Genomic DNA, 57,671 nt, shown 5'->3' on the forward strand with positions numbered 1-57,671 from the left:
TTTAGAATGTCATTTTTATCCTGAGCAAATCCTAAAATTGAGACACAAACGAAAAATACTAAAATCTTGAAATGTTTAATCATGCTAAAAGTCTTTTACAATGAATCTTTTTTCATAAAATTAATAATCTCTGAGATATAACCAAAAGCTACAGCAACAACAGTGTCTGCTGCGCCATAATAAACTGCCACTTTATCGCCATCTGCAATCGCCGCACACGGGAAAACAACATTCGGAACATCGCCCGTTGTCTCATAAAGTTCGGCGGGAGCAAGAAGATACTGTTTTGAACGATATAAGACTTTATCAGGATTTTCTAAATCCAATAAAACCGCACCCATCGAATATCGGAATCCATTGCAAGTATTGATAACTCCGTGATAAAACATCAGCCAACCTTCTTCTGTCTTAATAGGAACAGAACCAGAACCGATTTTGGTACATTGCCATGCGCTATCCATAAAAGGCGCCACTTTCATCACGCAACGATGCTCGCCCCAATACTTCATATCAGGACTATAACTGATAAAAATATCACCAAAAGGTGTATGCCCATTATCACTTGGACGACTTAACATCGCATATTTACCATTGATTTTTTCTGGAAAAAGCACGCCATTTCTGTTAAAAGGTAAGAAGGCATTTTCACACTGATAAAACTCTTTAAAGTCAAAAGTATAAGCAATCCCAATAGTTGGCCCATTGTAACCATTGCACCAACTAATCCAATAACGATCTTCAATAAATGTAACACGAGGATCATATTTGTAGTCAGAAACGATCATTTCTGTATTCCCAGCCTTCATCTCGATTGGATTGTGCTCGATCTCCCAGTTGATGCCATCTTTACTAAAACCCGCAAAGATATTCATCTGTACCGCTTTGTTATCGCAACGAAAAACACCTGCAAAGCCATCCTCAAAAGGGACTACGGCACTATTAAAAATACTATTAGAACTCGGGATATCATAACGTCCGATAATTGGATTTTCGGAAAAACGCCACATGATATCTTTATTGCCTTCCGGGCGCTCTTGCCATGGAAATGTTTTCATTTTTTTATTTTTAAATTTTATTAAATGATTTTCTGTTTTAAAACAATTTTAAAAATGAAAATCATTAAGAATGAGTTTAATACTCATTATTTAGTTGTGAAAAATAATTGAAGTTTTTACAAAATCTAATTTTGACTTTCAAGCTTTTCTTCTTGATGTGGAAATGGTACAAACATGGTCACCAAAAATGCTGGAATAGTTGCTACTAATACCCAAATGAAGAACATTTTGTAACCGATAGCATCGCTTATGTAACCGCTAATCATCCCTGGAAGCATAACACCAAAATTCATAATTCCTGTTGCAAAGGCATAATGTGAAGTTTTATGTTCGCCTGGTGCAATCTGTTGCATGATGTAAAGCATTAAACCAACAAATCCGAAACCATATCCGAAATACTCAAATACGACTGCAGCGCCGATGATATAGAGATTTTCAGGAACATAAAACGCCAAAAGTGCATACACAACAAATGGAATATTAAAAGCGCAACATAACCAAATCAATGATTTTTTGAGACCTCTTGCTGATATAAAATGTCCCGCCAAAACAGAGCCTAAAATAAAAGCAATCGATCCGTAAGTCCCATAAATAATACCAATATCCTCTGTCGACAATCCTAGACCTCCTGCTGTTCTTGGTGCTTTGAAAAAGAGTGGCGCGATTTTAATCGCGAAACCTTCTGCAAAACGATAGAAGATTACAAAACCAATACTCCACAAAATCTGAGGTTTTGTGAAAAAAGTTTTAATAATTTTCAGAAGTTCGTCGAGTACATTTTTAAATGATTTTTGATGTGTACTTGCTTGTGGTTTACTTTCTTTAGGTAAAACGAAATAATGATAAATCGCCAAACTGATAAACACCGCCGAACAAATCCCCATGATCATCATCCAAGCATTGGTAACGCCTTTTGACTTTTCTAAAGTCCCAGCTAGATAGACCAAAGCGCCACTTCCGACGATTTTTGCCATATTGTAAAAAGCGCCTTGCCAACCAATATATTTAGCTTGTTCTTTATTGGTTAGAGCATTAATGTAGATTCCGTCAGCTGCGATGTCGTGCGTTGCGCCACAAAAAGCGACAACTGCTAACAAGCCAATACTGTACTTAAAGAAATCGGACATCGGTAGCGTAAAAACCACCAACGCGAATAAAACGCCAATTGATAATTGTGCGGTTATCGCAAAAAATCTTTTGGTTTTATAAATTTCTAAAAAAGGGCTCCACAAAGGTTTGATCGTCCAAAAAAATAAAATAAGCGCTGTCCAAAAAGCAATTTTAGCATCGGTGATTCCCATGTTTTTGTACATGATACCTGCAACCGAGTTAATACTTACGAATGGCATCCCCATTGCGAAATACAAAGTGGGAATCCAGAACATCGGATTTATTTTAGATTTTGAAACTTGCAGTTTTTCCACAATTTATTTAAGTTTAAAAGATGGGCACAAATTACTGTGCCCTATCCAAAGAGAAAATAATAAATATGAATTATTTTTTATCCCACCAAAGTCTAGTACCACCAGTATCTGGACCGTTAAGCATAGATGCTGCTTGTGGGTAATTTAATGTAGACGTTTTCGTATCGTTGGTAAACGGAATTCTTCTCACCATTGCATTGGTATCGATTGTACCACCGCTATCATTTTGTCTAACTTTGAAAAGAATCGGATAACCTGTTCTTCTCTGCTCTGCCCAAGCTTCTGGACCATTAGGATATAACGACAACCATTTTTGAGTAATGATTCTTTCTAGCTTTCTTTCGTTAGAGTCTGCATTATTCCACTTGATAGTAATTGTACTCAATTGAGAATCTCCCTCCAAGACATTGTTTGCAGGATTTTTTGGATCAATATAAGGTTCTTGCGTTGATACGCTATCATTAAGATAAGCAGCAACACCATCTTTACCCCATTCTCCGAAAGATTGTGCAACACCCGTTTCGTAATTGGTTTTTGCATCGCCAGCACCGCTATAACCTCTAAGTGCCGCTTCAGATTTTAAGAACCATGTTTCGGCAGCAGTAAATAGTTTTAATTTACCATCTGTTCCCGAAAAATAATCGCCTGTCGCAGATTTTGCTATTGGTTGCGAAAACCCTCCATAAGTCGTTTTTCCATTTATTAAATCAATACCTGTTCTGATACCTTTGTATTCACCTTCGATACTTTGATCTGTTGCCGGCTTAACATAAGCAGAAAGACGAGGATCAAAATAACCTTGAAGATATGTTACTAAAGGTGCACCTACTAAACAGTCTCCCCAGCTATAAACGATAAAATTCATTTCGTTTTCGCCGATGCTCATCAAAGCATTATCTGCATTACTGTCAATTAAACCTGCTGATGAAATCAAAGCTTCTTCTGCATATTTTCTAGATTTAGCGGGATCTGCATAGCTCATTCTCATTGCAAATCTCAACTTAAGTGAGTTCGCAAGTTTAGCCCACTTTAGCATATCGCCTTTGTAGACTTTGTCAGAAAGTTTTAGAACCGCTTTATCAGATGCATTAACACTTGGTGCAGAAGTTCCTATTTTTTGTAAATCATTGATAGCCGCCGTAAGATCCGCGATAAAATAGTTGTAAGCATCTTCTTGAGAATCAAAATCTGTAACACCATTAGAATTAGGAGTTTCGAATTTACTATAGGCAACAGGTCCATGACTGTCAGCAACCTTCATAGCGGCCATGACTCTTAATATTTTTTTAACAGCTTTAAAGCCTGTAAAATCAAGATCCGAATAATTCTTTCTTATTGCTGTGTCGATATTGATAGATGTATTAAAAATTTCTACCTGATGTTGTACGATTCTATTATTCCAACCGTCCATCATAAAGTAGGTCATATTATTTTTACCTCCATTAAATTGTGTTGCGGTACTAAACATACCACTGTACATATCAGCACTGAGATTTGGATAAAGTTGTGTGTCAGATTTAAAGGTATTTTGCATCGTCTTCATCAAACTAACAATGATACCGTAATCTGCTAAAGCACTTTCTGGTGTAACTGCATTTTCAGAATTAATTTCATCAAAGTTACTCGTACAACCTGTCATAGAAAACAACATCGCTGCGCCTATCATCCATTTTGTAATATTATGTATTTTCATTTTTTGTAATTTTTAAATTAGAAGTTCGCTTTTAAAGATAATCCTAAAGATCTTGTAATTGGGTTACCGAAAGAGTCTACCCCAACACCACCTGGCGTGTTTCCAGATACTTGTTCTGGATCAAATGGTGCTTTTTTGTACAAGAAAAATAAGTTAGATCCAACAAGACTTACTGTAGCATTCTTCATATATTTTGAATTAACATCAAATGTATATGATACTGAAGCCTGACGAAGACGAATATTTGTAGCTTTATAGATATAAGCTTCATCAATACCAGTATTTGGCAATACACCTCCAACCGCTTGATAATAAGTTTTTGCATCGGTTAAACCAGTATACGCAGAACTAGGGTTAGCTGTACCTGGTGCATAAACTGCGTTAGGAATTCTTACGCCGCCAGCATCTCTCGCATCTGCTGAAGCTTGGCTCACACCATATAGATCATTTGCTCTTTCAGTAAGAGATAACACATGTCCTCCAAATTTACCATCAACAAGGAAAGATATTCCTAATTTACCAATATTAAATTCGTTAGCGAAACCAATCATAAATTTAGGGTTTGGATTTCCCAAATAATGAACATCTTTTGTTCTTGTAGGCTTGCCATTTTCATCAACCAAAATCCGACCTTGATCATCTCTTTGGAATTGTGTACCATATATATCTCCAAAAGAACCTCCCAATACTAACTTTGTATAACTTCCACCACCAGCTAAGGACATTTTCCAATCTGAAGGAACACCTAACTCTGAAGGGAATAATTCAATAATCTTGTTTGTATTTGCCGAAGCATTCAAAGTGGTTGTCCAACCAAATTTTTCAGATTTAAAAACTTTATACGATAATGATGATTCGAAACCAGTATTTCTGATTTTTCCAGCATTAATAGTATAGAATCCAGAGACTATTCCTCCGAAGTTACCTGTAAGCTCAATAGGCAAAAGTTGATTGGTTGTATTTGAATTATAGTATGTAAAGTCAAAGCTTAATCTATTTTTTAACATTCTCAATTCTGTACCAACTTCAAGCGTTTTGTTTAGCTCTGGCTTTGGTGACAATATACCATTCCAAGTTTCCTTAGGTACATTACCAGCTGTCGTTGCAATGATAAATCCATTATCTAGACCATAGTTAAATGGCGAACTCGTCATCGAATAAGTATTATTTGGCTGAAGTCCTAACCCAACTGTTGCATAAGAACCTCTAAGCTTCCAAAAATTAATAGCTTCAGGAAGTTTAAAGACGGATGAAAGAATTGTGTTAACACCAATCGATTCGTAATCGTAAGAATAAGAACCTGTACCAGACAATGTCGAATCCCAATCATTTCTGAAAGTCACATCAACATAAAGTAAATTTTTAAATCCGACCGAAGTACTTGCAAAAAAGGATTGAGTCTGTTGCTTTGTACTCGAATAACTATTATGGTTACCGTCTGCTGGAGGTAGTGGTTTTCCATTATCATCTACAGGCCAAGATAAATTACTTTCGAGGAACAAATTTGGATTTACTAAGTGAGAATTATCTAATCGGGTTTTAGTTTTTCTCAATGTATTAATGCTTCCACCGATTGTAAAATCTAATGAAATATCTTCTGTTATTTTTGGATTACCAATTAACAACACATCACCATAGGTAGATGAATTTTCAAAAGTATCTTTTAATAATCGTCCATTATTAGTCCCAGGCATTACATTACCTTCTGCATCCTTATTGGCAGTTATTAACAATGTTGGATCGGAGTATGCATAAATATTACGTTGGCTCTTAGATGTATTCCAATTATAATTACCTCTTGCTCTTGCACTTAACCAAGGATTAATTTGATAAGATAACGAAACTGAAGTATAAACATTTCGATTGTTAGTTGTTACTTTATTTCTATTTAAAATCCAATATGGATTTTGTGTAGCTGGATTTCCTTTAAACTTACCATCGTCACCAATCTCCCACCAATTTTGTCCCGTTAATAATCTGCTAGCATCTGGATACGTATAATTATTTGGTCCATATTGATCAAAATCAACCCCTCTTGGTAACCAATAAAGACTCACTAAAGGAGAAAAAGATGCCCCTGGCGTCTGTCTGTTAATACTATTTTGAAGTGAGCCTAGAAAACTAGCATCCAATGTTAATTTATCATCTAAAAACTTACTAGAATTTCTGAAAGACACATTGTATTGATCAAAATTAGTTAATGGTACAACACCCTTGTTGGTTGTATTACCAATTGAGAAATAGTTAGAAGATTTTTCATTACCAGACTGAAATGATAGGCTATTAACCCAAGTTGCACCTGTTTGCAAAAAATCTTTCAAGTAATCTTTTGATGTACCTTTTGCACCCCAACTTTCGTGAGATTCTCCTGCAGTAGAGCCTGTAGCTGCAGGATCATAAGACAAGTAGCTATGCTGTAATTTTGGTAAGCTATAAGCTCTATCCATAGTTATACTTGTGTTATAGGTAATTGAGCTTTGTCCAGCACGACCTTTTTTAGTCGTGATTAATACAACACCGTTACCACCTGCAGAACCATAAAGTGCAGATGCAGATGCGCCTTTCAAAAAGTTAATACTTTCGATATCATCTGGGTTGATAGAACTCATCACATCTCCACCATCTGGCATCGTAGAAAACTGACTAATATCTGCTGCACTACCAGTGCCATTAAACATCGGAATCCCATCAATAACATACAATGGTGAAGCATTTGCTGTAGATTTATTACCACGCATAATAACCCTAACCGAGCTACCAACACCATTGGTTTTATTAATCTGTACGTTGGATACTTTACCGTTAATGGCATTTAGTAAGTTGGGCGTTTTAACTGCTGTAAGTTCATCACCACCAATTTGTTGTGCAGAATAAGTTAATGACTTAGCTTGTCTTTTGACACCAAGAGCTGTTACAACAACCGCTTCTATGTCTTTAGTCTTTGTAGTATCCGATACTTTCTCCTGTGCATTTGCAACCAAAGAAAAAACGAATAAAATAGGTACAACTGCTTTTCTCATAAGTTTTGTATTATTTATTTGAGAGAATATGGTTTAACAGCTTATAAATTATTTAAGAGAGATGACTATTCAATCTTAAATATTTAAAATTCTGTTAATATTTAATTCATAAAAACAAAACTAATTTTTGTAGTTAATCAGATGTAATACTATTTTATCATAAAACGATATTATTTTTTATACTACCTAGCCTAGTAGTTGGAAATAGGCTTTAAAACGTTGATTTCAAATAGTTAAAAATGAAATCTCAAATCGTTGAAATATTAGAAAAAAAGAGGCTTTGTCTACAAATTGTAGATGCTGTCTATCAAAAAAACTATTCAATTTTCTTAATTCCGGCAAATTGTTCCTTAAAACTGGAAGGCGTTGTATTCTTAACCGACTTAAAAATCTTATTGAAGTTCGCAATATTATTAAAGCCCGCTTCAAAAGCAATTTCAGAAATTGTCATATTGCGCTCCAACATCCAACGCACCGTATAACTCACCCGAATATCATTAAGATAATTAATAAAAGTCTTTCCTGTCCTTTGTTTTATAAAACGGTTAAAGGTCGGGATACTCATGTTAACCAATGCTGCGATATCGTTTAACATAATTTTGGACTTAAAATTTTGATGCACATAATCATGTACAATTTGCATCGTGTCTTTATATGAAAACTTCTCCTGCTCTATGCTATATGAAGATAAAAGCGTGCGGTCTTTAGAATTAGCAAGTTCGTTGAGAATTTTCATAACCTCAACAAAAGAATCGAAACTGTTCATTTTTGATAAAGTCAAAAGCGAATTCTTTAGCTTTTCGGCGGTTTCTTGGGAAAATAAAATTCCTTTAATCGAATCGCGCATCAAATTATTAATCGGTTTAAAAATATTTTTACCCATTAATGCCTGCGAAAAAAAATCTTGGTTAAACTGGATTGTAATCTCGTGCGATCTCTTACTTTTACAATTATGATTTGCCCAACAATGCGGCAGATTGGGTCCAATCAAAACCAACTCTAGGTCATCGATTTCGTCAGAATGATCTCCCACAACTCTTTTATAACCTTTTCCGTGAACGATAAAATTGAGTTCGACTTCGGGATGATAATGGTACGGAAATTCAAAAGATTTATGAATACGATCAAAAACCAAAAAGCTGTCTTCTGACGACAAAGGCGTTATCTCGCGCAATATATTTTCTAAATGACTCATGATTTCGTTACCACTTCAATTATAATTTCCGTAAATATATACTTAAATTAATAAATTTTTAAATCTGTTTTTTAAATTTTCTCTCGAGTACGAACAAAAAATAACAAATTACTAATAAACAAAAAATATTTGACCATCCGAGTTCCAAAACAAAAGCGCAACCATATTTGGTTGCGCTTTTATTTTATATTGTTGTAAGAGTTACGGATTTGTAGAGAAAATAGAACCATTCGCAATCATTGCTCTGCGGTTCATTTTCAGAATATCTCTAACCCATTCTGCAAAATCTTCTGGTTGAAGAACGGTTTCAGAATTTCCGTCGGTTAATCCACCTTGGATGCTCATATCAGATGCAATGGTACTCGGTGTTAACGTAATCACACGGATGTTATCTTTTCTCCATTCCGCCATCATCGATTGCGAAAGAGAAATCACCGCTGCTTTACTTGCTGCATAAGCTGACATTCCTGCACCACCTTTCAAACCTGCTGTAGAAGCTACATTCACGATATCACCTTGACCTTTTTCTTTTAAAAATGGATAAACCGCTTTCGAAGTATAAAGAACACCAAACAAATTGGTTTTCATCACTTGTTCCCAAACGTCGGTCGACATATCATTGATTTTGCCAAAATCGCCAATTCCAGCATTATTCACCAAAATATCGATGCTTCCTAAATCTGTAACCAAAGTTTTTATTCCGTTATTTACCGCCGCTTCATCATCAATACTAAAAACCGAATAAGTCGCATTAACGCCCAAATTTTTCAGTTCTTCAACTGTATTTTTAAGGTTTTCTTCGTTTCTTCCTGTAATTCCGATATTCACACCTTCATTAGCAAGTGCAATGGCAACAGCTTTTCCTAGTCCTCTTCCACCGCCAGTTACGATTGCATTTTTTCCTTTTAAGCTCGTCATTTTTTTATTTTTTATGATTAAACTTTACATTTTGCAAAGTTACAAAATGAAATTTCGTTTTCTAAAGATTGTATGTGAACTAATTGTTGAGATTATAATATCCTAAATTCACGATTCATTTTAAAGGCAATGCAAAACAAAGAATTTTCTATTTCTTAGATAAACAAAGGCGTTACACTTATCTAAGAAGTATAAATTCGGTTTACTTAAAATAAACGAAGTGGCTTTGTTTATCAAAAGAGATGTAGGCAAGAAACTTTGTTTAGCTTTGCGTTTTACTTTTTTATATTTACAACTAAATTTAATTTCATTCATTTACAAAAACATCAGGCGTATTTGTTGTAATAAAATCAATTCCAGCATCGGAAAGTTTTCTAAAAATTTCAGAATCATTCACTGTCCAAGAATTGGTTTTTAAACCTAAATTTTGAGCTTCGGAAATCCAATTTAGATTTGCTAATAGCAACTCGAAATCATAATCAAAACCATCCAAACCAGCTTCTTTCAATTCTTGTGGATTTAAATCACCATTCAAATAAAACACTATAAAATTAGGTTTCTCTTTTTTAATTGTTTTGCAAATGTTCAAGCTAAAAGAAATAAACTCACGCTGATTTTCTAAATCATATTTTTGAATTAATTCCAAAGCTTTTTTTACCATTAAATATTCTAATTCTTTGGTTTTACAAGGTTTTAATTCTACTATTAACTTACAATTTGATGCTTTTTTTCCTTGAATTAAATAATCTTCCAAAGTCGGAATATTTTCAGCATTTGAAAGTCTTAAATCTTTTAAATCCTCAAAATTAGTTTCGGCAATTTCCAAATCATCAATCCATTCATCATGAAAAACAATAAGTTCTGCATCTTTCGTCATTTGAACATCAAACTCAGAACCGTAAACCTGCAATTCTTGAGCATTTTTTAAAGCTTGAATAGAATTTTCAGAAGTTTCAGGATTGGTTTTCCAAAATCCACGATGCGCAATTATTTGTGTTTTTTTCATGTTTAAAATATAAGAATAAACAAAATTATTTTTTTTACCGCAAAAGAATCAATGAAAACGACAAAAATAATGCTTTTCTTTACCGCAAAAGTTTCAAAAGAAAATCCTAAAAGTTTATGCTAAAATTTAGCAAAAAGCTCTATACAAAGCTTTTTGTACTTTTGAATTGCTTAGAATTTTTGTCTCTTTTGCGGTTAAAAATTTTCTCCACAAAAGCAACAAAAGAAATGAGAAAAGCTAACACCAAAATTTATTGCACAACTTTTTTGCACTTTTGAATTGCTAAAAGCTTTTGTGACTTTTGCGGTTTAATAAAAGCCAAAGCGTCTTTTTGTTTATAAAATCAACAACGAGCTTTTTCGCATTTTCGGGGCAAGTTTTATTATCTTTGTTTTTACAATTTCAAAAAGATGTCCAAGGAGATTCAGCATAAAATAGAGGCTTTGCGCGAAGAGCTTCACCAACACAATTACAATTATTACATTCTTGATGAGCCGAGTATTTCGGATTTCGAATTTGATGTTTTGCTTAAAGAATTGCAAGATTTAGAAGAAAAACATCCCGAATTTACGGATGCCAACTCTCCTACTTTGCGTGTTGGCGGTGGTGTAACGAAGAATTTCCCGACGGTTCAGCATCAATTTAGAATGTATTCTTTGGATAATTCTTACGATTTTGATGATTTAGAAGATTGGGAAAAGCGCATCATCAAAACCATCGAAGAACCTGTGGAATTTGTCGCAGAGCTAAAATACGATGGCGCTTCGATTTCTATTTTGTATGAAAATGGACAACTTTCGCAAGCAGTAACGCGTGGCGATGGATTTCAAGGTGATGAAATCACAAATAATGTACGTACGATTTCGGATATTCCTTTAAAATTAAAAGGTGATTTCCCGAACCGATTTTTTATTCGAGGTGAAATTTATTTAACCCGAAAAAACTTTGATAAACTCAATAAAATTCGTGAAGAAGAAGGTCTCGATCCGTTTATGAATCCACGAAACACAGCAAGTGGAAGTTTGAAAATGCAAGATTCTGCAGAAGTTAGAAAACGTGGACTTTCGGCAGTTTTGTATCAATATATTGCAGAAGAATTTCCTGCGGAAACGCATTGGGACTTGCTTGCAAAAGCTAAAAATTGGGGTTTCAAAGTTTCGGAAGACCAAGCCAAATTGTGTACGACTTTGGATGATGTCAAAAATTTTATCAATTATTGGGATACAGAACGTCACAATTTGCCTTTTGAAATCGATGGAATTGTCATTAAAGTCAATTCTTTAAAACATCAGCGACAATTGGGTTACACGGCAAAATCTCCTCGTTGGGCGATGGCGTATAAATTCAAAGCGGAGAAAGTGGAAACCGAATTGCAGAGCATTTCTTACCAAGTTGGAAGAACGGGAGCTGTAACGCCAGTTGCAAATTTGAAGCCTGTTTTGCTCGCTGGAACCATTGTAAAGCGCGCTTCTTTGCACAATGAAGACATCATAAAAAAACTCGATTTACACGAAAACGATTTTGTTTTTGTAGAAAAAGGAGGCGAAATTATCCCGAAAATTGTTGGCGTTAACACTGAAAAACGTACGATTGAAAGCGAGGAAATAAAATACATCACGAATTGTCCAGAATGTGGATCCGAGTTGGTGAAAATTGAAGACCAAGCGATTCATTTTTGTCCAAATGATTTGCATTGTCCGCCGCAAGTTGTGGGAAGAATGATACATTATGTTTCTCGAAAAGCTTTAAACATCGAGAATCTCGGTAGCGAAACCATTGAGCAATTGTACCGCGAAAAATTAATTGAAAACCCAGCAGATTTTTACACTTTGACCAAAGAACAATTGCTGCCTTTGGAAAGAATGGCAGAAAAATCGGCTCAAAATATCATTGACGGCGTTGAAAAGTCAAAGCAAATTCCATTTGAAAAAGTATTGTACGGAATTGGCATCAAACACGTTGGTGAAACGGTTGCCAAAAAATTGGTGAAGAATTTTGCAACAATTGAGGATTTGAAAAATGCAACTACCGAAGAATTAACTCAGGTTGAAGATATCGGTGGGAAAATCGCAGTGAGCATCGTAGAATTTTTCCAAAATCAAGAAAATCTTTTAATGATTGAACGTTTAAAAAACTATGGCGTTCAACTCGAAAAAGGCGAAAGCACCAATGAAGTTTTGAGTACGGTTTTAGAAAATAAAACCTTTCTTTTCACTGGGAAATTGTCTTTATTTACAAGAGAACAAGCCGAAGAAATGGTAGAAAAACACGGCGGAAAAAATATTTCTGCAGTTTCTAAAAACCTTAATTATTTGGTGGTTGGTGAAAAAGCAGGAAGCAAACTGAAAAAAGCCCAAGACATTGGAACGATTGTCATTTTGGATGAACAACAGTTTTTGGATTTGATTAATTCATAGAATGATTGCATTATTCGGGCTGGATACCAAAAAAAGCATTGAGAAGAAACGCTTAGTTTATGACGAAAATGGTTTCGATATTTTTGATCGTTATTTCATTTTCTTCCTATCTTCAATTATCATCTTTGGTTTTTCAATGATACTTTATCGCAAGAATGTTCCTTTAAAGAATTTGGGGTTTGAATACTACTTATTAATAGTTGGAATTCTTTTCTGTATTTACCTTGGCTATCGGAAAGCCACCGAAAAGAATCTTTATGTGCAAAAAAGTGATTACTCCAACGATCATACAAAAACTTTAATTCGAGATTTCTGTAAAAATCGAGGCTTGACGGAACATTTTGTATATAAAGAATTAATTATTTTCACCGAACCATTGATGATGTCATTTAATTCGGAAAGTGAAGTTTCATATGTTTTCATCGTTGAAAACTCAGTCGCCTATTTTGCAGTTTTAAAGAAAGGTGATCGCGCAAATTTCCCCACTTTAACAACTCATCTATTTTTGAAAAGTGATATGCGGAAATTACTTAGCAAAAAACTTTGAAAAACCTATAATTATCCGTATTTTAGACCATATTTGTACTACTAATAAATGACGGATATTCCACAAAATAAAATCGAAAAACCTTCCTTTTGGGAGGCTTTTTGGTTTTGGTTCAAATTGGGTTGGATTAGTTTTGGCGGAACGACAGGGCATATCACGATTATGCATGACTTTTTGGTCGAGAAAAAGAAATGGGTTAGCGATTCCAAATTTTTTCATATTTTGAATGCTTGTATGATTTTACCAGGACCAGAAGCTCACCAAACTGCCATCTACATCGGTTGGAAATTGCATGGCATAAAAGGCGGAATTATTTCTGGATTATTTTTCATTTTGCCATCCACGCTCATTTTGTTGGCGCTCAGTATTATTTATGCAATTTATGGCAATCATCCGTTTTTGATTTCATTGTTTGACGCTTTGAAACCCGCGGTTTTGGCGATTATTTTGTTCGCCACTTATAAAGTTGCAAAAAAATCACTGCTTTCGTTGGTTCATATTTTTGTCGCCTTTGCAGCATTCATTTTATCATTTTTTGTGGGCGTTCCCATGCCTTGGATTATTTTGGGAATTATTGTTTTGGGGATATTAATTCAAATATTCAATCCAAAAATTTTAAACCTAAAGAAGCCAACAGAAGAAAATTTAAAAAACGAAGAAAATTTTTATATCAACAGTTTACAGAAGAATCCGAAAATATCGATTAAGAAGTTACTTTTACAATTTTCAGTTTTTGTTGTGATATGGATTATTCCATTTTTAATGCTGATTTGTTTTAGCAATGATGGAGGATTTTTCACCAGTTTTTCATTACTGTTTACAAAAGCTGCATTTTTCACGATTGGTGGTTCTTACACGGTGATTCCGTATGTTGCGAATTTGGTTACACAAAAACTTCATTGGTTAACGAATACCCAAATGGTTGACGGTTTTGCACTCGCCGAAACCACGCCAGGGCCGTTAGTAATTGTCTTGGCTTATGTTGGTTTTATGGCAGCTTTTAACCACAGTGAACATTCTTTATTGATCGGAAGTATTGGTCTGTTGGCAGCCGCATATTTTACCTTTTTGCCCAATTTTATGTTAATCTTTTTGGGCGGACCATTTATTGAAAAATGGCAGAAAAACTCGACTATACAGGCGGTTCTGTCTTTGGTTACTGCAGGCGTTGTTGGCGTTATTGCGAATCTCGCATTTTATTTGGGCGAAAATATTTTGTTCCATAACGCAAATTTCAATTTTGAAAATATCCATTGGATAAGTCTTATTTGGGTTGGCGTTTGTCTTTTGCTTTTAACGAGATTCAAGATTAATATGATTTATGTAATTCTGTTGAGCATTGGTTTTGGAATCATCCGAATCTTTTTGATTTGAAATGATTTTTGCTAAAATCAATTGTTAGTAAAAGTTTTATCTATACTATTTAAAAAAATGAAAAGTCTGGAAAATATTCCAGACTTTTCTAAACCAAATTTAAACTAATATAAAAAAACGTTTTACTTTTTAATAAAGCTCTTCGATTGTTCTTTTCCATCAACTGTAACTTTCAAAATGTAAGTACCTTTGCTAAGTTGCGATACATCAATCGAGTTATTTCCTAATTTTAATTCATTTTTAAAAATAACCTTTCCACTCATATCGTATATCTCATACTTTGATAATTTTGCAGCGGTGTCCACTTTCAAAATATCTTGCACTGGGTTAGGATAAATCTTTACTTCAGCTGCTTTAGTTGTAGCTGATGCGGTTGCTAGGAAACTGTCTGGTAATGTAACCTTAAAAGCAACATTGCCCGCAGAAGTAACCCCAACACCTACAATGTGTTTTCCATTTGCAGACATCTTTAGAGGCACTGCCAAACGCATACCTAGATCGTCAAAACCTAATTCTTTAACGAATTCATTAAGGTTTTTAAATCCTGTTTTTTCTGTCCAAATAAAAGCTTTTCCATCTCCAGGATTAGGTTGATTCGAGCTTTTATAATATCCTAAAATGATGCTTCCATCAATATTAGTTGCAGTCGATAAACCTGTAAAAGTTGAAGTTGCGTTAGGATCAACAATATCAATCATACCAGTTTCTTCGCTCCATTTCATTGCGTAGATTCCGTGCTTACCTAAAACCCATTTTCCGTCACGAGATACAGCTTGTAAAGCGGGTACCGATTTGTTATTAGAATCTGTAAGGATAGTCTGTACGCCATCTTTCCAAAGAGATCCAGATCTGTTACCCGTCATATTATCCTGATATCCTACCATAACTCGACCATCATCGCTTACACCATATACAGCAAAATACTTTGTAGGAAAAATTGATTCCACTGTTTGAATGTCATCATTACCTTTTTTCCAAAATATTCCTCTACTGTAAGAGTAAGTCTTTGTTGCTCCTAAACCTACAATAATATCAGCATCTGGCGTAATACCATAAGGGACAGTTAGACCTGTGTTATAATCTGTACTTTTAGAACTTAAAAAATCCCAAGTATTATCTTCACGATTATAGATTGCTATCTGATTCATCCCACCAGGTTTGTCAGCTGAATGCATTACTGCTCTTTTACCATCTCTAGTAATATGCACAGCACCAGATGTAAAGTCACCAGAACCCGCCAATTGCCCAACAGGTTGTACACCAGTCTCTTCTGTCCATATATAATTCGTCTTTTGAGTATTAAGACCAATAACCTTACCGTCATCAGAAACACCATTTGCAAACGGTACATTACTAGCAGAGGTAGATGGCGCACCAATCATATAAACTTGTGCATGCATTGGCAAAGAGAATAGACCTGCAAGCAACAACATTTTAATAGATAAATTTTTCGTTTTCATTATTAATATTTAATTTATAATTGTTTGTTTTTTTGTTCAATAAAAAAGTACACCTTTGGAGTTTCTACTTTCTTTTTGGTGAAACTAAATTATAAAACAACGGTATAAATATAATAGTCAAAAAGACGATGTTGTAATAGACAAGCAATAGACAAAGTGTACAATATTCTGATTTACAATAATTTAAAAATACTAATTAAAACTAACAATTCGAAAACATCGTTAGTTTTTGTAAGCAGTTTTGGGTATAAAAACATACTTTTTGATTTTTTGACAAAAGACTTTTATGAAAATTTAGATTATATTTTAACTTGTAAATACACTAAAAACAATTTATTGTATATTTAAAATTAAATCTGATCTTAAATGGAGGTTCAAGAAATAGAAAAAATCCTCGAAAACAAAAACATCCCGATTACGCCAATGCGACAATTGGTGTTGTCGGAGTTTTTGAAAACCAATCATTCTATTTCGTTGGCTGAACTGGAAGAAATCTTGGAAACCGCCGATAGAAGCACGATTTACAGAACTCTAAAAACCTTTGAAAAGAAAGGTTTAATTCACAGTATTCAGGAAAATAATACCACGCAATATCTGTTTTGTCACGACCATTGCGACGAGGATAATCACCATGATTATCATTTGCATTTTTTCTGTACAGAATGTAAAAACACGGTTTGTTTAGAAAATATCAATTTTCAGAATGTAGATTTTCCAAAAGATTATTTAATTAAAGAATTAAAATTCGTGGCCAACGGCGTTTGTAAGACTTGTTTGTTAACAATGCAATAGTGTTGCATATACTTTGTTCCTAAATTTGTTTTAAATAAAAAATTATGGAACATTGCTGCTCAACGGACAATCGTCCTAAAAATAAACCTCAAAATCACGATTCACACGAACATAATCACGATGACAATCATGAGCATGGACACTCGCATGACCACGACCATGACCACGATTCCGACAAATCGACTTTTCAATTATTTTTGCCCGCGATTATTTCGTTGGTGTTGTTACTTGGCGGTTTAGGATTAGATTTTCTTGTAAAACCAGATTGGTTTTCAGAGTGGATTCGGTTGATTTTTTACTTAATTGCTTATATTCCTGTTGGTTTTCCAGTCATTAAAGAAGCCATTGAAAGTATCAGATATGGGGATTTTTTCTCCGAATTTTTCTTGATGTCGATTGCAACAATTGGTGCTTTTGCGATTGGCGAGTACCCAGAAGGTGTTGCGGTGATGCTATTTTATGCGGTTGGCGAAGCTTTTCAAGGAATGGCGGTTTCCCGAGCGAAATTAAATATTAAAACCTTACTCGACCAAAGACCTGATGAAGTAACCATTTTAGAAGAAAATCAAGCAAAAACAATTAAAGCCGAAGAAGCAAAAATTGGTCAAATTATTCAATTGAAACCTGGCGAAAAGTTAGCTTTGGACGGCGAATTGCTTTCTGAAAAAGGTTCTTTTAATACGGCGGCTTTAACGGGAGAAAGTAAACCCGATGGCAAACAAAAAGGCGATGCTGTTTATGCTGGAATGATTAATTTAAATTCGGTTTCTGAGGTTTTAATTAAAACAGAATTTAAGGATTCTAAACTTTCCAAAATTTTGGAAATGGTGCAAAATGCGACTTCTCAAAAAGCAAAAACAGAACTTTTCATCCGAAAATTTGCGAAAATTTATACACCAATTGTTACATTTTTGGCTTTGGGAATTTTCCTACTACCCTACTTTTTTGTAGAAACTTACGATTACAAAGATTGGTTGTACCGAGCTTGTATTTTCTTGGTGGTTTCGTGTCCGTGTGCTTTGGTTATCAGTATTCCGTTGGGATATTTTGGAGGGATTGGAGCTGGAAGTAAAAACGGAATTTTATTCAAAGGAAGCAGTTTCCTTGATATTTTATCAGACATTAAAAATGTGGTGATGGACAAAACGGGAACACTTACAGAAGGTGTTTTCCAAGTAAAAGACGTTAATATTTCTAATGATTTTAATAAAGATGAAATTTTAAAATTATTAAACTTTATCGAAAGTAAATCTACGCACCCAATTGCGACTGCGATTCATGAATATGTTGGTGAAATCGACCATAATTTAAAAATGGAAAACATCGAAGAGATTGCTGGTCATGGTTTGAAGGGAAAAATCGACGGAAAAGATTTTCTTGCAGGGAATTTTAAACTGATGGATAAATTTGGAATTCAACACAATGTTGACCATTCGCAATTTGTAGAAACCTTGATTGCTATTGCGTTGGACGGCAAATTTGCGGGATATATCACCATTTCAGATAAAATAAAAGAAGATGCTTCAAAAGCGATTTCGGAACTTAAAAGTTTAGGCATCAAAACAACGATGTTGAGCGGCGACAAATCTGCGGTTGTAAAGTCTGTTGCCGAAAAATTCTCTATTGATAATGCTTTTGGAGACCTTTTACCCGAAGATAAAGTGAACAAAGTGAAAGAAATAAAAACTCGTGGCGAAAGTGTTGCTTTTGTCGGCGATGGCGTTAATGACGCTCCAGTTGTCGCTTTGAGTGATGTCGGAATTGCAATGGGCGGTTTGGGAAGTGATGCAACGATAGAAACTGCCGATGTGGTGATTCAGGATGATAAACCTTCCAAAATTCCTATGGCAGTAAGAATTGGAAAAGAAACTAAGAAAATTGTCTGGCAAAATATTATTCTTGCGTTTGTAGTGAAAGCAGTAGTTTTAATTTTGGGTACAGGAGGATTAGCGACGATGTGGGAAGCCGTTTTTGCTGATGTTGGCGTGGCTTTGTTAGCGATTTTGAATGCCGTGAGAATTCAGAATATGAAGTTTAATGTTTAAACAAAATCATGTTCTAAAATAATTTTTAAAAGATAAAATTTAATATTAAAAAAAGTCGGCTAGAAAACTAACCGACTTTTTTATTTTAGTAATAATTTACTTTGCTTAATTCTTTTTCGTCAACCGGTGTTTCATCAAGATAGCGTTCTAAACTATCATCCATCTCCTTCATCCAAGGTGTATGATGTATATTTGCTTCTGTACCATCAACTACTGAAGTATATATTTTATCACGATAATTGAGGATATTTTCTTCCTTATCTTTTAACCAACTTTTGAACATTTCGGCTACTTTATCTAAATTCAAAAAAGGATAATCTGTGTAAGAAAGAATATCTTTAATATAATCTGTTTGAAAATCAACATGATCTTCACCCGTTTCTGTGGCTAATTCTTCGGCTTTCCATAAATTAATATCGTCTGTTCGAAGTTTTAGTTCTGGTAAATTTATTCGGCCTAACATATAATCACGAGCAAACCAAGCTTGCGCATCAAACATGTTAAAAGTGTAGTATTGATCTTGCATACCTAAATAGATTAAGCGTTCGTTATTGTTAAAAATTACTCCTTTATACAGTTGATCGGGATACAAACAGTTTTTAGTTTTCAACCTTAATTCATCTGGTAAAAAAGGCAATTTATGTTGATAGCCTGTACAAAAAATAACCGCATCGTAATCCTCGGTTGTACCATCTTTAAAATAGGCTGTGTTATTTTCAAAATGGGTAACTAATGGTTTTTCTTTAATTTCTTTTGGCCATTTGGTATCAATTGGATTACTTCTGTACGAAATAGTAATCGATTTTGCACCATGTTTGTAGCATTGTACCGCAATATCTTCCGCTGAATAACTACTACCAATCAATAATATATTTTTATCAATAAATTGATCTGCACCTCTAAAGTCGTGTGCGTGCATCACAGCGCCAGGAAAGTTTTCGATTCCTTTAAAGTAAGGCAAATTCGGGGTAGAAAAATGGCCAGTCCCAACTACCAAATAATCAAAATATTCTTCAAAAGTTTCATTATTAACCAAGTCATCAAAAATCACTCGGAATTGCTTTTTATCATATAAATAATCAACCCAACGAGCCACAGTATTGAATTTAATAAAATCTCGAGCTTTACTTTTTTTAATTCGGCCTTGGATATAGTCAAAAAGTACTTCTCTCGGAGGATACGATGAAATGGATTGTCCGAAATGTTCGGTAAAACTATAATCGGAAAATTCTAGACATTCCTTAGGACCGTTGGACCACAAATATTTGTACATACTGCCATGCAACGGCTCGCCATATTTGCCAACACCCGTTCTCCAAGTGTAATTCCACATACCACCCCAATTGTCTTGCTTTTCATAACATTTAATTTCTGGGATGGGATTACCTTTTTTCTGTTCCGATTCAAATGCTCTTAACATGGCTAGTCCACTAGGACCTGCCCCAATAATTCCAACTTTAAAATTTGTCATATATATGTAAATTATTCCTTTCGTTATTAAACGAAAAGAGGATTAAACTTCCGATAAAATGAATCACTGATTGATTCTAGATACTACTTAAAAGAAGTAGTTTTTATGTGTAATTTTTTGATAGAATATCTATGTATTCCAAAAAAGAGAGACTTCTTATATTAAAGAAATCATTGCGTACACTTGTTAAAGTAGTTCAATATAAGAAAAATTTCCTATAAAAGCAAATTAAGATAGTCTTTTAATAATGATCTGTTAAAAATTGACGTACAAATAAAGACATAATCAAGAAGAGAAATAATATTATATTTTTTAATTTTTAAATCGAAATAAACTTTTTCTAGCAGCAGTTTATCGAGGTATTAAATGAATTAAATAAAACAATATTTCATTTAAAAACCGAAAATGAAGTTATTCTAATTAGCATTTCGCTTAGTGTTGAAATAATTATTGGCATTGGGTGGAATTGCAACGATGTGAGAAGCGATTTTTGCTGATGTTGGTTTTACACTTTTAGTAGTTTTGAATTCGTTGAGAATTCAAAATATGAAGTTCAAAAAATAAAGTTATTTTTTCTATAAAAATCTTAACTTTAATCTTCTAAATTTAATAAATGAATTTCTTTGAAAAGATTAATTTTTTAGAATCAGCGAATGTAGGTGAACATCTAATTCTTGTTTTTGCTTCAATATTAATTGGATTGATTATTGGTGCCGAACGCGAATATCAGAACAAATCTGCAGGACTTAGAACCTTTATTTTAGTAAGTTTTGGTTCTTGCTTATTTACTATTTTAAGTATCGAAATTGGCGTTCAAAATCCTGACCGCTTGGCAGCAAACATTATTACAGGAATTGGATTTTTGGGTGCAGGCGTTATTTTTAAAGATGATAACAAAATTGGTGGAATAACAACCGCAACAACCATTTGGGCAACTGCATCACTAGGAATGGCAGTCGGTTCTGGACATTTGTATTTAGGTTTTTGGGGAACTTTTTTGGTAATGATAATCTTGAGACTGCTCGTTTATCTTCAAAATTTCATTGATAATTATAACAAAATTCGAGATTACAGAATCAATACCAATTCTTTAGAAAATTTTGAATACTGTAAAAAACTTTTTGAAGATTGCAATTTAAAATACAGCATGATTAAGCAACAATATTCTCAAGAAAATATTAGTACTACTTGGCGTATTCGTGGGAAAACAGAGCAACACCAACTTTTAGTAAAGGAAATGATAGAGAATGAAAAAATAAACGCATTTCAATATTAATATTATAAAAAAACGATGAAACAACCCACTAAACAAAACATGGAAAACATTTGGCTAAAAGAACCCGAAGATCATGATTTTCCTGCTGCTCAAGATTATTTAGAACTTATTTATGAACCAACAGAAGCTGCGAAACTTGCTAAAAAATTGAAAGCTGCAAAAACAATAATTAAAAAATCTAAAGATATTTTCCGTGCAAGTGGTTTGCATATTTTACCTGCTGACAACAAGCATATACAAGCTAATATTCAGAAAATTGTTGAAAGAAAAAAACTTTCTCCAATTTTATTGGTTCGAGATAATGGTCGTGTTGTAATTGCTGATGGCTATCATCGTTTATGCTGTAGCTATTATCTTACCGAAGATCTGGATGTGCCTTGTAGATTGGTTTCGAGGTAAAAATTTTCATCTATAAAAATAAAAAACTCCGTCAAGATGTGACAGAGTTTTTCATTAATGATATACTTACAAAAATTTTAATGCATTGCTTCGCTAAGGTCGATTTTTTCGCCACCTTTTTTATTTCTAACCAATAACACAAACGGAATACAAACCAAGAATGCTATCCCTAAATATAAAAACACATCCATATACGATAAAACGGTTGCTTGTTTGGTCACCGAAAAATCTAGAATTTTATAGGCAGATTGTAAAGCTACATCTGGCGACATACCTTTTGCCATAAAACTGGCTTTTAATCCTGTAATTCTTTGTTGCACATCCAAATCGTTAACATCAAGTTTTTCTACTAAATTACTTCGATATTGCATACTTCTATTGGCGATAAAAGTGGTAATTGCTGCAATCCCAAAAGATCCGCCCAACTGTCGCATCATCCCAGTAAATGCTGCACCTTGTCCGATTTCGGGACCTTTCAAAGTACTTAATGACAAAGATGTAATTGGGATAAATAATAATCCGAGACCACAACCGCGAACAATCAACATCCAGAAAAACGCATCTTTTCCTGTATCTGGCGTCAAAATCTTGTAACCCCAAAAACTATAAACGAAAAAGATAAATAAACCTAAAGCTACCAAAACCTGTTGTTTGGCTCCTTTCGTTAAAAGTCGTCCAATAATTGGCATCATAAAAGCTGTTGTTAAAGCAGCAGGAATCATCAATGCGCCAGATTGCAAGGCCGTCCAACCTAAAATACTTTGCGTATAAAGTGGAACGATAAAGGTTGATCCATATAATCCGAATCCTAAAATAAAGGACATAATGGTCCCAACACGGAGATTTCCGTTTTTAAGGACTCGAAGTTCTACAATTGGATATTTAAAAGTTAATTCTCTCCAAATAAACAATATAAAACCAATACCAGCTGTCAATGTACAATATACAATGGCTCTACTTTCGAACCAATCGTCCTCATGTCCTCTTTCCAAAATATATTGCAATGAGCCAACAAAAGCTGCGAGAAGTCCAATCCCAAGCCAGTCGACGTCGGACGCTTTCCGCTTTTCGGCAAATCTTGGACTTTTAACAAACTGAATCGTCAATAAAGTCGCAATAATACCCAACGGAATATTAATGTAAAAAATATACGGCCAACTATAATTATCAACGATATAACCTCCAAGTGGCGGTCCTAAAGTTGGACCAATAATAACTCCAAGACCATAAATGGCTTGTGCCATACTTCGTTTTTCGATGGGATAAGATTCGGTGATAATGGTTTGCGAAGTCACCAATAAAGCGCCGCCGCCAATTCCTTGACAAAGTCTGAAGAATACCAATTCCCAAATATTGGTCGCATTACCACATAAAAATGAAAATATTGTAAAAATGACAATCGAAGCCGCAAAATAATTTCGGCGTCCAAACTGTTGAGATAACCAACTTGTCATTGGTACAATAATCACGTTACCAATAGCATAAGCTGTAATTACCCAACCAACTTCTGACAAAGTTGCACCGAGATTACCTTTCATCTCGTTGAGCGCAACGTTGACAATTGTTGAATCTACGATTTCCAAAAGTGCACAGATAATCGCCGTAATGGTGATAATCGCACGTCGGAAACCATATTCTACTAAAGAATCATCTTGCATTGTCGTGTTTAGCTTTTTAATGAAACGCTAACTTTAACATTCATCCCAGCACGTAGTTTTTCCAAAACTTTAGGATCAGCATGATCAAATGTGATTTTAACTGGTAGACGTTGCACCACTTTCACAAAGTTACCACTCGCATTATCAGGAGGAAGTAATGAAAACGTCGAACCTGTCGCTGGCGAAAAAGAACTAATTACCCCATGGAATTCTTGATCTGGAAAGGCATCGATTTCGATATTAACTTTTTGACCTTCCACCATTTTAGAAAGTTGTGTTTCTTTAAAATTGGCGATTACCCATTTATCATTTTTATTAACTAAACTAAAAATCTGAGAACCAGCTTGTAAGAATTGTCCTTTTTGTGTTGGTACTTTTGATACAAAACCATCTTCTGGCGCAAGAATTACGGTGTAAGAAAGATTAAGTTTTGCATTTTCTACATCGACTTGTCTTTGTTTAACCACAGAATTTGCGATACCAATTTGCTCAGACGTCGCCATCGATTGAGAGCTAACACTTCCCGTCTGTTGTGTTGCCTGGTTTCTTTGTTCAACTAAAACTTGTAATTGTCTATCAGCAGTTTGTTTTGCTGCTAAAGCTTGTTCATATTGTTGTTGTGTAATCGAATGATCTTTAACCAAAGTTGTGTAACGTTTTAGATCTTGATCGGTTTTCCAAACATTAACTTTTGCTGCTTCGATTTGTGCATTGGCTGTTGCAATCGCCGCTCTCGACGTGTTAACATTCTGTGATGCCGCATTAGCACCAGCTTGCGCGCTGCTCACGTTGCTAGATGCAGTTCCTAGTGCAGCTTGTGCTTGTTCCAAAATCATTTTTTGATCACGATTATCCAAAACGACAAGCGTATCTCCTTTTTTCACAAACTGATTGTCTTTAACTTTAATTTCTGCAACGTAACCAGAAATTTTAGAAATAACAGGCGTTACATCTGCAGCAATTTGCGCATCGTCTGTCTCCTCATGCACTTGTGAATACTGATATTCTTTAAGTCCGTAATAACCACCACCAAGAATAACCGCGGCCATAACGATGTATTTAATGGGACTTTTCTTTTTAGGTGTTTCTATTGTTGTATTGTTTGTATCTGACATTGTGTTAAGTATAGTTTTATTAATAGTTTCCTGTTGTTTGTAATAATTTTTTGTGTGCTAAAGTTGCATCAGCTTTAGAATTGATAAGGTTAACTTGCGCCGCTAATTTTGCAGTATCCGCATCTAGCAATTCGGTCATCGTTGCTAAACCATTATCGAATTTATTTTTAGTAATTCTAAAATTTTCGTTGGCTTGTTCGACAGCACGTTGATAAACATCTATTTTTCTGTAAGCCAGTTTTTCGTTCTGAATATCTTTTTTAACATCCAAAGTAATGTGATCATTTAACAATTCAGAAGAAGCCTCCAATTGTTTTTCAACTGCTAAAGATTTACCCAAACTCGAATTCTTTTTCCAAATATTTGCTAGGTTATATTGTACGCCTACACCGAAATTAACTGCATTGGTCACTGTCAAAACCTCCGGAATGTCCGCTGCGACGTAACCTCCAGTTAAAGCAATTGTCGGAAGATTCTCGGCTTTAGCAGCTTTGGTACCGAGCATTGCAGCTTTTTGTTGATATTCTAAAGCCTGCTTGTCTTTTCTATTTTTAAAGGCTTCTGTCAAATAATAATTATCGTCTTGTAGATTTTGATCTTCGATATAATTAGGATCAATCTCGATTTCTGTATTATCTGCCAAACCTAACAACAAATCCATATTGATATTCGCAATGTCGTAATTGTTATGGGCTTCCAATAACTGAACTTCGATATTAGAAGTTTGTAATTGCGCTTTCAAACGGTCGTTACGAGCGATAACGCCATTGTCTTCAAGTTTAATAAACGATTGATCACGCTTTTCTGATGCCGAAAGACTTTCTTCCAAAAGTTTAATCGCCTGCGACGCTTTAAACATGTTATTGTAAGCTTGTGCCACATTATAAGCCACCGAAATTTTATCATTTTCAGAGCTTAATTTTGAAGCTTCTACTAAATATTTTGCGGACTCAATACCATATTTAATTCGACCACCCGCAAAAATTGGATATGATAAATTTGCAGAACCAAACATCACCTGGTTAACCTCAGGACCTGCGCCACCGCCCATACCAGGAAGTTTGATATTAACATTCGGCTTTATCGGCATATACATATAAGTCCCAGAAATTTTAAGATCGGGAAGTTGTCGATTTTTAGCCTCGAGAAGATTAGCAGTCGCTTCTTCAATTTTTGCTTCGTCGATTTTAAGACTTTTACTATTCTTAATACCAAGGTCGATGGCTTCGGAAAGTGTTAAATTCTTTTTTGACTGTGCTTGAAAAAAAATATTACTACTGATGAGTAGTAATATTCCTAAATTAATTCCTTTATTTTTCATTATAACCTAACAGGTATTTTAATACGTTTTTTAAATGTTCGCTTAGTCCTTCGTAGTATACAGCTTCGAAGTTGGCATCGTTTTGAGCACCAGCAAATTCTTTATACATAGGTGTTGCGTTAACGCCAGCAAATAAAGTCCCTGCAATTGTTGAGTGGACATATTCTACTTTTGGAAGTTTTGTGAAAACCCCATTATCGTAACCAGACTTTATTAATTTGGAATAAAACTCTAAAAAATTCATTTTAGACGTTTTTAAAAAATCGATGATGAAAGCGGTTTTGTTGCTTAATTGTTCGCGTTGCATAATCGTGTAAAAAGCACGCAGACGAACCACTCTATTACAAAATTGGTCAATAAGAAGTTCGAACTTTTCCCATTCGTTAAGGTTAGATTTAGAAATAATATCTTTTCCGAAACTCACACTTTCGTTCATTCTGTATTCGAAAATGCGTTCGTAAAGTTTTTCTTTAGAACCAAAATAATACGAAATCATCGAAATATTAACATTCGCTTCCTTACAAATTTCGCGTGTGGAAGTACCGCCAAAGCCATTTTTCGCAAAAAGCTTTTCGGCAGCAAAAAGAATATTTTCTTCCTTAGAGATTTCCATTCACATCAATTTTGCTGCAAATGTAAATTATTTTCAAATAAAATCAAACGATTGATTGAATAAATTTTTATTAAATAAAGATTAAAATTTTTGCGAAAAGCTTAAACAGCCTTTTTATGGATGTGTCGCGTCAATTTGATACCCATATCTGTTAAAACAACTTTGGCGTTGGCATTACGAGAAATATGATAACTGGCGTCCGTCAACTCATCAAGAATCGCTTCGATATTGGCTCCGCTGATATAAGTCGAAAAAGCATCCCAACCAAAACCATTGCTATCCAACTTGCGATATACAAGATTTGGACTTGCATAATTTTGCAACAATGCCAAACGGAAAGTCTCTGTACAGAATTCTAAAAAACGAATTTGTTTATCACGATTCCATGTGCTAATCTCATGCGACCAACGGATGATGGCGCGCAAAACTTCGGGTTTCTTTTTCGCCATAAAAGCATTACGAACCCATTGTATAAACAAAGTCTCGAACTCGTTGGATGATGATCCCGTATCTAAAATCTTTTGAGCGTCATTTAGATTTCCGCGAGCTTGTCCAACTGCCGCTTCAATTTGTGATACATCGGCGTCGGGAAATTTTGATGATAAATAGGTTTTTATATCTGTATCCTCAATTCTTGGGACTTCAACAATTTGACAACGAGAAAGTATCGTCGGTAGAATATTATCAATTTTTTCCGCACACAATATAATATAAGTCTTCTTTGGCGGCTCTTCTAAGAATTTCAGAATTTTGTTAGCGGCTTCTTCATTCATTTTGTCAGCACGCCAAATGATGAGGATTTTGCTACCACCTTCAAAACTTTTTAGTGCAAATTTAGCATGCATATCTTCGGCTTCTTGTGCCGAAATAAAGAATTGTTTCTTTTCTGAATCTAGATAATTGGTCCAATCGTCAAAACTAGAATACGGATTTTTGAGAATCATCTCACGCCATTCTGTAAAATAACGTTTACTAAGCGAAATATTTTTCTCAGTAAAAATTGGAAAACTAAAATGTAAATCGAGATGGTTAAGATGTTCTACTTTTTGAGCTGCAGTTGCATTTTCGCGAGACAAAATCTCTTGAGAAAAAGCCAAAGCCATTGCCAATGTACCGTAACCTTCTTCACCAACAAAAAGCTGTGCGTGCCCTACTCGATTATCTTCAATACTGGATAAAAGAAGATTTTTCAGTTTTTGTTGCCCGATTATGTTTTCCCATTTCATGTCAACAAATATAAAGAAATAAGTTTGAGGATTTATGTTGTTTAAGTTTAATAAAAATCTAAAAGAAACGTCAATTCTTGTAGTATTCATCTACTTAACAAACTTTAACGCCAAATAAATTTTTGAGATTCATTATTAATTAAGATATTTGCGGTTTGATAATAATAACGGATGAAAAAGACTTTTGTCGTATCATTACTTACAGCGGGAATCTATCTAAACGCACAAAGCGTCGGTAATTCTCCATATGCAGCCTACGGAATTGGTGATGTAAAGTATGATAACACTGTGGAAATAAATTCAATGGGAGGCGTTTCTACTGCATATATTTGGGATTTTAATAATAGTTTTAACTTTAGAAACCCAGCAGCTAATACCAACCTAGAATTAGCAACCATTAAAGTTGAAGGAACCAACGAAAATAACTTTTACAAAACCGACTATAATAATACAAGTGTAACAAAACACTCTAATTATTTGTCAAATATTGCTATTGCAATGCCACTTAGCAAGAAGGTAAAATTCGGATTAGGCTTTCAACCTTATAGCTCTAAGCAATACGAAATACTTCGTACATCGACTAACGCAGACACCGGAACTACCGAAGGGCACAAATACACAGGAAAAGGTACTCTTAACACGATACAAGCAGCGCTTGGTTATCAGATTACACCAAGTTTTGCTTTAGGTATTAGAACAAATTTTTATTTCGGGAAACTTTATGATCTTGAAGAAGTAACTTTTTCTGACGCAGAATTGTTAAGCGGTTACGAAAATAGCAACAAGATTAAATCTTTCAACTTTACACTTGGTACAACTTATCAAAAGAAATTCATTAACGATCACAAGTTGACTGTTGGTGCAACTTATACTTTTGGTACGACTGGTCAAATGGAAAGTACATACACCAATAGCACTTATTACAAAGGTGTTGGCGATGTTAAAGGTTACGAAACGATTATCGATCAATTAGAAACTAAAGATAAAAAATTCTTACCTCAAGAATTTTCAATTGGTCTTGGTTATGGTCATGAGACGAAATGGTTTGTTGGGACGCAGTTAGACTATAAAAATGGAGAAAACTTCAACTTTTTGGGACAAACTTTAGCGTATCAAGATTCTTATAAAATTTCTGCTGGAGGTTGGATTCTTCCTAACTACAACAACTTTAGAAATTACTTCTCTCGTGTCACCTATCGTTACGGGGCTTATTATCAAAAAGGAGCGCTTAACCTAGCTGGACAAAACATCAATAGATTTGCAATAACTGGTGGTGTTACGTTACCATTCCAAAAAAGTAGTGTAACAAGAATGAACTCTGTTGATCTTGGTTTAGAAATCGGAAAAACAGGTACACTTACCAACAATCTTATTCAACAGAACTTTATCAACTTACGTGTAGGAATTAACTTTGCGGATAAGTGGTTTGCAAAAAGACTTTACAACTAGAATTAAGATTTATTACTAATGATTTTTAAAATTAGTAACATATCAAATCATACAGCATTAAGAAACAAAATTCTATTAAGTTTCTTAATGCTTTTTGTTTTACACTCTTGCGACGAAGACATCACAAAACGCGATCGTAAGAAAAACACCAATTTTGCGTCTCAAGTTATCCATAACGCAAAAATTATACAAAGAGATTCGGGTAAGGTAAAAGTGCGATTTGATGCGCCTTTGCTAGAAAAATACGAGTTAATAGATTCGCCTTATGTCGAAGCAAAAAAAGGAATCTATCTAGAATATTTTGATAAAAAAAATCCGAAAGTTCCTGGGAAAATTTGGGCTAAATACGCAAAATATGATGAGAAAAAAGATTTCTATTTTGCGAAAGGTCGTGTAAAAATTGTTACTAATGAAGGTCGAACTTTTGTAACAGAAAGTATTAATTGGGACAAAAAGAACCGAAAAATGTACACCAAAGACACAGTTTTTGTGTCCGATCAAGACGGTAATATTTTGGTTGGTGCCAACGGAATGGTCGCAAAAGACGACTTTACAGAATATACATTCTATAACAACTCTGGTCAATTCAACACCAAAGGTCTTCCTAAAACTGGCTTATAATGGCAACTTCGCAAGACTTTTTTGCAATAGGATTAATGTCTGGGACAAGTCTCGACGGACTAGATTTATGTTATTCTAAATTTTGGAAAAGTGATGAAAAATGGCATTTTGAGATTTTAGAAACCGAAACAATTCCTTATTCAGAAGCTTGGGAAAATAAACTCCGAAACGCTGTTAACCTCAATGCTGAGGCTTTACTTGAATTAAATTCCGATTACGGATTTCTACTTGGAGAACTTAGTCAGAACTTCATTTCTAAACATAACATTAAAAATTTAGATGTTATTGGCTCACACGGTCACACGATTTTTCATCAACCTGAAAAAAAATTTACACTTCAGATTGGCGATGGTCGCGCCATACAGATTTTAACAAAGAAAAATATCGTTTACGATTTCAGAATGCAAGACGTTTTGATGGGCGGAAGCGGTGCTCCGTTGGTTCCGATAGGTGACGAACTTTTGTTTTCGGATGTTGATGCTTGTGTTAATCTTGGCGGATTTTCTAATATTTCATTTAAAAAAGATGAAAAAAGAATTGGCTACGATATTTGTCCTGTCAATATTATTTTAAATTATTTTGCGAAAAAACAAGGTCAAAATTTCGATAAAGATGGCGAATTAGCAAAACAAGGAAATGTTGATTCAGAACTTTTAAAGAAGTTAAATAACATCGAATTTTACCAATTATCCGAACCAAAATCTCTCGGCTACGAATGGGTAGAATCTCATATAATGCCCTTATTAAAAGACTTTTCGGACTTAGAAATATTAGCAACTTTTACAGAGCATATTGCTGAGCAAATCGCTATTAATCTAAGTCAAAATAATATCAAAATCGCTTTGTTCACAGGTGGTGGAAGCCACAACACTTATTTAATAGAAAAAATTAAAGCAAAAACCAAAACCCAAATCATTATTCCAAATAAAGAAATAATTGATTACAAAGAAGCTTTGATTTTTGCTTTTATGGCTGTCCTAAAAATAAATGGTGACATCAATGTACTTTCCTCAGTAACAGGAAGTTCTTATGACCATTCATCAGGAATTTTTCTTAAATTCTAAAGTTGCTCAATTTTATCAGTCAAAGCATCGATAAAGTTTTTCAACGGTTTTTCAACCATCATTTTGATAAATGGATTGAATTTTCCATCAAATAATAATTGAACTTCAGTTTGATTCTCACTGATTGGGCTCATATTTCCAGTCAATGCGAAATCCAAACTAGAACTTGCAGAAACTAAAATAACTTTTTCTTCTGTAACTTCCTGAATCTTAAGCGCAATCTCAGGCATTCCTTTTAATCCAAACTTGAAACCACCTTCTCTCGCTTCAAAATTTTGAAGACTGTCTGGCATCAATGCTTTGTAATCTTCAGCATTTTTAAGCATTTCTGTCAAATCTTTAACCGATTTATTTACGATAATTTTGCGTCCTTCTAGATTCATTTTTCTATTTTTGTATTAATATTAAAGCTACGCAAATGTATAAAGTTTTTATCAATGAAAAAAAATTAATCCTTAGTGAAACGCCTCAAAATGTTGAGCGTAACATAGCATTTGAGGAGAATCTTCAATTTGATATCGCTTTGGACCTTTTGCAGAACACTTCAACCAAAGATGTTGCCATATATCACAACAATCTGGAAGAACTTTGGCTTAATTATCAACAACATTTTCAAGTTATTGAAGCTGCTGGTGGCATTGTTTTAAACCCTGATAAGAAAATACTTTTCATCCATCGACTAGGAAAGTGGGATCTTCCAAAAGGTAAAATAGAAGTTGGAGAATCTAGTGATATTGCGGCTTTGCGCGAAGTTGAAGAAGAATGTGGGTTGACAAATCTAGAACTTCACGAGTTTATTAATTCGACTTATCACATGTACCATATCAAGTCAAAACCTGTCTTGAAAAAAACCTATTGGTATTACATGAAACATGATGGCATTGCTGAACCAAAACCACAAGTGGAAGAAGGCATCACCAAAGTGGAGTGGAAAAATAAAGTGGAAATCCAACGCGATGTCGAAACTTCCACTTTTAATAATATTCTTTTAATTCTTAAAGATTTTTTATCGAAACACGACATCTCATAATAGGTCAATTGCTTTCTCCAAAGCAATTCCGCGAGATGCTTTTAACAGAATATTGTCTGTTGTAATAGGATTTAGTTTTAAAAATTCTATTAATTCTGATGTATTTTCGAATGCAAAATCAGTCGTATTAACTTTTTTAAATTCTTTACCAACGGTAATAATTTTATCAAAACTAAGCGCTTTTGCCTTGTCATAAATTAGTTGATGTTCTAGCTCACTTTCTGTACCAAGCTCCAACATATCACCGATAATAATTGTTTTTGAACCTTCAAATTCATTAAAATTATCCAAAGACGCCGACATACTACTTGGGTTGGCATTATATGTATCTAAGACTAATGTTTTATCATCCTTTTTCTGAACTTGCGAACGCATATTACTCGGAAAATAGCTTTCTATCGCTTCTTTAATATCATTAAATGGAATGTTAAAATGCAAACCTAAGCTAACAGCAGCAGATAAATTAGTGAAATTGTAATTTCCTGTTAAATTAGAAAGTAGCTTCTCACTTTGATAGATTAAACCAACGAAATGATCTTTTGCAAAAACTTCGAAAACATAATCAGAAGTTGGTTTTCCAAAAGAGATTTTGTTCACATAATCTGTCGTTTTTTCTAATTGAATAGTATCTGCTTCGTTAACTAAAATTGTTTTATCATTTGATTTAAGATAATCATATAATTCAGATTTTCCTTTAATAACCCCTTCGAAACCACCGAAACCCTCAAGATGTGCTTTTCCAAAATTAGTAATGTAACCAATGGTTGGTTGTGCTATTTTGCAAAGTGCTTCGATCTCTTTTTGATGATTTGCACCCATTTCGACAACAGCTAATTCATGCTCTGATTTGATGGATAAAATCGTTAAAGGCACACCGATATGATTATTTAGATTTCCAAAAGTGTATTGAAGCTTAAACTTTTTTGACAAAACCGTACTAATCATTTCCTTGGTTGTGGTTTTCCCATTGCTCCCCGTTAAACCAATAATCGGAATATTAAGTTGATTTCTGTGATAAATTGCTAAGTCTTGTAAAAACTCTAAAGTAGAGTCAACGTAGAAAATATTACGACCAGGATTATTGTATTTAGCATCTTCCACAACAACTGCTAAAGCACCATTAGCGATGACTTCTTCGGCTTTTTCGGCAGCGTTGTAATTTTCACCAGAGAATGCAAAAAAGATGTCGTTTGGTTGTAGCTTTCTACTGTCAATAATGCAGTTGTTAGCTTCTGTATAGAGTTTATAAAATGATTCGATATTCATGTCTCAAAATTAAGATTAAAAAATAATTTTGCATAAAAAAAGCAGTAGAAAATCTACTGCTTTATATGAAGTTTTATCTTTTGCTTCTTTTTCCTGTATCTTTAGCATCTTGCGCTACACGGAAACCAATCCAACTGAAAGTTCTGCCTTGATCTTTGAATCTTCTGTGTCCTGGATCTAACCAGTAAGAAGAGTCTAACCAAGATCCACCTTTAACAACTCTAACTTCGTTAGTAATTGCAGTTGTAACTTGTTTTTTCTGTTTTTCTAAGATAACGTTACCTCTTTTATCAACAACAAATCCTTTTCTAACAGAGTTATACATATTAAAAGTACTATCCGCATTTGCACCAGACATGTCTAGTGAAGACTGGTAGTCACCATCTCTATAGTTACGATCATCAGCAACAATTTGCTTCTCGTATTCTCCAGGTAGTCCTCTATATACTAATTGTCCGTTAGCCATTGTATCGTACTTCATTTCTACATTACCAACTTTCTTGTAAGTTCCGTCAGCATTTTTTTCAGATTTTAGAACAACGTTACCTCTATAATAGTTGAAGTCATTAAAATCTTCGTCAATCTGTGGACGATAGATATCAGCAACCCATTCTGCTACGTTACCATACATACCAAATACACCTAAGTCATTTGATTGGTATTTTCTAACATCCGAAGTTGTAGGTGAACCATCGTTCTTCCAACCTGCAACACCAGAATAATCACCTTTACCCATTTTGAAGTTCTCCATGTACATTCCTCTGTTACGACCTTTTGTACCTTTTAACTTATCAATTTCGGGTTCTTTACCTAAGTAATTGTTATACTTTCTGTTCTTTTGCATACCAAGAGCTGCAAATTCCCACTCTACCTCTGTTGGAAGTCTGAATTTTTCAACTAATCCAGATGTTCCACCTTTATTAGCAGCAAGTATTCTAGTATTCGATGTTTTGATACCAGTTTGCTTTTGTAGTTTGTTTTTATCTACAATTGCATCCAATTCTGCATCATTAGCTTTATACTTATCCATGCTGAAAGTACTTTCTCCTTGGTAATTAGATTCGTTGGTGTACAAATCCTTAGGAAGAATACCTTTTTGCATTAAAGCTTTTTCGTTAGCACGGTTAGTTAACCAATCGCAATATTTGGTAGCTTGTAACCAAGATACACCAACTACAGGATAATAGTCAAATTCCGGATTACGGAAATAGGTTTCTGAGTAAGAATTTCTAGACAACTTATTATTCCACACCAAAGTATCTGGCATTGCACCGGCATAGATGTTCTTAAAGTTAGGATCTGATGGCGGGAATACATACTTTAACCAAGTTACATATTCGCGATACTCATAGTTAGTAATTTCGGTCTCTCCAATAAAGTAAGAGCTAACTTGCATACGACGAGGGGTATTATTCCAATCATGCATGACATCGTCTTGCACCAACCCCATCGTAAAAGTACCACCATCTATATAGACCATACCTGGCCACCCTTTCTGTTTTTGTTGCTTAGCTGAGAAAAAATAACCATTTTTCTCGTTGGGTTTCCAACCAGTTTTACTAGTAAAACGCTTCGTTCCACCGCCGCTTTTCGTGTTCCCTCCACCGCAACTTGCAAGTATCAAAGCTGACCCGATAGCAAGTGAAAACAATTTAATTTGTTTCATAGTTGATATAATCATTTACAAAGTACAAAGAAAAAATAAATATTTTAATAAATCAAATAATGATATGCTTTTTTTCTAACGTGGATAAATAAGTTTTATTGTTATATATCTTTTTTTAGAAATTTTCGTTTATTTTGTAAATTGAATATATTCTCAATGAAAAAGAACTTTTACTCTTTATTGTTTGTTGCAATCTCAATTGGTGCTTTTGGACAAAAGGTCAATATCCAGTGGGAAGGAAGCAAATCTTTTGATTTTAGTAGTTACAAGCAGAATTTACCTTATTTCAAAAATGAAGGTTATGACGTAGGCTCTCGTGGTGTAAGCATCGTTGTTGAGAAAAAAAATGAGGGCAAACAAGTCATTGCCAAAAATTTTGCTTGGGAAAAAGCTAAGAGCGAAGACTTGTATGATATTAATCCTGAGTTTTTACCAAATGAAGATAGTTTTGAGGTTGTTTACGCTTATAGTGAGAAGTTAAATTCGGAAGTTGGCAGCGTATATGTTCCCACTTTTAAAAAAGTTAATAATGTAATCTACCGACTTTTATCTGTAGATGTTGAATTATCGAACAAAAACTATGTTGTTAATAAAGGGATCGGACTAGGTACAACAGAAAATCCATTAGAAAGTGGTACTTTTTATAAAATAAAAGTAGAAAAATCTGGAGTTTTTAAGATTACTAAAAAATTCTTACAAGACAACGGCATCAATGTCTCAGGGATTAATCCTAATAACTTTAGAATCTATGGCAACGGTGGCTTAATGCTTCCGGAGAACAATTCTGATGCTCGTTATGCAGCCTTGCAAGAGAATGCAATACAAGTTGTGGGAGGTGATGATGGCGTCTGGAATGATGATGACTATGCCCTTTTCTACGCGCAAGGTCCTAATGGTTTTAACCTAACGGGAACTACAACGAGAAATGGACGAATTGATACACGCCGAAATAAAAGTTCCAATTATATTAATATTTACGAGGATTACGCTTACTATTTTATAAACTTTGATAAGGGTCCTGGTAAACGAATTAATCCCGAAGATACCGCAGTCCCTAGTAGTCTACTTTCTCGTTATGATGACTATCAATACATTAACGAAGAAAAGTACAACCTTATGAAGCTTGGCCGTCTTTGGGTTGGTGATGCTTTCACGACACCTAAAGAGGTTAAATTTGATGTAAGAACTCCAATTCTCTCCACAGATATTGTTAAATATAACACTAGAGTTGCAGCTAAAGATGGTAAAAATAATCAAATAGAAATCTCAGTTAATGGCAAAAACAGTACAACTATTGCAGTGGGTGTTGAAAATGTTTCGTTGTTGGTAAGCGAAAACATCCTGTCAAATACGCCGACTTCTAGTATTACTTTTAACTATAAGCCAAATACAGGTCCCAATCCTTATGGACAATTCTATTGGGATTATGCAGAAATCACTTACAAACAAGATTTAAGTTTTAATAACATTGGACAATTAGCTTTCCGAAGTTATGATATTAATGAAAAAACTGACAACCTATATGGTTTTAGCATTTCGAACACCACTGGACTTGAACAGGTTTGGGATGTATCTGACGTAACGAATGTCAAACGAAAAGTTAACAAAAATACAAGTGCTTCTAGTTTTAATTTTGGTTATCAAACAAGCAGCACCAACAAATTTTTTAATAACGAATTCGTAGCATTTAACCAATCAGCCGCCTATAATCCAACCTTTGTCGGACGTATTGATAATCAAAATTTGTCTGCTTTATCTAATGTTAATTATCTTATCATTACCCAAGCCAACATGATTGGTGAGGCACAAAGACTAGCCAATTATCATAGAAGCAAAAGTAATATGAATGTAGAAATTGTTGATATCAACAAAATCTACAACGAATATAGCAGTGGTAGCAAAGATATAACGGCAGTACGCGATTTTGTTACAAAACTTAATGCAAGTGGCAGCCTAAAATATGTTTTCTTACTTGGTGATACGTCGTATGATTTTAAAGATCGTGTCCCAAATAATACTGACGTAATCCCTAGTTACCAAAGTGAGGAAAGTCATAACTACTCGGACACTTATGTTACAGATGACTATTTTGTAATGACAAAACCTCAAGGAGATATTGTAGATATTTCGAAGCTTATCCCAAATATTCCTATTGGCCGATTGCCAGCGGCAAATGTTGCCGAAGCTAAATTATTAATCGATAAAACATTGGCATATTATAATGCCTTACCTGGACAATCTTCACCTTTTGGAGAGTGGCGAATGAAGTTAGACTTTGTGGTAGATGACAACGATAATGAGACCTCGACGCCTTTCCACAATACTATGAATGCTTCTTTGGTTTCAAATTTTGAAACAGGTACGGCCCGTTCAGAATACAATGTACGAAAACTCTATCTTGATGCTTTCCCTCCAGAAACGACTGCCGGAGGACAACGATATCCGCAAGTTAATCAAGCGATAAGTAACGATGTCGGTAATAGCCTTTACTTATTCTACTTCGGGCATGGAGGTATCAATGGTTGGGCACAAGAACGTGTATTAACAACCTCCGAAATTAGTAACTTCAACAATTTCACATCATTATATAGCAGATTTCCGCTAGTGTCAACTATTACTTGTGAGTTTACACTTTGGGATGATCCAGGAACATACTCTGCTGGAGAACAAGTTATAAAATTAAAAACTGGTGGCGCTGCAACGATGATCACTTCTAGCCGAGCAATTGCAACGTCTTACGGAGAAGACTTTACAGGAATTTTAACAAATAATATTTTTAATCTAGAGTTAGAAAATGACAGATTCCGTACACTTGGTAATTCATTTTTAGAAGCAAGAAAAAAACGAGGCGCTGACATTAACCATCTAAAAGTAAATTATCTAGGTGACCCAGCAATGACATTATCCAGACCACAACGTCTCCTAAACATTGACGAAGTTGTTACTCCCGAAGCTGGCAAAATCAGAGCTTTAGATTTTGTTAAAATAACAGGTCACGTTAACAAAGCTGACGGTACACCAGATGACACTTTTACAGGTAGAGCAGTCATTAATATCTTTGATAAAAAACTAGATAAGGTCACGCGTAATAATGATCCTTATAAAGATATGAAACCACCACTTCAATATAAGGAAGAAGGCAGTCCAATTGTAAAAGCTTCTGGAAAAGTTGAAAATGGAAAGTTCACGGTTGAATTTTATGTTCCGAAAGATATTAATTACAATCTAGGAACAGGTAGACTATTGGCGTATGCTGATAACAAATCTTACGATGTATTCTACAATGGTCCCGTAACTGTTGGTGGCATTAATCCTAATGGTGTTAATGACACCGAGCCACCAAAAGTTAATCTGTACATGAACAACGTTAACTTTGCTAATGGTGGTATAACCGATCAAAATCCCATGTTACTAGCCTGCGTTACTGACAACATTGGTATTAACTCAACTGGATCTGGTATTGGTCATGATATAACTGTCTTGCTAGATGGCGAAGTTATCAACACTAAAGTATTAAATGACTTCTACTCTCCTGGTGAAGGAAATGGATGTGTTAATGCAAGCTTAAGCGACTACCAAAAAGGCAATGTTACCTACCCTTTCAGAAATTTAAAACCTGGAGAACATCAATTAACATTTAAAATTTGGGATATTAACAATAATTCGACGACCTCTACGTTAAACTTTGTAGTGAAAGATGAAAGTCAACAACAGTTGGTCATTAACCGACCTCTCAACTGGCCAAATCCATTTACCAATAAGACATACGTACAGTTTGAACATAATTGCGATGATATTTTGGATGTTAATGTTCAGATCTTTACTATTACGGGAAAATTAGTGAGAACATTGACCAACTCGATCACTGCAGAACCGTTCTTAGAAGGCTACAGAACTCCTAAACAAGCTATCGAATGGGATGGTAAAGACGATTTTGGAGATACTGTTGCAAAAGGAACATATATTTTTAAGATATTTGCAAGAAGTCAAAACCAAGACAAATGTAAAGGCAGCGCAACTGCAGTCGAAAAAATGGTATTATTAAAATAACTAAAGAATAAAAATATTAAAACGGTAAAATTTACCACTAACTAACTAATTATGAATTTGACAAAAAAACTCTTTTTAGGTTTGGGATTAGGTATGAGCATTGCAGCCTACTCTCAATCTGACTACACAGTACTAACAGGAGCTCCTTTTTTAAGAATTTCGCCAGACGCAAGAGCAGGAGGTATGGGAGATCAAGGGGTTGCGACATCAACGGATGTTTTTTCACAATTTTGGAATGCTGCAAAATATCCTTTTGCAAAAAATACTTCTGGTGTTGGAGTTAACTATACACCGTATATGAGTAAGTTAACAAACGATGTTTTCTTACTTTATGGTTCTTTCTATACCTTTTTAGGTGATGATGAAAGATCTACCCTTAGTGCCAGTATCTACTACTTCAATATGGGAGAAGTTAATCTAAGCCAATATGTTGGAGGCGTGGTGTCTGATATGGGAACCACCAAACCAAACGAATTCTCTCTAGATGTTGCTTATGGTCTAAAACTAACAGACAATTACTCCATGGCTGTTACTGGACGTTTCATTAGATCAGACTTAGGTGGTAGCTTCAATTCGGATAATACATTAAAACCAGCTAATACTTTTGCAGTTGACGTATCTGGTTACTTCAGATCTCCAAAACATCAAAGTATCGGTGATTACGAAGGACGTGTTAATGCTGGTTGGGCTGTACAAAATCTTGGTCCAAGATTAGATTACACAGGTGACGAAAACTCTAGATCATATCTTCCAACAATGGCAAGATTAGGTGTAGGTTATGACTTATTCATTGATGATCTTAACAGATTCAGTATCAGCGGTGAAGCTTCAAAACTTTTAGTACCAGGTCCAGAAGTTTCTGATCACGATGCTAACGGAAAACCAATTTACACGATCCCTAACGTAGGTGTTATGGAAGGTATCGGAAAATCATTCGGTAACAAAAAAAGTATTATGTTCTCAGGAGCTGCAGAATATTCTTACGATGATGCATTTGCAATCCGTGCGGGTTACTTTACAGAAAGTCCTGAGCAAGGTGCAAGACAATATGCAACAGTTGGTGTAGGTCTTAAGTATCAATCTTTCGGATTAGACTTATCTTATCTAATTAACATGTCAAAAGTTAACAGTGCTTTGGACAACACCCTTAGATTTGGTTTAACTTGGAATATTGGAGGCGAAACTTACAACTCTCAAGATTATTAATCTTTATCCAAATATTATTAAAAATGCCTCTGTTATGAGGCATTTTTCTTTTATTTTTGTTATATGAATTATACTTCGGAACTCAAAAAATTTTTAACAAGCCAATATATTTTTGCAGGGACAAGAATTGCCTTGGCTATTGTTATTCCGAGTATTATTCTAGCGCATTTTGGCTTATTGCAAGAATATTTTCTTTTCCCAATGGGGACAAGTTTTGTAGGCCTTACCGACCAACCTGGACCATTTGTAAGACGACGTAACACTTTAGCTTTTGCTGTCATTTCTTACTTTTTTGTTGCTTTAATAGCCAGTCTCGTCAAAGATTTCCAAATTATCGTTTATTTAGAAATCATCCTTTTTGGAATGTTCTTTTCGCTAATTGGCGTCTACGGAACACGACTTGCTGGCGTTGGATCTTTATCTTTAGTCGTCCTCAGCATCTTTATTGATGGACATCTGACGGGACATGATGTTATTAAAAGTTTAATCATATTTCTGGGAGGTTGTATTTGGTTTGTCATTGTATTTTTAATTGTATCGACTTTACAACCCTACAAATTAGCGAGTCAAATGGTCGGCGAAAACTATCTAGAACTTGCAGATTATTTAAGAATAAAAGCTAAATTTTATCGAAAAAATGAAAATGTTGATACACTTCTCAGCCAACTTATTTCGCAACAGATAAAAATAAAAGACCAACAAGAAGCAACGCGAGAAATCGTTTTTAAAACCAGAAAAATCGTCAACGAATCAACAACGCAAAGTCGAATTTTGATGTTGATGTTTCTTAATTCTATTGATCTTTATGAGAAACTATTCACCTCGGAGAATGATTATAGAAAACTGAATCATGTTTTTGGAGAAACCAAAATCCTAAACATGATGCACGATTATTTGACCAATATGGCCAACGAAATTACCAATATCGGTATTGCGTTGCAAGGTAATATTAGGACAAAAGAGCAATTCAATTTTGATAAAGCTTTAAAAGAGATTTATCACGAGTTTTACGAACATCGTCTTAAACAAATCAATTCGGATAATCTAGAAGACTTTATGCTTCTTCGCCAAGTTTTGATGCGTATAACGGACGTAACGGACGAGGTGAAAACAATTTTCAGAGTTTTTGATCAGGATGTTAAATTGGCGAAAAGTCTTTCTACAGGGCTCGATCTCAACAAATTTGTGCCCAAAGAAGAACGTCTTAATCGCAAAGTGCTATTGAGCAATATATCTTTAGATTCTGGACATTTTCGTCATGCTGTTCGTGTGACTTTAGCATTGTTTATTGGTTATCTTTTTTCTAAAATGGAATTTTTAGGAATTGGTCATGCTTATTGGATCATGATTACCATTACAGCCATCCTAAAACCCGCCTATAGTACGACAAAACACCGCAATCTTCTTCGACTTTACGGCACTATTGCAGGTGGAGTCGCAGCTTATATCGTTTTGTATTATATTACGGATCATAGCATTTTGTTAGCAATTTTATTGACGACAATGACTTTATGTTTCAGTCTTTTAAAATCAAAATATTTTTGGGCTGTATTTTTCATGACCATTTATGTTTTTTTATCCTTTAATTTTTTACGTCCGGGTAATGTCAACCTCATCTTTAAAGATCGAATTATAGATACTGCCATTGGAGGTGCTGTCACATTTTTGGTAGCTTATTTTGTTTTCCCTGTTTGGGAACATACTCAGAATTTACAATTGATGAAAAAATCGGCGAAGAGCAATTTGGAATATTTCCGTGTGGTGATGGATCTTTTCATTAATAAAAAAGAAAATGATGAGCAATATCGTCTTAAAAGAAAGAATGCCATTATCGATCTTGCCAACCTGTCGGATAACTTCCAAAGGATGATTTCGGATCCGAAAGATCAGCAAAAAAAATTGGAAACTGTACATCAATTTGTGACGACTTCTCACCTATTGACCGCCTATACAGCTTCGCTGTCGCAATATGCAAAAAATGAGGATCAATATCCTGAAATTGACAGCCAAAGTTGGAAAATAAAAATTTCTTCGGAATTGATTAGAAGTAATTCTCTTTTACATAAAGAAGAATTCGATCATGATATTATCGACCAAAGCAAAATAGAACCCGACGATCACGTTGATGAATTGCTCGAAAAACGCAGACGCGAACTTGACGAAAGCGAATACAAAGACCATCGTGATCCTACAAAAATTAGTCATTTAACAGAGTTAAAAAGTATTCAGGATTTGTTAGAACTGATATATGATGTTGCTAAAGACCAAAGAAAAGTGGTCGAAAATTACTACAAAAACAAATCCGAATAAAAAAGCTGACTCATCTCTGAGCCAGCCTTTAACAAACAATATATAATAGTATTTTCTATTTAACGATTACTTTCGATGTCGTAACAACAGAATTAGTAGTCAGTTTAACAATATAAAGACCTTTAGCGAAACTAGCCGCAGATATTTTATTTGTATTTGAAGCAACACTTACCAAATTACCAACAGCGTTATAAACCTCGAACTTATCAGCTTTTTCTAAACTTCCAATAACTTGCGACTTATCATCATAATAGATTTTTGCTTTATTTTTAGCAACATCCGTCGTTGCCAAAGTTGCTAGCGGCAAATCGTAAAATTCTGTTGTAATATCGTAAGTGGAATTACGATAAAGCATAGCTAATTTTTTAATGTCAGTTTCTGTTTCATCTCTTACAAAACCACTAGAAATAATATCGCCGTATGCGCCATCACCTTTTACTGAAAAAATAGGTGTTTGATAATCTTTAGCTACGCTAAACTCATTATACAACTTTGTCCCTGTTGGGAATTTATGTTTATGAATATAAGAAAACTCAACATCATTATCATTATTATAAATAGTTGGTGATAAAGTTTCGGAATTAAGAACAGGAAAGAACATTTGTGGATTTGTACCGATATTAAGTTTAATTTCCTTTTCCAATTGTCCCGTTTTTGAATACTGATTAATAATACCATAAGCGACATTATCAATTGTTTTTCCTTGTCCTAAACCTGCTAAATAACTAAAACTTCCTGCATTCGGAATTCTATTAAAATTGGCGGAAAGCGTTTGTCCATTATAATTTGCTGGGAAAGAAAAACCATCTGTCCAAGACTGAATATTAAAAGTATCTATAGAACTTCCAAAATCACCTTCACCAATAATAAAACCAAACTGATCATCTTGTCCAGCAATAGGTGTCATCTCCATTGTAGAGATAATGTCCTTCTCTAAAGATTTGATACGTTGACCTTGCTCGTTCGCAACATAATAGTTAGCCCAGCTATTATCATTAATAAGATCTTCGTAACGAATCGCATACATAATTTCTAGCGCATCATCATCATTAAAGGTCTTGTCTGTAATTTCGAATCTATAGTTGAATGGCAAGGTTCCAAAATCTCCCAAGGCAAATACATACGGAGAATCGGGATGTATTGAAGTCAAATCTAATGGGATTGTCTTTTCAAGATTAAGATTAACGTCAAAAATTTTCACCAAAAGATGATTATCTGGCGTCACTTCGAAAGTGTCATTATCCATGAAAAGCTTTTCGTAATGTGCCATTACAATCTTATCTTCCCCTTTTATCTTTAAGATACTAAGAGGTGAACCTCCGTAGTTATAGAATAAATCAGTATTAATTGTTTCTGTTTTTAATACATTATAATTAGTATCATGCAATGTAAAAGTGGTTGAAGGATCCTTTTCTACAGATGTTAATATACGAAGATCACCAGAAGCCGACTTCAAGAATTTTCCTGAAGTAGCGTCGAATTCTTTTAATTTTTCACCATTTTCGTTAACTACCCAGATTGCATTTTTTTGATAGTCCGGACCTGATCCTCCTTCAAAATAATGAACAAACATCATTATTCTTCTAACGCCATCTACTTTTGACATTGTATTAATAACCGTCACATGATTTGCAGTTGTCGGAATACTAATGTTAAAGCTTTTGGTTTCGTTAAAGTTAGCATCCAAAAACTTGTAAGTCATATTAGCACCAGCACCGTATTTGTATTTAATTTGATAGTTCTCTACCAGACCAGTTTCTACAACTTTAATTTGTCCCCATTCATCAGCAACAATCGTATTGCTAGGTGTAATGGATGCTGTTTTGTCAGCAGTCCCGTATGTATTAAAAGACGCATCAAATATTGGCATCTGTTTTTTTGCAGAAACAAATTTTGTAAAATCGGGTTTAGTTTTTAATACTTTTTCAGATTTGTTAACTTTTAATCCTGCATTTTCAAAATTGATTACCTCTTGCGCATTTACTATATTTGAAGCTAGTAATGTAGCTGCCAAAATAATAGATTTCTTCATAACTTATTTATTTTTAGATTATTTGATTATAATTGTAGTAGATTCTTTTGTATTGTCTCCTTCTAAAACCAAAATATATTGTCCAGTTTTTACACCAGATTTTATTTCTTGCTTGTCAACAATACCAGACTTAACTAACTTGCCTGCAAAATCATAGATTTTATAGGTTTGGTAATTATTTGCTGAAATTCTAAAATCACCATTAGAAGGATTTGGGAAGACCTTAATCTTCGAAACTAAAACTGTACCCGTACTTAAAGTAGGATCTTTAACTTCATATAATTCTTTACCAATAGTAGTATCAGCCGTTGCAACCACATAGAGTTTATCATTAAAAGATATAATATCCGAAATAGAACTTCCATTTACACCAGGATTAATATCCAGAACCATTCTAGTATTTTCTGATGTACCATCTGTAACAAAAAGTTCGCGTCCCGCCGTTGCATCATTTGCGACAAAGTATAACAAACCTTGATGCTCAACAAATGTCGATGGATTGCTGCCAGTCGTGCCAGGAATTATATCTTTTAAAATCTGAGTACCATCAGCCGTTCCATCGCTTACCCAAAGTTCAGAACCAGTTACGCCATTATTTGCAGCAAAATAAAGTTTTCCGTTATAGTCGATAAATTGGGAAATACCAGCATTGGTTGTTGCTTGATCTTGGCCAGATTTGTTAATATCTTTGAGAAGTATTGTTCCTTGTGGTGTCCCATCGGTCATCCAAGGTTCTGTTCCGTTTTCGTCAGAACGTGCCGTGAAAAACATTTTATTAAAAGTTGGACTATAATAAAAATTGGACGGAGAACTGCTTCCCGAAACACGAATATCTTTAATTAAACTAAACTCTCCACCTTCACTTTTATACAGCTCTATATTACTCGTATCGGTACCACCAGCTGCAAAAATCACATCATCGATAACCAAAAGTGGCGAACTAGAAATAAAGTTAGAGCTAATTGCCGTAGGTGCAGTTACGCCATTAGTTTTGTAAACTCTAGCTGAGGTAGATGCAACGTCGTTTGCCCGAAAATAAATTGTACTTTTATCAGGACTTAGCTGCAATTGATTGGGTGAAGAGCTAGCACTCCCCTCTTTAATATCGGCAAATAAACTTATCCCATTACTTGGAGAATACTTGTAAAGTTCTACCCCAGAAGGCATCGATCCAATCCCTCCAGCAAAGAACAATTCACCTTGCTTTTCTACGAAAGAATTTGGATTAAAATTTCCGCTTCCTGCGTTGAAATCTTGCACCATTTTGGTTCCTGCTTCGGTACCGTCTGACTCCCAAAGTTCGGTTCCTGAAACACCATCTGTTGCAGAAAAATAAAGTTTGTTATTGTAGGTTATAAAATTAGCAGCATTTCCTGAAGAGCTCCCAGGTCTAATATCTTTAACTAGTACTAAAGATTGAGATTGGTACATACCTACTGTAAGCATAAAAATACTTAAGTATATTTTTTTCATATTAATTTTATTAAGTCCTCAAAAATATTGAGACAACTTATCAAAATCAAGAAATACTCTTTCGGAATTCGGTAAATTTTAAATACTAAAAATCACACCTATTTGATTTTCAATAAATTAAAAAACTACTCCAAAACCACCGAAAAGTAATAATCATCAATTTTTCGGACTTTCACTTTGAAATAATCTTCAAAATTATGATCGTAAACGCGTGCTCTAACTGTGAAATCTTCTGTCGGCAGAAAGCTTTGGATATCGTAATGTTTCTTTAACGACCAATATTTGGAATGATGGATTTTGTACAAAGCTTCCTTCACACTCCATATGCTTGTTAGATAATCGACCTCGTGCTTGTTATCAATAAAGTCGTTCTCATGAAGAATAAACTTATGGCGAATAAGCTTAATTTTTTCTTTTTTAAGTTCGAGATCGAGACCGATTTTTGATTTCGAAATTCCTATCGCCGCCAAAGGGAAAGAATGACTTATCGAAATATTAAAATCTTGTGGTTCTAGAAATGGTTCGCCATTGTCTTTGTAAAGGATTTTATGATTGGGTAAAATCTGTTTTAGCATTTTACGAACCATCAAAACCTCTTTTATTTTCTTAGGATGATACTCTTTAACTTTATTATAATTCTCCTTTTCTAACAAAGTATCCATATCCAAAACTTCCTGTTCATCATATTTCCAAATAAGAAGTTGTGCTTTATCATCCGAAAAATCTCTGTACAAAGGCATAGAAAAAATTTAGATTGCAAAATTACAAAATCTTAAACTGAAATATTAACAAAGTCTTCCCTCATTTTTTTTAATGATCATTAACAAAAAAACCGCCATTATCGACGGTTGTATTTTTTTTAAAAAATCAAAGAAGATTTTATTTCAGTTTTAAACGATACAGAAAAGATTCTCCTTTTTTGGCAGCTTCGTCGGTAATCAAAAGACTGTCGTTGCTCTCGAAAGTCAAACCTTCTTTTTGTGTAAAATGATCCAACTCAATCATCTGAGATTTTCCAGAAAAGAAATCATCCCCTTTGAAGTCTGTAAAAATCCAAACTTTATCCGAACTCAAAATCGCAACTTTCTTTTTATCAGGACTCATCGCTGCACTTGTCACCGCGCAATGGTTGAAGTTATCGCAAGTCACAAAACTCGAAATCTTTTTAGCAGGTAATCGTTGCCCAGACTTGTTATCAACGCGATACAAAGAAGTTGTACCATCAAATTTTGAACTTCTATTTTTTGTAAATAAGTAAAATTGATTATTGAAAATAAAAAATGACTCCGAATCGTAAATTCGATCTTTCTTCTTGGCAGGAAATTCGGTTTGCTCTGGATAATAAAACTCTACAATCTCCGAAGCGTCCGCTTGATCTTTCGCCAAATCCGAAGCATTAATTTTATAAATCGCTAGATTTTGTCTTTCGTTATCGTTGTTTCCAAAGTCACCAATGTAGATATTACCAGCATCATCCGCCGTTAGATCTTCCCAGTCATTATTTTTAACATTGTTAATTCGGATTTCTTTTTTTAATTCTCCATTTTTAGTAAAACCAAATAAGATATTATCATTTTTTTGATCTTCTATCGTCCAAACCAAATCTGGCGATGCTGATGTAACCTCAGCTGCAGAAGCTTCTTTAATAACTTTTGGTAAAGTCGTTAACACCTCCAACTTATTGTCTGTTGGCGATTGACAAGAGAAAAGACCAATTGTTGCGACACTTAATAATATTGCTTTCATAATTTTATTTTTAAAATAGCTAAAACAAAAAATGCACAGCTATTATCAACTGTGCATTTGTATCAAATATGTTACCAATCTTAGATGATCAACATAGCATCACCGTAAGAATAGAATTTATACTTTTCTTTAATCGCTTCTTCATAAGCTTCCATGATAAAATCTTTATCAGCAAAAGCTGCAATCATCATAATTAAAGTTGACTTCGGTGTATGGAAGTTAGTAATCATTGCATTAGCAACTCCAAAATCATGAGGTGGATAGATAAATTTGTTAGTCCAACCATTGAAAGGCCCAATTTTACGGTTAGATGACACAGAAGTTTCGATAGCACGCATTGTTGTTGTACCAACCGCACAAATTCTTCTTTTCTCTTCTACCGCTTTGTTGATAATGTCAGCATTATGTTGATCGATAATAACTTCCTCAGATTCCATTTTGTGCTTTGACAAATCTTCCACTTCGATTGGATTAAATGTTCCTAAACCAACGTGCAACGTGATTTCTGCAAAGTCAACACCTTTTATCTCAAGACGCTTCATCAGATGTTTTGAGAAATGCAAACCTGCCGTTGGCGCTGCAACCGCACCTTCAACTTTAGCGTAGATGGTTTGGTAACGTTCTGCATCTTCCGGTTCAACTTCTCTTTTGATATATTTTGGAAGTGGCGTTTCTCCAAGTTCGTTCAACTTAGCACGGAATTCTTCGTAAGACCCATCGTATAAGAATCTCAAAGTTCTACCTCTAGAAGTCGTATTATCGATAACTTCCGCTACCAAAGACTCGTCTTCTGTGAAGAATAATTTATTACCAATTCTTATTTTACGAGCAGGATCAACCAATACGTCCCAAACTCTAGTTTCTTTATCTAATTCTCTCAACAAGAAAACTTCGATTTTAGCACCAGTTTTCTCTTTGTTTCCGTACAATCTTGCAGGAAAAACTTTAGTGTTATTAAAAATGAACAAGTCATGTTCATCAAAATAATCAATAACATCTTTGAAAAGTTTGTGCTCAATAGTTCTATCTTTACGGTTAAGAACCATTAATCTTGCTTCGTCTCTGTGTTCTGATGGATGTTCTGCCAATAACTCTTCTGGCAAGTCGAAATTAAAATCTGAAGTTTTCATTTTTTTAAATTACGGTTTAAAAATTTGTGAATAATAGATTTGCAAAGATACGATATTAAAAAGCCTTTGTCAAGTCGCTCCTCAAAGTCTATCGAAATATCCACAAGAGAAATACAAATCTTAAGTTTATATACTTTAAAAAGTGATGAAAAAATGATAAATTTATTCCAATGAAACATCACCAATGAAAACTTCAGTCCTATTTATCTTTATTTTAGTTTGTTCGAGTTTTTATTATTATCAGGAAACACAAAAGTTTTCGGACTCTAAAACTGTTATTAAAAACAATCAGTACAAATTGGATGTTGTTCAAAAAAATCTGAATGAAGAGGCTTTGGTTAGTTTTTCATTGTTTAAAAAAATAAATAAAAAATGGATTAAACTTCAAGATTATCGTTTTAAAAAACAAAATTTCTTTCTCTCTGTTGACACAAGCGAAGACCTCAACAATGATGGATACAAGGACGTCAAGATCTCTTTTGCACAAGCCGCACGCGGCGCAAATGAAATTAATCGATTATTTGTTTTTGATCCAAAATCGCAGAAACTTATCGATATGGAAAACTCTGCGGATTATCCCAATCTGCATTACAACGAGAAAAAAGATTGTGTAACCTCAGACATATTTTATGGCGGAAGCGCAACTTATTTTTTAAAAATTAAGAAAAATAAATTGGAGCCTTTCGGAAAAGTTGAATTTTATAATGATAGCATCTCGAGCTACAAAATTGTGCAAGGCAAAGAAATTCTATTGAAAAAACAAGCCTACGATTCTGATCAAGGCGCGACTTTTTTTTCTAATTTTGATCCTGTTGAGGAGTAATTTTATGACAAATATTTTATTAAAAACTTTTTCCGAAGATGATTTTGAATTGCTAAATAATTGGATCACAACTAATGAAGATCTAATGCAATTTGCAGGTTCAGCATTAGTTTTTCCATTAACTAAAAAACAGTTTTTTGAAGATCTAAAGCATGAGAATCGTTATGCTTTTTCAGTTTTTAAAAATGAAAAATTAATAGGTCATGCTCAAATTTTGGAAAAAGAAAACAGCTTTCTTCTTGGCAGAATTTTGATTGGCGAAAAACAAAATCGCGGACAAGGTTATGGAGAGATTATTGTTGAAAAACTTTTGGATTTTGGTTTTAAAAAATTTAAAAATAAAACCGCCGAACTTAACGTTTTTGACTGGAACATTTCGGCTATTAAATGTTACGAAAAAATTGGTTTTCGGATAAATCATGACTTAAAAAAAGAAGTCCAAATCAATAATAAAATTTGGACTTCGGTTAATATGACTATGGGTAAACTAAGTGACTTGCTTATTTCTTAGACAATCTAGTTGAAAAATCGCTAATCACGTTTTGATATTTTCTAAGCACACGATCCCAGTCACGGAACTGTTCATCTGCCTTTACACTGGTTCCACTAGCACCAGAATATTCGCTATTAAGTTTAATTTTAAAAGTTAAAGGATTCGATTTTGATAACTTAACAATAAGTCTAGTACGAATTGTATTTTGTTGAAAGGATTGGATACTCCAAGCTGTTCGTAGATAAGAAGTTTCTTTGTCGCTAACCTCGATGGCGTCAAAATAGTCTGTCACAATTTGAGTAGTCAACTTCCAAGCGTCAGAAATTGACAGGTCTGGATTAACCGGAATCTCAAAATCAATATTGGCCTGATCGGTTTTAATAGATGCTTCTTCGGAGTCATCCTTTTTCATATTAAAAAATAATGTTTTTGGTGGCTCTGGTCCTGCTTTTTTCCCGCAAACAGTGGCTTCATATTTTAAAAATCCTGTTTTTTGTGCTTTTACATTATAGCATTCACTTTTATCGATTTTCAAAAGATAAGTACCCGAACCAACCAACTGTCCATTGACAATAATACTAGCGTCATTTTCGGATGTCGATACAGTTACTTTTTGAGCTGTAACACTCGTAAAAGCAAAAATTGCAGATAGTAAAAATAGAGTTTTCATAGTTAATAGTTTTTATTTCTAGCACAATATTAAACTATGTTTTAGACTTTTTAATACCTAGTTCTAGGTATTTTTATAAAAATTTCAACATTTTCACCCTTATTTCAACATTATCACTTTCAATTATTATGTTTTTTTAATGCTTTAGTGTTTTTTCCATAATATTTTCAATTTGATTTCTATCATTATTGTGATAGATTGTACCTTTCATTGGGTAAAAAACTCAATTCAAAATTTTAATAAATCATCAAATAAAAAACAGAAGCTAAAATTAACTTCTGTTTTTTTTATTATTAAACTATTTCAAACCTAACATTTGTGGACCTTGTTCAAAAACAATATCAACAGGAATATTGTGCGTTTTTAGTTTGTCCAGATCTTTTTGCAAATCTGTTGGGATAATTCCTTTCTCAGCATATAATTTTTTAACACCGTCATAATCGCCATTACCTTGTAATGTTAAAACCAGTTCTGAAAGGCCATTCATTGCAGCTTCCATCTTCGGAACATTAACTTTGTATCGTCCATTGACTGACTTTTCGAAAGCACCTTTTTCAGCAAAATAATTAAAAGCAATCATATTCGCAGTGCCGTGCGCCGAACTTGCCCCGAATCTAACCGAACGGAAAATCCCAGCTAAAAATGTCACGAAATAATCTTCTTTACTTCCTGACAATTCGCCTTTTTGCAACAATTGATTAACCATGTAAAGTCCAAGAATATCCGCTTTTCCTTCTTCCAAAGCCGAGTTAGCTTCCTTCAACGCTTCGCGAACAGAGCCTTTGCCATTAACTGTATTTTTAATCCCTAAGCCGTGTGCCACTTCATGGAACATCACATTAGAAAAGAACGCATCAAATTTGATATTCTTTTGTTGACTTTCATCGATAAGCGATGTTGCAATCGGAACCAAAATTTTATCAAACTTAGCTTTCATCGCATTTTTAAGTTGCAATCTTCTCGTTCCTTTTTCGAGCTGAACTTTCTCATCATTTGGTAAATTAATCGCAATGGTTTTTCCAGCCGCATTACAATCTCCAGCGTAGAATACAACATCGTAAGCATTAAGATCCGAATCCGTCCCTGGAACTTCCTTTTTGTATTCCGCTTTTACAGGAAGATTGGTTTGCAGCTCGGGAAGATATTTCACAAACTTCGCCAACTTGTTACTCCATTCCACATCTTTCACCAAAACATAAGCTTCAAACGAAGATTTGTAACCAAACATTTGGTCTTCATAATTTTCGATCGGGCCAATAACCAAATCCAAATTTGAGTTTTTCATGTCCATCCAAGCCAAGTCGCTCGGATAATAATTATCTGTCATTAAAGCTTCTGCACGAAGTTTCAAATATTTTTTTAAACCTTCATCTTCCGCGATTGTCGACGCTTCATTCAGGTAATTTGCAGCTTCTTGCAATTTAGTTTTAAACTCTACCGAATACGGCACCGCATATAATTTGCCTTTCGCATCTCTTTTAACAACAGAATAAGCGGATTTTCCGTCTTTAACATCAGCTTTTTCAAACTCAGCTTTTGTCATGTTGGTTGGATAGTAAGTTGCACCTTCGGGTTTTGCGCCAACGCCCGCTACAAATGGCTTTTCGTTATTAAGACGATCCCAAGGTCCATAATTAATCACAGCATAATCTTTCGCTTCACCAGATAATTTGGACAACAATTTAGTTTTGTCACCGTAAGCTTGTTGCCAAAACAAATCGTCCATCACTTTTGCAGCTTTGAACATTAATTTCAGAACTTCTTTTTCTTTCGTTGTTAAATGCGAAATATCGGTGGTTAGATCAACTTTCGCGTATTGTTGAAAAGGATAAGACTCTTGCATTTTTGTAGTATTTATCTTTGTTTTAGTAGCTTTTTTCTGAGCCGAAAAATTGGTCAACAAACCCGAAACTGCTAATAAGCCAAGTATAATTGTTTTTGATTTCATTAGAATTAATTTGTGTAAATTTAGTTATTAATCTTCGGAGCAAGTCTATTTTCTTGTATTAAAACATGATAAATTTGATTATAAAACCAGTCAAAACGAGCATTTTTATTGAAGGGAATAGTTTTTGATTCTTCCGAAACTGAATATTAACACCATGCAAACTTGTCCAGAATGTGGCGAAAAAATCGTTGGTCGCTCTGATAAAAAATTCTGTTCTGATGCTTGTCGCAACAGTTACAACAACCGAATCAATAAAGATACGACCAATCTGATGCGAAATATTAATTATCAACTTCGCAAGAACCATCGTATTTTGACAGATTGCAATATTGACGGTAAAACCAAAATTTTAAAATCAAAATTGTTGGCTTTGGGATTCAGTTTCGAGTATTTTACACAAATGGTTGTATACAAAAACGCTTCGGAATACAGATTTGTTTATGACCAAGGTTACAAATTTTTGGAAGATGATTGGATTTTGCTGGTCAAAAACATTTCGAATTAAATTATGTACTTTATACTTATCATTGTTCTAGCAATTGCTACTACAGTTTTTCTATTTATGCAACAACCGATTTTTGGTTCTAAATCTAAAGGTCGTCGCCTCGAAAGAATTAAAAAATCTGCAAACTTCCGAAAAGGACGTTTTCAAAATATAGAACACACGCCGAATTTCGGAGAAGGCTTTACACCCAAAAAAGTAATGTGGGATTTTTTAACACAAAGAGTCCCTAATAAAACGCCAAAACATATAATCCCTTCAAAAAAAACTGAATTAAAGTCTCAAAATTCTGACGATGAATTTTTAGTTTGGATGGGACATTCATCTTATTATTTTCAGGTTGATGAGACTAAATTTTTGGTGGATCCAGTTTTTAGTGGCAACGCATCGCCAATTGCAGGAACAACAAAGGCTTTCAAAGGTTCGGATATTTATCAATCTGGTGATTTTCCAGAGATCGATTATTTGATTATTTCGCATGATCATTATGACCATTTGGATTATAAAACTTTAAAAAGTTTAAAACCAAAAATTAAGAAAATCATCTGTGGATTGGGTGTTGGGGCGCATCTCGAACGTTGGGGCTTTGCTGAAGATCAATTAATAGAACTCGATTGGTACGAAGATGCGGTTTTAGAAAAAAATATCCACATCACTTCTACCCCAGCCCGACATTTTTCTGGACGAGGCCTGAAAAGAGATATCAGTCTTTGGTCTTCTTTTGTGCTAAAATCTAGTCGTCATAACATTTTTGTTGGTGGTGATAGCGGTTACGGAAAACATTTTAAAAACATTGGTGAAAAATTCGGTCCTTTTGATTGGGCAATTCTCGAAAATGGCCAATATAACGAGCGCTGGCATTACATCCATACTTTGCCGTCCGAAACTATAAATGTTATCGAAGATCTACAAGCCGAAAATGTTATCCCTGTTCACTCTTCGAAGTTTGCTTTAGCCATGCATTCTTGGAAAGAGCCTTTAGAAAAAATCACAGAAAACAGTCAAGGCAAAAACTTTAAAATCGTTACACCAATGATTGGCGAAAAGGTGGATTTAAATAATAAAAATCAGGAATTTGCAGCTTGGTGGGCTTCTTAAAATTTTGTTAAAAAAGATTATCTTTGCCGAAATTTACAAAAAGCTCGATGAAGAGAATTTTTATTATTGTTTTTTTAAGTATTGCTACGTTACTACTGGCTCAAAATAAGTATCAAAATCAATATTATTTTTACGAAAATAAAGGTCAAATTATTGACCAAAAGGCAAAACCAAATCCTGAGGTTAAGTATCTTTTTAATTCAGCAGGATTAAATGTCCAAATCAAAAAAAATGGTTTTTCTTATGATGTCTATGAGGTCGAAAAAAAAGTATCAAAAAAGAAACAAGCGACTTCTGAAAATACCATTAATCCTAAGCTTCAGAAAAAGCAAAATCAAAACGTTGAATATACTTCTAAATATCATCGTGTTGACATCAATCTCGTTAATGCCAATAACAATGTCCAAATTGAAGCCGAAGGAAAATCGCAAGATTACGAGAATTATTACAATCTAGAGCACAACCCAAAAGGTGTCGAAAACGTGCATCGATACCAACGTATCGTTTACAAAAATGTTTATAATAATGTTGATTTAGTATTTTTTAAACCTGAAGATTCTACAAAAACTGTAGAATATAATTTTTTAGTTCATCCAGGTGGAAAAGTATCAGACATCAAAATGAAATTTGAAGGTGCCAAAACCAAATTAAAAGATGGCAAACTCGCTATGGCACTTCGTTTTGGAGAAATGCAAGAAAACATTCCTAACTCTTGGATAGAACATTCGAATTCAAAACAAAACATTGCTGTTAATTTCAAAGATTTTGGAAATCAAACTTTTGGTTTTGATTCTGAAATTAATACTTCTGATAAAACCATTGTTATCGATCCTGTGCCAACAAGGATTTGGGGAAGTTTTTTTGGTGGTGATAATGAAGATATTGGATTGATAAGAACAGATAATAATGATGATGTTTATGTTTATGGAAATACATGGAGCAGTATTAATATAGCAACTACAGGAGCATATCAAACTACATTTAATACTTCAGGATATAGAGACGCATTTTTAGCCAAAATAAGTAAGGATGGAAGTCAGAAACTATGGGGAACATACTATGGAATGAAGTATTATGATGACTTCATGCAAGTTACTTTTGATAATCAAAATAATGTTTTTGCAACTGGACAAATTCATATACCATCACCAACTTCACCAAACAATCCTTACAGCGCTAACATACAAATGTCTTTGGTCAAATTTTCACCAACAGGAACTATGATTTATAACAATATTTATGGTGGAAACGGAGAAGAAGAACCTTGGGATATTGCTTATCTAAATAATAATATTTATGTAATTGGGAATACTTCTAGTACTGCAGACTTTGCAACAGCTGGAGCTTTTCAATCTTCGGTAACTGGTGGAAGAAATGGGTTTGTAGCTAAATTTGATAGTAATTCTGGAAACAAAGATTGGATAACATACTACGCAGGATCTGGAGCGACTTCACTTTATAAGATATTTAATGTTGACAATGATACAATTGAGATTATAGGAAGGACTGCAGGGACAACATTACCTTTGAAAAATCCTATTAGAAGTTCAAATAATGGAGGAGGTTCAGATGGCGTTTACATCATCTTCGATGAAATTGGAGATTTAAAATACGGAACATTTTTAGGGGAAGATGTAAAAAATGAATATTTGCAGTCCGCTAGAAGAATTGGCGATGAGGTCTATATTTCGGCAGAGCAATATATAAATAGTACTTCTGAAAAAGGATTATTATATAGAATAAATACAAAAACTAATTCCATTGTTAGTAGTAAACTTTTTGATCTTTATGATACACTTCAAAATATAACTTATATTGACGAGCAAGCCAATATTTTTGTATCAGGCTCTACAACACATTTAGGTACAATTGACTATACTGGAGTAAGTACACCAGGAGCTTTTTTGGAAAATCCACCTTCAAGCCAAAATGTTTTTGTTGTTAAATACGATTCTGATCTCAATAAAATCTGGGGCACCTTCTATTATGGAAGCCAAGTTAATGACGTTATAAAAGATAAATCGGGAAATTTGTATTTTTATGGTATGGTTTCTGGAAATATTCCTAATATCGCGACACCTGGTGCATTTCAGCAAAATAACCTTAATACCTCTAATAGCATATACATTGCAAAATTCATAGATTGTTCCTCATCCGCAACGGCTTCCTCTAACTCCCCAATTTGTATTGGTAGTAACATCGAACTAAAAGCGTCTGGCGGGACAAATTATTCTTGGACTGGTCCTAATGGTTTTACGTCCAGTCTGCAAAATCCTATTATCACGAATGCTACAACTGCAAATTCTGGTGTATACTCTTGCGCCATCACAGGAAGTGGCGGTTGCGATGGTACTTATACAGTTACTGTTTTTGTTGGCGATAATGAAAAACCTATTCCTGACGATCCTAATCTTCCAAAATTAACAGGTGATTGTAATTTTGTAGTAACAACAATTCCAACAGCAACTGATAAGTGCGCAGGAAAAATTACTGCAACCACAACAGATCCTTTAAGTTATAGTCTTCCTGGTCTTTATACAATTACTTGGCATTACACTGACAGAAATGGTAACACCGAAATACAAACCCAACTAGTAGAAATTACTGATCAACCTAAACCTACTGGAAGTCAACAACAGAATTTCTGCGCAATAGATCATCCCGAAATTTCAGACATCCAAGTTGTTGGGACTAACCTAAAATGGTATAACGCGAGTGGTTTAATTTTACCCGTAAATACAGCCTTGGTTGATAATACAACATATTATGTCACACAAAATAGCGCAGGTTGTGAGAGTTCGAAACTAGAGATTTTGGTTAATGTTTCCGATCCTGTTGCACCATCTGGAAACTCTCCTCAAAGCTTTTGTATTGGACAAAATCCGACTTTAGGAGATATTGCGATTACAGGACAAAACATCAAATGGTATAATGCATCAAATATTTTATTAGCTCAAACAACTCCGCTTGTCGATGGCGAAACTTATTATGCTACACAAACAATTTCTAGTTGTGAAAGTATTAATAAATTAGCTGTAAAAGTTGCCGTTAATAATAGTAGTATCTCTG

44 protein-coding genes (2 of these 44 cut by a window edge) are annotated in these 57,671 nt (G+C 34.3%); 19 read left to right on the forward strand and 25 right to left on the reverse strand.

Annotated elements, in window-relative coordinates; genetic code table 11:
* The 8 genes from B5X62_RS02520 to B5X62_RS02555 form a co-directional block, all read right to left on the reverse strand.
* Nucleotides 1–83 carry the beginning of a GH92 family glycosyl hydrolase gene (locus B5X62_RS02520; RefSeq protein WP_079665797.1) on the reverse strand. The gene continues 2,143 nt to the left of window position 1, outside the view, so only the first 83 of its 2,226 coding nucleotides appear in the window; the start codon lies at nucleotides 81–83; its stop codon lies off the left edge, out of view.
* A gap of 12 nt (nucleotides 84–95) precedes the next feature.
* Nucleotides 96–1,055 (reverse strand): glycoside hydrolase family 130 protein, encoded by a 960-nt coding sequence (locus tag B5X62_RS02525; RefSeq protein ID WP_079665798.1) that lies wholly within the window; start codon nucleotides 1,053–1,055, stop codon nucleotides 96–98.
* Between the two features lie 125 nt (nucleotides 1,056–1,180).
* On the reverse strand, nucleotides 1,181–2,440 hold the full coding sequence (locus B5X62_RS02530; protein WP_079665950.1) for an MFS transporter: 1,260 nt from the start codon (nucleotides 2,438–2,440) through the stop codon (nucleotides 1,181–1,183).
* 109 nt (nucleotides 2,441–2,549) lie between these two features.
* Entirely contained in the window at nucleotides 2,550–4,172 is a 1,623-nt protein-coding gene (locus B5X62_RS02535) for a SusD/RagB family nutrient-binding outer membrane lipoprotein (RefSeq protein ID WP_079665799.1), read from the reverse strand.
* Between the two features lie 17 nt (nucleotides 4,173–4,189).
* Nucleotides 4,190–7,192, reverse strand: a complete 3,003-nt coding sequence (locus B5X62_RS02540) for a SusC/RagA family TonB-linked outer membrane protein (protein WP_079665800.1) — start codon at nucleotides 7,190–7,192, stop codon at nucleotides 4,190–4,192.
* A gap of 316 nt (nucleotides 7,193–7,508) precedes the next feature.
* A complete protein-coding gene (locus tag B5X62_RS02545; RefSeq protein WP_079665801.1) occupies nucleotides 7,509–8,387 on the reverse strand; it encodes an AraC family transcriptional regulator in 879 nt (292 codons plus the stop codon).
* Nucleotides 8,388–8,588: 201 nt separating this feature from the next.
* Nucleotides 8,589–9,305: a 3-ketoacyl-ACP reductase gene (locus B5X62_RS02550; RefSeq protein ID WP_079665802.1), complete on the reverse strand. Its 717-nt coding sequence runs from the start codon at nucleotides 9,303–9,305 to the stop codon at nucleotides 8,589–8,591.
* A 307-nt stretch (nucleotides 9,306–9,612) separates the two neighbouring features.
* A complete protein-coding gene (locus tag B5X62_RS02555) occupies nucleotides 9,613–10,311 on the reverse strand; it encodes a glycerophosphodiester phosphodiesterase (protein WP_079665803.1) in 699 nt (232 codons plus the stop codon).
* Between the two features lie 410 nt (nucleotides 10,312–10,721).
* Between B5X62_RS02555 and ligA the strand changes: the two genes are divergently transcribed.
* Genes ligA through chrA form a run of 3 tightly spaced genes read left to right on the forward strand, consistent with a single transcriptional unit; the run spans nucleotide 10,722 to nucleotide 14,649 of the window.
* The gene (gene ligA, locus B5X62_RS02560) at nucleotides 10,722–12,728 is read left to right on the forward strand and encodes an NAD-dependent DNA ligase LigA (RefSeq protein ID WP_079665804.1); all 2,007 of its coding nucleotides are present in this window, start codon (nucleotides 10,722–10,724) and stop codon (nucleotides 12,726–12,728) included.
* 1 nt (nucleotide 12,729) lies between these two features.
* Complete coding sequence (locus B5X62_RS02565) at nucleotides 12,730–13,275, forward strand: hypothetical protein (RefSeq protein WP_079665805.1); 546 nt, start codon at nucleotides 12,730–12,732, stop codon at nucleotides 13,273–13,275.
* 48 nt (nucleotides 13,276–13,323) lie between these two features.
* On the forward strand, nucleotides 13,324–14,649 hold the full coding sequence (gene chrA / locus B5X62_RS02570; protein ID WP_079665806.1) for a chromate efflux transporter: 1,326 nt from the start codon (nucleotides 13,324–13,326) through the stop codon (nucleotides 14,647–14,649).
* Between the two features lie 122 nt (nucleotides 14,650–14,771).
* On the opposite strand, the gene B5X62_RS02575 is transcribed toward chrA, so the two are convergent.
* Complete coding sequence (locus B5X62_RS02575) at nucleotides 14,772–16,109, reverse strand: T9SS type A sorting domain-containing protein (RefSeq protein WP_079665807.1); 1,338 nt, start codon at nucleotides 16,107–16,109, stop codon at nucleotides 14,772–14,774.
* Between the two features lie 366 nt (nucleotides 16,110–16,475).
* Between B5X62_RS02575 and B5X62_RS02580 the strand changes: the two genes are divergently transcribed.
* Both B5X62_RS02580 and B5X62_RS02585 read left to right on the forward strand, forming a co-directional pair.
* A complete protein-coding gene (locus B5X62_RS02580; RefSeq protein ID WP_079665808.1) occupies nucleotides 16,476–16,901 on the forward strand; it encodes a Fur family transcriptional regulator in 426 nt (141 codons plus the stop codon).
* 44 nt (nucleotides 16,902–16,945) lie between these two features.
* A complete protein-coding gene (locus B5X62_RS02585) occupies nucleotides 16,946–18,946 on the forward strand; it encodes a heavy metal translocating P-type ATPase (RefSeq protein ID WP_079665809.1) in 2,001 nt (666 codons plus the stop codon).
* Between the two features lie 85 nt (nucleotides 18,947–19,031).
* Here the strand turns inward: B5X62_RS02585 and B5X62_RS02590 are convergent, their stop codons facing one another.
* A complete protein-coding gene (locus B5X62_RS02590; RefSeq protein ID WP_079665810.1) occupies nucleotides 19,032–20,417 on the reverse strand; it encodes an NAD(P)-binding domain-containing protein in 1,386 nt (461 codons plus the stop codon).
* Nucleotides 20,418–21,030: 613 nt separating this feature from the next.
* Between B5X62_RS02590 and B5X62_RS02595 the strand changes: the two genes are divergently transcribed.
* On the forward strand, nucleotides 21,031–21,693 hold the full coding sequence (locus B5X62_RS02595) for an MgtC/SapB family protein (protein ID WP_079665811.1): 663 nt from the start codon (nucleotides 21,031–21,033) through the stop codon (nucleotides 21,691–21,693).
* Nucleotides 21,694–21,732: 39 nt separating this feature from the next.
* Nucleotides 21,733–22,092 carry a hypothetical protein gene (locus B5X62_RS02600; protein WP_245797120.1) on the forward strand — a complete coding sequence of 120 codons (360 nt, stop codon included), beginning with the start codon at nucleotides 21,733–21,735 and terminating at the stop codon, nucleotides 22,090–22,092.
* Nucleotides 22,093–22,169: 77 nt separating this feature from the next.
* Here B5X62_RS02600 and B5X62_RS02605 read toward each other — a convergent pair whose 3' ends face one another.
* From B5X62_RS02605 to B5X62_RS02625, 5 genes are all read right to left on the reverse strand, one after another.
* Nucleotides 22,170–23,750, reverse strand: coding sequence for an MDR family MFS transporter (locus B5X62_RS02605; RefSeq protein ID WP_079665813.1), 1,581 nt, complete (start codon nucleotides 23,748–23,750; stop codon nucleotides 22,170–22,172).
* A gap of 8 nt (nucleotides 23,751–23,758) precedes the next feature.
* Nucleotides 23,759–24,865: an HlyD family secretion protein gene (locus B5X62_RS02610; protein ID WP_079665814.1), complete on the reverse strand. Its 1,107-nt coding sequence runs from the start codon at nucleotides 24,863–24,865 to the stop codon at nucleotides 23,759–23,761.
* A 19-nt stretch (nucleotides 24,866–24,884) separates the two neighbouring features.
* Complete coding sequence (locus B5X62_RS02615; RefSeq protein ID WP_079665815.1) at nucleotides 24,885–26,186, reverse strand: TolC family protein; 1,302 nt, start codon at nucleotides 26,184–26,186, stop codon at nucleotides 24,885–24,887.
* The gene (locus B5X62_RS02620; RefSeq protein WP_079665816.1) at nucleotides 26,176–26,799 is read right to left on the reverse strand and encodes a TetR/AcrR family transcriptional regulator; all 624 of its coding nucleotides are present in this window, start codon (nucleotides 26,797–26,799) and stop codon (nucleotides 26,176–26,178) included. The genes B5X62_RS02615 and B5X62_RS02620 overlap by 11 nt, the downstream gene beginning before the upstream one ends.
* Nucleotides 26,800–26,900: 101 nt before the next feature.
* Nucleotides 26,901–28,025: a DNA polymerase III subunit gene (locus B5X62_RS02625; RefSeq protein WP_079665951.1), complete on the reverse strand. Its 1,125-nt coding sequence runs from the start codon at nucleotides 28,023–28,025 to the stop codon at nucleotides 26,901–26,903.
* 171 nt (nucleotides 28,026–28,196) lie between these two features.
* Between B5X62_RS02625 and B5X62_RS02630 the strand changes: the two genes are divergently transcribed.
* Genes B5X62_RS02630 through B5X62_RS02640 form a run of 3 tightly spaced genes read left to right on the forward strand, consistent with a single transcriptional unit; the run spans nucleotide 28,197 to nucleotide 31,159 of the window.
* On the forward strand, nucleotides 28,197–29,474 hold the full coding sequence (locus B5X62_RS02630) for a hypothetical protein (RefSeq protein ID WP_079665817.1): 1,278 nt from the start codon (nucleotides 28,197–28,199) through the stop codon (nucleotides 29,472–29,474).
* Nucleotides 29,475–29,492: 18 nt separating this feature from the next.
* On the forward strand, nucleotides 29,493–30,095 hold the full coding sequence (gene lptC / locus B5X62_RS02635; protein WP_079665818.1) for an LPS export ABC transporter periplasmic protein LptC: 603 nt from the start codon (nucleotides 29,493–29,495) through the stop codon (nucleotides 30,093–30,095).
* The gene (locus tag B5X62_RS02640) at nucleotides 30,095–31,159 is read left to right on the forward strand and encodes an anhydro-N-acetylmuramic acid kinase (RefSeq protein ID WP_079665819.1); all 1,065 of its coding nucleotides are present in this window, start codon (nucleotides 30,095–30,097) and stop codon (nucleotides 31,157–31,159) included. The genes lptC and B5X62_RS02640 overlap by 1 nt, the downstream gene beginning before the upstream one ends.
* Here the strand turns inward: B5X62_RS02640 and B5X62_RS02645 are convergent.
* On the reverse strand, nucleotides 31,156–31,542 hold the full coding sequence (locus B5X62_RS02645) for an orotate phosphoribosyltransferase (protein WP_079665820.1): 387 nt from the start codon (nucleotides 31,540–31,542) through the stop codon (nucleotides 31,156–31,158). The two genes, B5X62_RS02640 and B5X62_RS02645, sit on opposite strands and share 4 nt — an antisense overlap.
* Nucleotides 31,543–31,577: 35 nt before the next feature.
* Here B5X62_RS02645 and B5X62_RS02650 point away from each other — a divergent pair, with 35 nt between their 5' ends.
* On the forward strand, nucleotides 31,578–32,189 hold the full coding sequence (locus tag B5X62_RS02650) for an NUDIX hydrolase (RefSeq protein WP_079665821.1): 612 nt from the start codon (nucleotides 31,578–31,580) through the stop codon (nucleotides 32,187–32,189).
* Here B5X62_RS02650 and B5X62_RS02655 read toward each other — a convergent pair.
* The gene (locus B5X62_RS02655) at nucleotides 32,184–33,455 is read right to left on the reverse strand and encodes a UDP-N-acetylmuramoyl-tripeptide--D-alanyl-D-alanine ligase (protein WP_079665822.1); all 1,272 of its coding nucleotides are present in this window, start codon (nucleotides 33,453–33,455) and stop codon (nucleotides 32,184–32,186) included. The genes B5X62_RS02650 and B5X62_RS02655 overlap by 6 nt on opposite strands.
* A 73-nt stretch (nucleotides 33,456–33,528) precedes the next feature.
* Nucleotides 33,529–35,121 carry a gliding motility lipoprotein GldJ gene (gene gldJ, locus B5X62_RS02660; RefSeq protein WP_079665823.1) on the reverse strand — a complete coding sequence of 531 codons (1,593 nt, stop codon included), beginning with the start codon at nucleotides 35,119–35,121 and terminating at the stop codon, nucleotides 33,529–33,531.
* A gap of 156 nt (nucleotides 35,122–35,277) precedes the next feature.
* Between gldJ and porU the strand changes: the two genes are divergently transcribed.
* The 3 genes from porU (at nucleotide 35,278) to B5X62_RS02675 (ending at nucleotide 42,687) form a co-directional block, all read left to right on the forward strand.
* Complete coding sequence (gene porU / locus B5X62_RS02665) at nucleotides 35,278–39,171, forward strand: type IX secretion system sortase PorU (RefSeq protein WP_079665824.1); 3,894 nt, start codon at nucleotides 35,278–35,280, stop codon at nucleotides 39,169–39,171.
* Between the two features lie 51 nt (nucleotides 39,172–39,222).
* Complete coding sequence (gene porV, locus B5X62_RS02670; RefSeq protein WP_079665825.1) at nucleotides 39,223–40,377, forward strand: type IX secretion system outer membrane channel protein PorV; 1,155 nt, start codon at nucleotides 39,223–39,225, stop codon at nucleotides 40,375–40,377.
* 63 nt (nucleotides 40,378–40,440) lie between these two features.
* Nucleotides 40,441–42,687: an FUSC family protein gene (locus B5X62_RS02675; protein WP_079665826.1), complete on the forward strand. Its 2,247-nt coding sequence runs from the start codon at nucleotides 40,441–40,443 to the stop codon at nucleotides 42,685–42,687.
* Between the two features lie 55 nt (nucleotides 42,688–42,742).
* Here B5X62_RS02675 and B5X62_RS02680 read toward each other — a convergent pair whose 3' ends face one another.
* From B5X62_RS02680 to queA, 5 genes are all read right to left on the reverse strand, one after another.
* Nucleotides 42,743–44,719 carry a T9SS type A sorting domain-containing protein gene (locus B5X62_RS02680; RefSeq protein WP_079665827.1) on the reverse strand — a complete coding sequence of 659 codons (1,977 nt, stop codon included), beginning with the start codon at nucleotides 44,717–44,719 and terminating at the stop codon, nucleotides 42,743–42,745.
* An 18-nt stretch (nucleotides 44,720–44,737) separates the two neighbouring features.
* Nucleotides 44,738–46,192 (reverse strand): ELWxxDGT repeat protein, encoded by a 1,455-nt coding sequence (locus B5X62_RS02685; protein ID WP_079665828.1) that lies wholly within the window; start codon nucleotides 46,190–46,192, stop codon nucleotides 44,738–44,740.
* Nucleotides 46,193–46,317: 125 nt separating this feature from the next.
* Nucleotides 46,318–46,932 carry a 4'-phosphopantetheinyl transferase superfamily protein gene (locus B5X62_RS02690; RefSeq protein WP_079665829.1) on the reverse strand — a complete coding sequence of 205 codons (615 nt, stop codon included), beginning with the start codon at nucleotides 46,930–46,932 and terminating at the stop codon, nucleotides 46,318–46,320.
* A 139-nt stretch (nucleotides 46,933–47,071) separates the two neighbouring features.
* Nucleotides 47,072–47,938 (reverse strand): hypothetical protein, encoded by an 867-nt coding sequence (locus tag B5X62_RS02695; RefSeq protein WP_079665830.1) that lies wholly within the window; start codon nucleotides 47,936–47,938, stop codon nucleotides 47,072–47,074.
* Nucleotides 47,939–48,018: 80 nt separating this feature from the next.
* Nucleotides 48,019–49,068, reverse strand: a complete 1,050-nt coding sequence (gene queA, locus B5X62_RS02700) for a tRNA preQ1(34) S-adenosylmethionine ribosyltransferase-isomerase QueA (protein WP_079665831.1) — start codon at nucleotides 49,066–49,068, stop codon at nucleotides 48,019–48,021.
* A 184-nt stretch (nucleotides 49,069–49,252) separates the two neighbouring features.
* Between queA and B5X62_RS02710 the strand changes: the two genes are divergently transcribed.
* Together B5X62_RS02710 and B5X62_RS02715 are read left to right on the forward strand one after the other, a co-directional pair.
* Complete coding sequence (locus B5X62_RS02710) at nucleotides 49,253–49,891, forward strand: XAC2610-related protein (RefSeq protein WP_079665833.1); 639 nt, start codon at nucleotides 49,253–49,255, stop codon at nucleotides 49,889–49,891.
* 4 nt (nucleotides 49,892–49,895) lie between these two features.
* On the forward strand, nucleotides 49,896–50,402 hold the full coding sequence (locus B5X62_RS02715; protein WP_079665834.1) for a GNAT family N-acetyltransferase: 507 nt from the start codon (nucleotides 49,896–49,898) through the stop codon (nucleotides 50,400–50,402).
* Here B5X62_RS02715 and B5X62_RS02720 read toward each other — a convergent pair.
* Together B5X62_RS02720 and B5X62_RS02725 are read right to left on the reverse strand one after the other, a co-directional pair.
* Complete coding sequence (locus tag B5X62_RS02720; protein ID WP_079665835.1) at nucleotides 50,392–51,054, reverse strand: hypothetical protein; 663 nt, start codon at nucleotides 51,052–51,054, stop codon at nucleotides 50,392–50,394. The two genes, B5X62_RS02715 and B5X62_RS02720, sit on opposite strands and share 11 nt — an antisense overlap.
* Before the next feature lie 298 nt (nucleotides 51,055–51,352).
* On the reverse strand, nucleotides 51,353–53,002 hold the full coding sequence (locus B5X62_RS02725; RefSeq protein ID WP_079665836.1) for a dipeptidyl-peptidase 3 family protein: 1,650 nt from the start codon (nucleotides 53,000–53,002) through the stop codon (nucleotides 51,353–51,355).
* Nucleotides 53,003–53,156: 154 nt separating this feature from the next.
* On the opposite strand from B5X62_RS02725, the gene B5X62_RS02730 reads away from it, so the two are divergent.
* The 3 genes in view from B5X62_RS02730 to B5X62_RS02740 are tightly spaced (at most 47 nt apart) and all read left to right on the forward strand, a layout consistent with a single transcriptional unit that may run on beyond the window.
* The gene (locus B5X62_RS02730; protein WP_079665837.1) at nucleotides 53,157–53,507 is read left to right on the forward strand and encodes a hypothetical protein; all 351 of its coding nucleotides are present in this window, start codon (nucleotides 53,157–53,159) and stop codon (nucleotides 53,505–53,507) included.
* A gap of 3 nt (nucleotides 53,508–53,510) precedes the next feature.
* The gene (locus B5X62_RS02735; RefSeq protein ID WP_079665838.1) at nucleotides 53,511–54,602 is read left to right on the forward strand and encodes an MBL fold metallo-hydrolase; all 1,092 of its coding nucleotides are present in this window, start codon (nucleotides 53,511–53,513) and stop codon (nucleotides 54,600–54,602) included.
* 47 nt (nucleotides 54,603–54,649) lie between these two features.
* Nucleotides 54,650–57,671 carry the 5' portion of a DUF7948 domain-containing protein gene (locus B5X62_RS02740; protein ID WP_079665839.1) on the forward strand. Its footprint extends 929 nt past the window's final position, so only the first 3,022 of its 3,951 coding nucleotides appear in the window; the start codon lies at nucleotides 54,650–54,652; the stop codon falls past the right edge of the window.

It is taken from the genome of Soonwooa buanensis (assembly GCF_900167905.1).
In the GTDB taxonomy this organism is placed as follows: Bacteria; Bacteroidota; Bacteroidia; order Flavobacteriales; family Weeksellaceae; genus Soonwooa; species Soonwooa buanensis.

Bases quoted from the DNA above. Each gene is read 5' to 3' on its own strand.
- gldJ (WP_079665823.1), bottom strand. From the start codon at position 35,121: ATGAAACAAATTAAATTGTTTTCACTTGCTATCGGGTCAGCTTTGATA.
- B5X62_RS02535 (WP_079665799.1), bottom strand. From the start codon at position 4,172: ATGAAAATACATAATATTACAAAATGGATGATAGGCGCAGCGATGTTG.
- ligA (WP_079665804.1), top strand. From the start codon at position 10,722: ATGTCCAAGGAGATTCAGCATAAAATAGAGGCTTTGCGCGAAGAGCTT.
- B5X62_RS02720 (WP_079665835.1), bottom strand. From the start codon at position 51,054: ATGAAAACTCTATTTTTACTATCTGCAATTTTTGCTTTTACGAGTGTT.
- queA (WP_079665831.1), bottom strand. From the start codon at position 49,068: ATGAAAACTTCAGATTTTAATTTCGACTTGCCAGAAGAGTTATTGGCA.
- B5X62_RS02550 (WP_079665802.1), bottom strand. From the start codon at position 9,305: ATGACGAGCTTAAAAGGAAAAAATGCAATCGTAACTGGCGGTGGAAGA.
- B5X62_RS02530 (WP_079665950.1), bottom strand. From the start codon at position 2,440: ATGTTCTGGATTCCCACTTTGTATTTCGCAATGGGGATGCCATTCGTA.
- B5X62_RS02725 (WP_079665836.1), bottom strand. From the start codon at position 53,002: ATGAAATCAAAAACAATTATACTTGGCTTATTAGCAGTTTCGGGTTTG.
- B5X62_RS02615 (WP_079665815.1), bottom strand. From the start codon at position 26,186: ATGAAAAATAAAGGAATTAATTTAGGAATATTACTACTCATCAGTAGT.
- B5X62_RS02585 (WP_079665809.1), top strand. From the start codon at position 16,946: ATGGAACATTGCTGCTCAACGGACAATCGTCCTAAAAATAAACCTCAA.
- B5X62_RS02715 (WP_079665834.1), top strand. From the start codon at position 49,896: ATGACAAATATTTTATTAAAAACTTTTTCCGAAGATGATTTTGAATTG.
- B5X62_RS02680 (WP_079665827.1), bottom strand. From the start codon at position 44,719: ATGAAGAAATCTATTATTTTGGCAGCTACATTACTAGCTTCAAATATA.
- B5X62_RS02575 (WP_079665807.1), bottom strand. From the start codon at position 16,109: ATGAAAACGAAAAATTTATCTATTAAAATGTTGTTGCTTGCAGGTCTA.
- B5X62_RS02640 (WP_079665819.1), top strand. From the start codon at position 30,095: ATGGCAACTTCGCAAGACTTTTTTGCAATAGGATTAATGTCTGGGACA.
- B5X62_RS02690 (WP_079665829.1), bottom strand. From the start codon at position 46,932: ATGCCTTTGTACAGAGATTTTTCGGATGATAAAGCACAACTTCTTATT.
- B5X62_RS02600 (WP_245797120.1), top strand. From the start codon at position 21,733: ATGGAAAACATTTGGCTAAAAGAACCCGAAGATCATGATTTTCCTGCT.
- B5X62_RS02565 (WP_079665805.1), top strand. From the start codon at position 12,730: ATGATTGCATTATTCGGGCTGGATACCAAAAAAAGCATTGAGAAGAAA.
- B5X62_RS02620 (WP_079665816.1), bottom strand. From the start codon at position 26,799: ATGGAAATCTCTAAGGAAGAAAATATTCTTTTTGCTGCCGAAAAGCTT.
- chrA (WP_079665806.1), top strand. From the start codon at position 13,324: ATGACGGATATTCCACAAAATAAAATCGAAAAACCTTCCTTTTGGGAG.
- B5X62_RS02675 (WP_079665826.1), top strand. From the start codon at position 40,441: ATGAATTATACTTCGGAACTCAAAAAATTTTTAACAAGCCAATATATT.
- B5X62_RS02540 (WP_079665800.1), bottom strand. From the start codon at position 7,192: ATGAGAAAAGCAGTTGTACCTATTTTATTCGTTTTTTCTTTGGTTGCA.
- B5X62_RS02545 (WP_079665801.1), bottom strand. From the start codon at position 8,387: ATGAGTCATTTAGAAAATATATTGCGCGAGATAACGCCTTTGTCGTCA.
- B5X62_RS02625 (WP_079665951.1), bottom strand. From the start codon at position 28,025: ATGAAATGGGAAAACATAATCGGGCAACAAAAACTGAAAAATCTTCTT.
- lptC (WP_079665818.1), top strand. From the start codon at position 29,493: ATGATTTTTAAAATTAGTAACATATCAAATCATACAGCATTAAGAAAC.
- B5X62_RS02580 (WP_079665808.1), top strand. From the start codon at position 16,476: ATGGAGGTTCAAGAAATAGAAAAAATCCTCGAAAACAAAAACATCCCG.
- B5X62_RS02595 (WP_079665811.1), top strand. From the start codon at position 21,031: ATGAATTTCTTTGAAAAGATTAATTTTTTAGAATCAGCGAATGTAGGT.
- B5X62_RS02525 (WP_079665798.1), bottom strand. From the start codon at position 1,055: ATGAAAACATTTCCATGGCAAGAGCGCCCGGAAGGCAATAAAGATATC.
- B5X62_RS02735 (WP_079665838.1), top strand. From the start codon at position 53,511: ATGTACTTTATACTTATCATTGTTCTAGCAATTGCTACTACAGTTTTT.
- B5X62_RS02710 (WP_079665833.1), top strand. From the start codon at position 49,253: ATGAAAACTTCAGTCCTATTTATCTTTATTTTAGTTTGTTCGAGTTTT.
- B5X62_RS02645 (WP_079665820.1), bottom strand. From the start codon at position 31,542: ATGAATCTAGAAGGACGCAAAATTATCGTAAATAAATCGGTTAAAGAT.
- B5X62_RS02650 (WP_079665821.1), top strand. From the start codon at position 31,578: ATGTATAAAGTTTTTATCAATGAAAAAAAATTAATCCTTAGTGAAACG.
- B5X62_RS02590 (WP_079665810.1), bottom strand. From the start codon at position 20,417: ATGACAAATTTTAAAGTTGGAATTATTGGGGCAGGTCCTAGTGGACTA.
- B5X62_RS02610 (WP_079665814.1), bottom strand. From the start codon at position 24,865: ATGTCAGATACAAACAATACAACAATAGAAACACCTAAAAAGAAAAGT.
- B5X62_RS02555 (WP_079665803.1), bottom strand. From the start codon at position 10,311: ATGAAAAAAACACAAATAATTGCGCATCGTGGATTTTGGAAAACCAAT.
- B5X62_RS02685 (WP_079665828.1), bottom strand. From the start codon at position 46,192: ATGAAAAAAATATACTTAAGTATTTTTATGCTTACAGTAGGTATGTAC.
- B5X62_RS02605 (WP_079665813.1), bottom strand. From the start codon at position 23,750: ATGCAAGATGATTCTTTAGTAGAATATGGTTTCCGACGTGCGATTATC.
- B5X62_RS02730 (WP_079665837.1), top strand. From the start codon at position 53,157: ATGCAAACTTGTCCAGAATGTGGCGAAAAAATCGTTGGTCGCTCTGAT.
- B5X62_RS02655 (WP_079665822.1), bottom strand. From the start codon at position 33,455: ATGAATATCGAATCATTTTATAAACTCTATACAGAAGCTAACAACTGC.
- porV (WP_079665825.1), top strand. From the start codon at position 39,223: ATGAATTTGACAAAAAAACTCTTTTTAGGTTTGGGATTAGGTATGAGC.
- B5X62_RS02695 (WP_079665830.1), bottom strand. From the start codon at position 47,938: ATGAAAGCAATATTATTAAGTGTCGCAACAATTGGTCTTTTCTCTTGT.
- B5X62_RS02630 (WP_079665817.1), top strand. From the start codon at position 28,197: ATGAAAAAGACTTTTGTCGTATCATTACTTACAGCGGGAATCTATCTA.
- porU (WP_079665824.1), top strand. From the start codon at position 35,278: ATGAAAAAGAACTTTTACTCTTTATTGTTTGTTGCAATCTCAATTGGT.